This is a genomic window from Paraburkholderia sp. EG286B, assembly GCF_040965655.1.
Classification (GTDB): Bacteria; Pseudomonadota; Gammaproteobacteria; order Burkholderiales; family Burkholderiaceae; genus Paraburkholderia.
The window spans coordinates 1-54,742 of record NZ_JBFRCF010000006.1 but is presented as its reverse complement, the minus strand read 5'-3'; the positions used below and the strand labels follow the sequence as shown (position 1 = coordinate 54,742).

Here is a 54,742-nt window from a genome sequence, read left to right as displayed (position 1 = left end):
ACGGAGGCGCCCCAGGTGAAGCCGCCGCCCACGCCTTCGATCAGCACGTTGTGGCCGCGCTTGATGCGGCCGTCGCGCACCGCAACGTCGAAGGCGAGCGGTATCGAGGCCGCCGAGGTGTTGCCATGCTCGCCCACCGTCACCACCATGCGCTCGGCGGGCAGGCCGAGCTTGCGGCAGGTGCCCTGCATGATGCGGATATTGGCCTGGTGCGGAATCAGCCAGTCGACCTGGTCGGCGGAGAGCTGCGCCTTGTCGAGCGCCTCGATCGCGACCTTTTCGAGCACGTTCACGGCCAGCTTGAACACGGCCTGGCCGTCCATGTGCAGGAACGCGTTGCCCGCGATCGCGCCGCCGTGCACGTTGCCCGGCGTGCACAGGATGTGCGCGTAGCTGCCATCGGCGTGCAGCGCGCTCGACAGCACGCCCGGTTCGCTCGACGCCTGCAGGATGATCGCGCCTGCACCGTCGCCGAACAGCACACAGGTGGTGCGATCGTTGAAATCGAGAATACGCGAGAAGGTTTCCGCGCCGACCACGAGCGCCGTGCGATGCTGGCCGCTGCGGATCAGGCTGTCGGCCACCGAAACGGCGTAGGCGAAGCCCGAGCACACGGCCTGCACGTCGAACGCCGCGCCGTGATTGCGGATGCCGAGCTTATTCTGCAAGAGGCAGGCCGTGCTCGGAAAGACGAAATCGGGCGTGGAAGTAGCGACGATGATGAGGTCGATCGACTGCGGATCGACGTCGGCGGCCGCGATCGCACGCTGCGACGCCGCAAGCGCGAGATCGCTCGTCGTGACGTCGGGCGCGGCGAAGTGGCGTGCGTGAATGCCCGTGCGGGCCACGATCCATTCGTCGCTCGTCTCGACGCCTTTTGCGGCGAGCCGTTCGGCCAGTTCCTGGTTGGTGACGCGATCAGGCGGAAGATAGCTGCCCGTGCCGATCACGCGGGAATAGAGAGTCGATTGAGCCATTATGCCTTCGAGGATGATGCGGCGCCGGGCGGTACCTCGCCCGCTGCCTGGCTGGGCGCACTGGTAGCCTGCCCCGCCTGCGCGGCTTGCACGTTCTGGGCGCCGCCGGGCTCGTCTGCCGCCTGTTCGAGCGAACCGGCGTTTTCTTCCATGGCGTGCGCGAGGCGCTCCAGCACGCCATTTTTGACGGCATCATACCCGCGATTGATCGCACACTCAAACGCGTAGGCATCGGCCGAGCCGTGGCTCTTGATGACGAGGCTCTTCAAGCCGAGCAGCGCCGCGCCGTTGTACTGGCGATGGTCGACACGTTTCTTGAAGCGCATGAGCACGGGCAGGGCGGCAATCGCCATGAGCTTGGTGAGCCACGAGCGGCCGAACTCTTCCTTGATCATGTCGTTGAGCATCTGCGCGAGGCCCTCCGACGTCTTGAGCGCGACATTCCCAACGAAACCGTCACAGACGATGACGTCGACGGTGCCCTTGTAAATGTCGTTGCCTTCGACGTTGCCGCGGAAGTTCAGCGTGCTCGCGCGCAGGAGCTCGCCCGCGCGCTTGATGGTGTCGTTGCCCTTGATGACTTCTTCGCCGATATTCAGGAGCCCGATGGTTGGGCGATCCTTGCCCTCCAGCGCCGCGACGAGCGCGTGGCCCATCTCCGCGAACTGCAGCAGGTGCTGCGGTTCGCAGTCGACGTTCGCGCCGAGGTCGAGCATCGTCGTGTAGCCGCGCGGATTCGGCAGCGCGAAGGCGATGGCCGGGCGTTCGATGCCGGGCAACGTCTTGAGCACATAGCGCGACACGGCCATCAGCGCGCCGGTGTTGCCGGCCGAGATGCAGGCTTGCGCCTCGCCCTCTTTCACGCGATTGAGCGCGACGCGCATCGACGAATCTTTTTTCTTGCGCAGGGCGACTTCGACCGGATCGTCCATTTCGACGACCTCGGTGGCGGGCACGACGGTAAGCGCGGGATGGTCCGACGCCTTCAGCTTCTTCAACTGGGCGCGAACCGCCGACTCGACGCCCACGAGCATGAGATGCGCGTCGGGGTGCGAGCGGACGAAATGGACTGCGGCAGGCACCGTCACAGACGGGCCGTGGTCGCCTCCCATGCAATCTATCGTGAGCGTAACAGTCATGGAATGCGACGGATTTCAGGCATAAAAAAGCGGCAGTTGAATGCCGCCTTTTTGCCGAGCCGAAATATGGTCAAGCGAACGGAATCGTCAGATGCGGCGCCCGGTGTCAAACACCGCGCCGCATGCTGAAACGATTAGTCGTTCTTGGTCTTGACGACTTTCTTGCCGCGGTAGTAGCCGTTCGGGCTGATGTGGTGACGCAGATGCACTTCACCCGTGCTCGGCTCGACGGCCAGCGGCGCGCCCGTGAGGAAATCGTGCGAGCGGTGCATACCGCGCTTCGACGGCGACTTCTTGTTTTGTTGAACTGCCATGATAACTCCTGAAAATTTTCCGAATTCTAACACAGCCCGATCCGGCCGCCGCCACCCTTGGGGGATGGCCGGACTCCGGGCTCAGGCCCACGCGTCTGGTACTGCCTGCCCCGCACAGCCGCCCAAGGCTTGCCTTAGTGCTTGCTGCCAGGACCATCCTTCTTGAGCGATTCGAGCGCCGCAAACGGGTTGACGCGCTCTTCCGGCTCGATTTCCTGCTCCGGCACGTCGTCCACGGAATCCACGCCCTCCGCGCCGTCGGGACCCGAGGCGAGGCTTTCGTGAATTTCCGGACAGACTTCGTGCTTCGGCACCAGCGGCAGCGCGAGCAACAGCTCCTCTTCGATCAAGTCGACGAGATCGATATGGCGCGAGCCCACGATCACTTCGACTTCATCGTCGTCGAGCGGAAACTCGTCCGCCTCTTCTTCCGTCTGGACGATACGGAAGGTCGCATCCGCATTGAATGCCTGCTCGTAAGGAGCGAGGCACCGCTGGCACGTGAGCCACGCGCCACCGTGAACTGCCAGCCGCAGGTATGGCTGCGACCCTTCGGTGCCGTTGTCCTGCATTTCCTGCTGGATAAAGCCCGCAGCCTGCCAGGTGAACGCGGTGTCGCGATCTGGCGCCTCGGCCGGGACTTCGTTTAACATGCGCGGCAGTTGCGAAACGCGCACGACGCCTGCCGCTTCGCGCTCGCTGCGCGCGAATTCGAAGATATCGAAGTCGCGCGGATTCAATTCGGCGCCTGCAGGCTTGCCAGTGTGTTCGGTCATGTGCGCTCTCCTGCTTCAAGGCCTGGGGCGCGGCAAGCGATGCGCGAAAGCCGCCAGCGGCTCGCTGCAATCCAGCTTGTGCCGGCCCGCACAGGTCTCTATCGACCTGCGTTTGCCTACATTCGCCCATCGACACGCTACTGCCGGCAAGGTTTTTCGAGCCGTGACGCCGCTAAATTCAGGCGCCCGCACAAGACGTGCGGCGAGAGCATACCGATGAAAAGCCCAAAATCATATCGCCTTTATCTTTGTGAGTCAAACACTTAAGCTCGCGTACGCAAGTGTCTGTGCGAGCGCGGCTTTCGGGAGCCTCTGACGACGTTTTGCGGGATATCCGCCCCTTTTTTGAGGCGAAATCCACCCGGAAATCGCCAAACCACAGCCGCCTTTTCTCCAGCCACATTCGCAGCCGCTCTCATACTCCGATCGAACATGCAGGATTCTCCCTCGCAGGCCCCGCGCACGGGCCGCCCCGCCCTCATCCTCGCCTCCAGCTCGCGCTACCGGCGCGAGTTGCTCGAGCGTCTGCGCATTCCCTTCGATACGGCCGTGCCCGCCGTCGACGAAACGCCGCAGCCCGGCGAAACGCCCGAAGCGACGGCGCTGCGCCTCGCTGCCGCGAAGGCGCGCGCCGTGGCCGCCGCCCTGCCCGCCGGCGCGGCGCGCACGCTCGTGATCGGCTCCGACCAGGTCGCCACCTTCGATGGCCGCCAGATCGGCAAGCCCGGCACGCACGAGCGCGCGCTCGAGCAGCTGCAGGCCATGCGCGGCCGCGAAGTGTTGTTCCATAGTGCCCTGAGCGTGCTCGACACCGCGACTGGCCAAACGGATACCGTCGATGTCGTGACGAAGGTGCGCTTTCGCGACCTGCCCGACGCCGCGCTCGACGCCTATCTGCGCGCCGAAACGCCGTACGACTGCGCGGGCAGCGCGAAATCGGAGGGTCTCGGCATCGCCCTGCTCGAAGCGATCGAATCGGACGACCCCACCGCCCTGATCGGCCTGCCGCTCATCGCGCTCACGCGCATGCTGCTTGCCGCGGGCTATCCGCTGCTGGAGACGCAAGCATGAGCCTCGGCACCCTCTATCTGATTCCCAACACGCTGGGCGAAGGCGACGATGCCGCGCTCAACGCCGTCCTGCCCACTCCCGTGCGCGAACGCGCGGGCACGCTCGCCAGCTATATCGGCGAAAACGCCAAGACCACGCGCGCCTTCCTCAAGCGCGTGGGCACGACGCGGCCGATCCAGGAAATCGAGATCCGCGAACTCAATGTCAACACGCCTGCAGGCGAGGTCGACAAGCTGCTCGCACCGCTGCTCGCCGGTATCGACACAGGGCTGGTTTCCGAGGCGGGCGTACCCGCGGTCGCCGACCCGGGCGCGCTGCTCGTGCGGCGCGCACACGAGCGCGGCATCAAGGTCGTGCCGCTCGTGGGCCCGAGTTCGATCCTGCTCGCGCTGATGGCGTCGGGCCTGAACGGCCAAAGCTTCGCGTTTCATGGCTACCTGCCTGTCGACGCGAACGAGCGCGTGAAAAAGCTGCGCGATCTCGAGCAAATCTCGCGCAAGATCAAGCAGACGCAGATCTTCATCGAGACGCCCTATCGCAACCGCGCGCTGCTCGACGCACTGCTTGCGACCTGCGCGCCCTCCACGCTCGTGTGCGTCGCCGCCGATCTCACGCTGCCCACCGAGACGATCGTGAGCCGCGCGGTGTCGGACTGGAAGAAGAAGCCAGCGCCCGAATTGCACAAGCGGCCGGCGATCTTCCTGCTGCTCGCAAACTGAACGCGCTTCGGCGCGGAAAACGAATCGGCCGCTGCGCAACCATCGCGCAGCGGCCGATTTTTCTCGAGGACGACGGGAAACGAAAGCGTCGCCGTCGCTCAGTGCACCGATACCTTGCCGCCCATCAGCAGCGAATGCACGGCCGCCGAGCCGATGTTCGCGCCCACGCGCTTCGCCACGCGATCGGTGAGGCTCTGCTTGACCGTGTAATCGACGACGTCCGGCGCCTTGACGACCTCGCGCGCCACGTAATCGGTGTCGCCGTAGCCGTCCGCGAGGCCGAGCTCCACGCTCTTCTGCCCGGTCCAGAACAGGCCCGAGAAGATATCCGGCGAGTCCTTCAGGCGCTTGCCGCGGCCGGCCTTCACGGCGTCGATGAACTGCTGGTGGATCTGGTCGAGCATCTCCTGGGCGTGCGCGTCCATTTTCGGCGTGTCGGGCGAGAAGGGATCGAAGAAGCCCTTGTTTTCGCCGGACGTACGCAGGCGCCGCTGGACGCCGAGCTTGTCCATCAGGCCGGTGAAGCCGAATCCGTCCATCAGCACGCCGATCGAGCCCACGATGCTCGCCTTGTTGACGTAGATCTTGTCGGCGGCGGCCGCGACGTAATAGCCGCCCGAAGCACACATGTCGCCGACCACGACGTACAGCGGGATGGCCGGGTACTTGGTGCGCAGACGATGGATCTCGTCGTTGATGATGCCGGCCTGCACCGGGCTGCCGCCGGGGCTGTCGATATGCAGGATCACGCCCGCGGTGCCGTCGTCGTCGAAGGCGCTGTCGAGCGCGCTGATGATGTCCTCGGCGTTCGCCGGGGTGTCGGAGCCGATTTCGCCGTCGAGCGAAACCAGTGCCGTATGGCGCCCCTCACTCTCCACGCGCGCCCCCGAAAGATCGAGGATCGCCCACGCGATTACCACGAACACGGCGAGAAACGCGAAACGAAAGAAGATGCGCCAGCGCCGCGCCGCGCGCTGCTCGGTGATAGCCGCGAGCGCGATGCGTTCGAGCGCCTCGCGCTCCCAGCCTGGCGCGGGCGCGCCGCGGTCTGACGAAGCCGCGCGGGGCGCTTCGTTCGAATCAGGGGTCGGATTGTCGGACATGCGAGCGGGTAACGGGTCGAAAGGGGTCGATAGTCAGGAATCAGGTTGGGGTCGGACGCAAAGCGTCGTCCGGCAGCCAGAATACCGCACGCCCCTCCGGCGTGTCGCGTTCCTCGACCTGCACGGGGCGCAAACGCCCGCCGCGGCACGGGCCGCCCACGCACTTGCCCGTGTCGGGCTGGTAGATCGCGCCGTGCGTGGCGCACATCAGATAGAGTCCCGACGACTCGAAGAACTGGCCCTCGACCCAATCGAGTTCCATCGGCACGTGCGCGCAGCGGTTCAGGTAGCCGTACACCTCGCCGCCGTAGCGTACGAAGAACACCACCGCGTCGCCGCCCGCATAGGTCGCGTTCATGCGCCGCCCCTCGCCGCCCTCGGCGAGTTCGTCGGCCGCGCAGACGCGCACAGGCTCGAGCGGCGCTGTCTCGGGCGCCGCGCTCATGCGTGCTCCCGCAGCCAGCCCGCGAGCGCGGCCACGTCCGACGCGACGAAGCGCGGCTCGAGCTTTTCGAGCGCGCCGGACGCATGCGCGCCATACGCCACGCCGATGGCAGCCGCGCCCGCGTTGATCGCCATCTGCAGGTCGTGCGTCGTGTCGCCGATCATCACAGTGCGCCCCAGATCCTGCCCCAGTTCGCGCGTGAGCTCCTGAAGCATGGCCGGATGCGGCTTCGAGAAGGTTTCGTCGGCGCAGCGGGTGCCGTCGAAGAGGCTCGTGAGCCGCGAATCCGCCAGCGCGCGGTTCAGCCCCACGCGGCTCTTGCCCGTCGCTACGGCGAGCAGGTAGCCAGTGTCGCGCAGTTCCGTGAGCATCTCGCGCACGCCGACGAACAGCTCGGTCTGCTGGTCCTTCAGCAAATAGTGGATGCGATAGCGCTCGACGAGCCGTGGGTAGTCGGCCGGATCGAGCGTGGGCGCGGCAATCTGCAGCGCCTCGCGCAGGCCGAGGCCGATCACATAGCTCGCCGCCTCGTCGCCGGGCACGGGCAGGCCGAGGTCGCGGCACGCCGCCTGGATGCTGCGCGTGATATGGGCGGTCGAGTCCATCAGGGTGCCGTCCCAGTCGAACACAATCAGGTCAAATAACTCTCGAGCCATGCAGGACTTCTCCAAACGCTGTCAGATTCGGTGTCATTCGGGTCGCGCCGCGTCAGGTCGGGCCGCGCCAGGTCGGGCTGCGTCGGTTGCCGAGCCTGCCTCGCGTTGCGCGCGCAGCGCGTCGACGAAGCCGCGGCAATCCGCCGGCAGCGGCGCCTCGAACTGCAACGGGGCGCCCGTGATCGGGTGCGCGAGCTTCAATCGGTGCGCATGCAGAAACATGCGCTTGATGCCCGGCTTCGCGCCCGTGCGCGCGAGGTCCTTGTTGAGCGCGAAGTCGCCGTACTTGGCGTCGCCGACGATCGGCAGGCCGAGGTGGGCGAGGTGCACGCGGATCTGGTGCGTGCGGCCCGTCTTCAGCTCGGCTTCGAGGAGCGCGTAGCCCGGCCAGCGCTCGACGAGATTGAACACCGTGTGCGAGGGCAAGCCGTCCGGCTGCACGCGCACACGGCGCTCGCCTTCCGGGGTCAGATACTTGTGAAGCGGCTCCTTCACGGCGCGCCGACGCCCCCAGTCGCTCGCCCATTCGCCGTGGACGCAGGCGTAATAGCGCTTGTCGGTCTGGTTGTCGCGCATCTGCGCATGCAGGCCCACGAGCGCGGCGCGCTTCTTGGCGAGCATCAGCACGCCCGACGTTTCGCGGTCTAGCCGGTGGACCAGCTCGAGGAACTTGCCCTGCGGGCGCGCCTCGCGCAACTGCTCGATCACGCCGAACGCCACGCCGCTGCCGCCGTGCACGGCCACGCCTGCAGGCTTGTCGATGACGAGCAGCGCGTCGTCCTCGTAGATGATGGGAAACTGGGCCGCCGGCACGGGCGCGGCGCCGGCCGGCGCGCTAGATTGCGAGGTGCGGATGGGCGGCACGCGCACGATGTCGCCTTCCGCGAGCCGATATTGCGCATCGACCCGACCCTTATTTACGCGCACTTCCCCGCTGCGCAAAATGCGATAGATGTGGCTTTTCGGCACGCCTTTGCAGACGCGCACGAGAAAATTGTCGATGCGCTGACCGGCCGCGCCCTCGTCGATTTCGACGAACGAAACCTGGTCGCTTGCGACCTGATTCTGGGATGTTTTGCCTAACCCTTTCATTCTGAATATAATTTGCCCAGCGCCGACGCAACGGTAGGCCAAACGGCCAAATGTTCTGCGAACCACCCAATGGACACCCCAAGGGGGTTATCCTGGACTTGGACCACGCGGCGAGCGCAGGCTGCAAGCGATAAACGGTTATTTTACTTGCGCCCGGGGCTGGTTGCTCACCCCGCTTGATGAGAAGCAACGAGTTGCACGCACGGATCACCACTCCGGCAGGGACGGCGCCCACAGGCACGTTCGGTCAGGAGCGGCTCCGACGGTAACGGAACATTGGTATAAAGAATTTATCCGGCGCGTCCCGCCGCGCGGTCGAAGTGACCGCCGCAGGAGGCGCTGGTGGCGAAAATACGGCGAGCGCCCGAAGCGTCCCGGCAATGTGCGGGACACGGCGACGTCAAAAGTGGCGAGACACCCCGAGGGGGAAGACGGGCGTTCCTGAAAAGCTTCCCGTGCGCGGCCCTGATTGAATCGAGAGGCCGCGAACCTGATCCAGTCGCAAGCGCGCGCGGTTCGCCGCTGCGGCCGGCGTCTGTCACGGCCAGTGCGATGGGCACACCCATTGGCACGCTCATGGCCACGGCAGCCAGGTGGATTGGAAGCGCAGGAAAACGCTGCCGTCGCGAACCCGCGGCATGTCTCTTCGCTTCTTGAAGACGTATTTCGCATGTGCCCACGCGGCCCCGTCCACGGCAACGCAACGCCGGACCGGCGCCCATAAAAGGCAATTCTCCCCGCCATCGTTCCCGCTCCAGCGTGCTTGTGACAACACAATAAGGCGCGGCTCGCCGCTGCCCGCACCGTGCTGCCTGGCGTCGTCGCCGCGCACCGTGCGGCTCGCGCGCGAACGCACTGGAGTCGTTCAATGAAACGAATGCTGTTCAACGCGACACAGCAGGAAGAACTGCGTGTCGCCATCGTCGATGGACAGAAGCTCATCGACATCGACATCGAAACCGCCGGGCGCGAACAGCGCAAAGGCAACATCTACAAGGGGATCGTCACCCGTATCGAGCCTTCGCTCGAGGCGTGTTTCGTCAACTACGGCGAAGACCGCCACGGCTTCCTGCCGTTCAAGGAAGTCGCCCGCCAGTACTTCCGCGAAGGCATCGACATGCGCGGCGCGCGCATTCAGGACGCCCTCAAGGAAGGCCAGGAGCTGATCGTCCAGGTCGAGAAGGAAGAGCGCGGCAACAAGGGCGCCGCCCTCACCACGTTCATCTCGCTCGCCGGCCGCTACCTCGTCCTCATGCCGAACAACCCGCGCGGCGGCGGCGTCTCGCGCCGCATCGAGGGCGACGACCGTCAGGAACTGCGCGAAACCATGGCGCAGCTGCAACTGCCGGACGGCATGAGCATCATCGCGCGCACGGCCGGCATCGGCCGCTCCGCCGAAGAGCTCCAGTGGGACCTGAACTACCTGCTGCAACTGTGGCGCGCCATCGAAGCCGCGTCGCAGGCCGGCCAGTCCGGTCAGCCCATGCTGATCTACCTGGAATCGAGCCTCGTCATTCGCGCGATCCGCGACTACTTCCAGCCCGACATCGGCGAAATCCTCATCGACACCACCGAGATCTATGACCAGGCGCGCGCCTTCATGGATATCGTGATGCCGGACAATGTCAATAAGGTGAAGCGGTATCACGACGACGTGCCGCTTTTCTCGCGTTTCCAGATCGAGCACCAGATCGAGACGGCGTATTCGCGCACGGTACCGCTGCCCTCGGGCGGCGCGATCGTGATCGACCACACCGAAGCGCTGGTCGCCATCGACGTGAACTCGGCGCGCGCCACCAAGGGCGCCGACATCGAGGAAACCGCCGCGCGCACCAACCTCGAAGCCGCCGACGAAGTGGCGCGCCAACTGCGTCTGCGCGACCTGGGCGGCCTGATCGTGATCGACTTCATCGACATGGAGTCGGCCAAGAGCCAGCGCGAAGTCGAGCAGCGCCTGAAAGACGCGCTGCGCCACGACCGCGCCCGCGTGCAGATGGGCAAGATCTCGCGCTTCGGCCTGATGGAACTGTCGCGCCAGCGTCTGCGCCCCGCCCTCTCGGAAGGCAGCCACGTGACCTGCCCGCGCTGTAACGGAACGGGTCATATCCGCGATACGGAATCGTCGGCGCTTCAGGTCCTGCGCATCATCCAGGAAGAGGCGATGAAGGAAAACACCGCGGCAATTCATTGCCAGGTGCCGGTCGAAGTGACCGCCTTCCTGCTCAACGAAAAGCGCTCGGAAATTAACAAGATCGAGTCGCGCTTCAAGGTCGCGGTCGTGCTGATCCCGAACAAGCACCTCGAAACGCCGCACTACAAGCTCGAGCGCCTGCGTCACGACGATGCGCGCCTCGACGACCCGCGCGCCTCGTGGAAGATGGCCGAGGAAGCGGCTCGCGAACTCGAGTCGGAAACCGGCTACAGCAAGCGCACCGCCGAAGCCAAGCCCAAGCAGGAAGCCGCGGTGAAGGGCATCACGCCGGAGCGTCCGGCGCCGAGCGCGCCGGTCAAGCCGGCCGAAACCGCGCCCGTCGCGGCACAACTGGCTGTCACGCCCGCGGGCGGCGGCTTCTTTGGCTGGGTCAAGCGTCTCTTCGGCGGCGCACCGGCTGCGGCGCCCGCGCCGGCACCGGTCGCGCAACCCGAAAAGACCGCCCGTCCGACCCGCGAAGCGCGTACCGAGCGCGGTGAGAAGACCGGCGCCGACCGCAACCGCAATCGCCGTTCCGGCGGCCGCGACGCGGCAGGCCGTGGCGAAAGCGCAGGCGGCGCCCGTACCGGCCAGCCGGCCGGCCGCCGTGAGGAACGCGAGCCGCGCGAACAGCGTGAACCGCGTGAGGCACGCGAGCCGCGCGAATCGCGTGAAGCACGCGAAGGCCGTGGTGCCCGCGAACAACGCGAGCAGCGTGAGCCGCGTGAAACCCGCGAAGCACGTGCCGAGCGCGAGCAGCGCATCGAACGCGTCGAGCGCGGTCAGGAGCGTAGCGATGTGACGGCGGAAGCCGGCGCCGCACGCGGCGAGCGCCAGGAACGTGGCGAGCGCCGCGAGCGTGGTGAACGTGGCGAGCGCGGTGAATCGCGTCGCCGTCAGCAAGCCGAGGCCGCTGAAGCCCAGGAAGCGCGTCTCGACGCCGCATCGGCAGACGCCGAAGGCGTCGAAGCGCCGCAGACGGAAGACCTGCCCGAAGGCGTGAGCGCCGGTGCCGACGAAGAAGGCGGACCGCGTGAAGGCGAAGAACGCCGCCGCCGCCGCCGCGGCCGCCGTGGCGGTCGCCGCGAGCGCGAGACGGATGCAGCAGGCCTGACGCCGGGTGCGGATGCACCGGAAGGCGAAGAGCAAGCCGCACCCGCCCAACCGGCGATCGAGCAGCCTGCCGTTGCTGCGCAAGTGCATGAAGCATCGGCCGCGGAAGCGCGTACCGAGGCTGCTGTCGAGACCGTCGTGACCGCTCTGCCGGCCGCAGCCGTCGTCGCCGAAGCCGGGCACGTGCCTGCCGCTGCCGTGACGCCGCCGCCGGTTGAAACCGTCGCACCCGCCGCAGAGCAAGCTCAGGCTCCGGCCGAGCAAGCTCCGGCACCCGCCGAAGCCGCACCGGTGGGCGTCGAAACCGCACACGCGGTCGAGCCGAAGGCCGAGGAACCGGTGGCACCTGCCGCAGCGGACGAACCGGTCGCACCGGCGGCCCCGGTTGAGCCGGTTCAGGCCGAAACGCTGCCTGTCGTGCGCGAAGACCGCGTCGAAGCGCCGCGGACCGAAGAGCCGGCGCAAGCACCCGTCGCTCAACCGGAGCCGGCGCAGGAAGCGGCAGCCGCCGCTCCGGCGGTCGTCGCGATCACCGAGCCGGTCGCACCGCATCCGGCTCCGGTAGCAACGGCAGCCCCCGCGCCCTCGGCCACCGCAGACACGCTGCGCCCGATGCTGGAAACGGCGGGTCTCGTCTGGGTCAATACCGACGCCGACAAGCTGCGCGCCGCGCAGCAAGCCGCTGCGCAACTGGTGAAGCCCGCGCGCACGCCGCGCGAGCGCAAACCGCTGCCGCCGGTCGACAGCACGCCGATGCAGCAGGTCGAAACCACGCGCCAGCCGTAAGCGCGGCAAGCGCAACTGGCCGCGCGCCGGGCCCCGAGCCCGGCGCGCCCGAAAAGCCCGCCCCTCCCGGCGGGCTTTTTTTGATATATCAGCGTTCTCCCTTGTCTGTAGGCCGGTGCTGGTTCGGCTAAAATTGAGGCAACGCGAGAACGAAGAGACCATGACACGACGCATCATCCCTGTTGCCGACGTTCGATCGCTGCCGCCCGAACTGCCCAGGCCGGCCGCGGGAACTGTGCGCGCGCCGTCCGGCGCGGTCTTTGACGCGCTCGCCAGACCCCTGCGCGACCTTCGCATCTCGGTCACGGACCGCTGCAATTTCCGCTGCGTGTACTGCATGCCGCGCGCCGTGTTCGACAAGGACTACCCGTTTTTGCCCCATTCCGCGCTGCTGTCGCTCGAAGAAATCGAGCGGCTCGCGCGGCTTTTCGTCGCGCATGGCGTCACCAAGATCCGCCTCACGGGTGGTGAGCCGCTGCTGCGCAAGAACATCGAATTCCTGATCGAGCGCCTTGCCGCGCTGCGCACGCCCGAAGGCGAGCCGCTCGACATTACGCTCACCACCAATGGCTCGCTGCTGGCCCGCAAGGCGCGCGCTCTGCGCGACGCGGGCCTCACGCGTGTGACGGTGAGCCTCGACGCCCTCGACGACGCCCTCTTTCGCCAGATGAACGACGCCGACTTCGCGGTGGCCGACGTGCTCGACGGCATTGCGGCGGCGCAAGCCGTGGGTCTCGCGCCGATCAAGGTCAACATGGTCGTCAAGCGCGGCACGAATGACGGCGAGATCGTGCCGCTTGCACGGCATTTCCGCGGCACGGATGTGACGCTGCGCTTCATCGAGTACATGGACGTGGGCACCTCGAATGGCTGGAACATGGCCGAAGTGCTGCCGTCGGCGGAAGTCGTCGCGCGCATTGCCGAGCATTGGCCGCTCGTGCCGCTGGAGCCCCACAACGCCGCCGAAACGGCGCAACGCTGGGGCTACGCGGACGGCGCGGGCGAGATCGGCGCGATCTCCAGCGTGACGCGCGCGTTCTGCGGCGACTGCACGCGCGCACGCCTTTCGACCGAAGGCAAGCTGTACCTGTGCCTGTTCGCCTCGATGGGTTACGACCTGCGCGCGCTGTTGCGCAACGGCGCCACCGACACTGCGATCTCCGGCGCCATCGCCCAGGTATGGGAAGGCCGCGCCGACCGCTATTCGCAGTTGCGGGGCAGCACGCAGGCGCCGGCGGCCTCCGACGAGCGCCGCATCGAAATGTCCTATATCGGCGGCTGAGCAGCCCATGACGCTGATGAGCGCCAACGCCATTTCCACCGCATCGATCACGGGCCTCGTGCTCGCGGGCGGCCGCGGCCAGCGCATGGGCGGCGCGGACAAGGGCTTGCAGATGCTGCACGGCAAACCGCTTGCCGCGCACGTGCTCGCGCGCCTCGCGCCGCAGGTCGGCGCCCTCTCGATCAGCGCGAACCGCAACCGCGACGCTTATGCGGCACTCGGCGCGCCATGGCGGGCGAGCGTGCTCGCCGATCCGCTGCCCGACTTCCCCGGCCCGCTCGCGGGGCTCCTCGCCGGACTGCGCGCGGCGCACACCGAATGGCTCCTTACGGCGCCATGCGACTCGCCCTGGCTGCCGGCCGATCTCGCCGGGCACCTCGGCCACGCCGCGCTCGCGGAGCGCGCCGACATCGTGACCGCGACCACGAGGAACGCCGACGGCGAGGTCTCGCTGCATCCCGTATTCGCGCTCGTACGCACCTCGCTCGCCGACGACCTCGCCGCCTTCCTCGGCGCCGGCGAGCGCAAGGTGCGTGCGTGGTACGCGCGCCACACGGCCGCCGAAGTCGCCTTTGCCGACGAACGTGCGTTTTACAATATCAATTCCTTACAGGAACTGGCCGAACTCGAACGCGCCTGAATTGCAATCGGGCAGCGCCCGGCCAGCCGCCGTCCCCGGCACACGGCCGGCACGCCCGCCTGGACGATCGCCGCACACGCCGTGCGGATGCGACGCTTCCTCACTCGATGACCACGCCTAACCATCCCACCGGCCAAGCCGGGTGCATCAGCCAGTACGATCCGCAAGCTTTGCCCGTCAGCGCCGCGCAGGCCATCGTGCTGCAGTGGGCGACACCGCTTGCGGCGAGCGAACGCGTGCCGCTGCGTGAGGCACTTGCGCGTGTGCTGGCCGAAGACGTGATTTCGCCCATCGACGTTCCCGCGCACGACAACGCCGCGATGGACGGCTACGCGTTCGACGGCGCGGCGCTGGCCGACGCTTCCGGCGGCCTCTCGCTCGCCGTGTGCGGCAAGGCCTTCGCCGGTCACGCATACGCGGGCGACGTTGCCGCCGGCGCGAGCGTGCGCATCATGACCGGCGCGCCGATGCCCGCGGGCTGCGACACCGTCGTGCCGCAAGAGCAGGTGTCGGCGCAGGGCGAAGTCATCGTTTTCGAAGCCAACGTCGTCGAGCGCGGCGCGAACGCCCGCCGCAAAGGCGAGGACCTCGCGCGCGGCGGCGTGGCGCTCGCGGCCGGCCGCGTGCTGCGCGCGTCGGACATCGGCTTGCTGGCCTCGCTCGGCCTCGTCGAGGCGCACGTGAAGCAGCGCCTGCGCGTGGCCTACTTCTCGACCGGCGACGAACTGCGCTCGCCGGGCGAGCCGCTCGAGCCTGGCTGCATCTACGACAGCAACCGTTACGCGCTCGGCGCGATGCTCCAGCGCCTGAACGTCGATGCGATCGACCTGGGCGTCGTGCGCGACGACCCCGCGGCGCTCGCCGCCACGCTGAAACTCGCTGCCGAAACCGCCGATGTCGTGCTAACCTCCGGCGGCGTCTCGGTCGGCGAAGCCGATTTCACGCGCACCCAGTTGCAAACGCTCGGCGACGTCTCGTTCTGGGGCCTCGCCATGCGCCCCGGCCGCCCGCTTGCGTTCGGCCGCATCTGGTCGGGCGGACGCCCGGGCGCGGGCCGCGCCGCGCTCCTGTTCGGGCTGCCCGGCAACCCGGTCGCGACGATGGTCTCGTTCTACCAGATCGTGCGCCCCGCGCTCATGGCGATGGCGGGCGCGCAAGCGCAGCCCGTCCCGCTCGTGCCGGCATTGAGCGATCAGCCGATCAAAAAGCGCGCGGGCCGCACCGAATTCCAGCGCGGCCTCGCGCGCCGCGAGGCCGGCGGCCAGTGGCGCGTCGCGCCGACCGGCTCGCAAAGCTCGGGCGCGCTCAGCACGATGAGCGAGGCGAACTGCTTCATCGTGCTCGCCCATGAAGCCGGCGATCTCGATGCCGGCGACGCGGTCGACATCATGCTGTTCGATGGACTCGTCTAGCGCGGCGGCGCCCGAGAGGGCGTCAAAACCAACCACACGTCCACACCTGCATAACGGACCGACTACTATGAAAAAACAGATCTCGTTCATCGCTGCGGGCCAGACCGCCAAGGCGCTCATCCTCGTGTACCTGACCTTCAGCGTGCCGATCGTGCTGCTCGGCGTGCTCGTGGCGTTCGTGCGCTATGGCGCGGTCGAACTCTCGACCATCTTCAGCGCGCTGCTGCTCAACGCGATCGTCGGCTTCATCCTGCTGTGGATCGCCTGCCACGCCTACAACTGGGTGGCCTCGCGCTTCGGCGGCATCGAGATCCATCTGTCCGACGTGCCCGAGGAAGCGTAATGGCCGCGACGATCCGCGCCGCCACGCCCGCCGACGTCGGCGCGATGCACGCGCTGATGTACGAGCTCGCGGAGTTCGAGAAGCTCACGCATCTGTTCACGGGCACGGCCGACGGCCTCGCCGACGCCCTGTTCGGCACGCGTCCCGCCGCGGAAGCGCTGGTGGCGGAAGACGCCGGCCGCATCGTCGGCTATGCGCTCTTCTTCCACAACTACTCGACGTTCCTGAGCCGCCGCGGCCTTTATCTCGAAGACCTCTACGTGCAGCCGTCGCAGCGCGGCACCGGCCTCGGCACGGCGATGCTGCGCGCGCTCGCGGCGATCGCCGTCGAGCGCGGCTGCGCCCGCTTCGAGTGGACCGTGCTCGAGTGGAACACGCCGGCCATCGGCTTCTATGAAAAGCTCGGCGCGACCGTGCTGCCCGACTGGCGCGTCGTGCGCATGACCGGCGATGCGCTCGAAAAGCTCGCCGCGCCCGGCGAAACGATGATCGGGTAAGCCAACGCACCGCACACGCCCGAATGCAAACGGGCCGCCTGGATCAGGCGGCCCGTTTGCTTTTGGCGCGCGGGTTGCGCTCACTCGTCGCCGAAGCCCGCTTCGCTTTCTGCGTCGCCATTGCCATTGCGCAGCGCGTCGCCGAGAAGATTCGCGGCGGCCTCGCCCGGCAGCGCCTCGACGTCGCGCAGCTTGCGGTTCATCGCCCGCGTGCGCACCTCCGCCGCCTCGATGGAACGCGTGACCGTTTCGAGCTGCGTCTTGGTACGCGCGAGCACGTCGCCGAACTTGCCGAACTCCGTCTTCACCGCGCCCAGCACCTGCCACACCTCGCTCGAGCGGCGCTCGATCGCGAGCGTGCGGAAACCCATCTGCAGGCTGTTGAGGAGCGCCGTGAGCGTGGTCGGACCCGCCACGCTCACGCGGTAGTCGCGCTGCAGGACGTCGGTCAAGCCCGGGCGGCGCAGGATTTCGGCGTAAAGGCCTTCGGTTGGCAGGAACAGCAGCGCGAAATCGGTCGTGTGCGGCGGCGCGACGTACTTCTCGGCGATGGTGCGCGCCTCCGCGCGGATGCGCAGCTCGAGCGCGCGCCCGGCCTCCTCGATCGCGAGCACGTCCGCGCGCTCCTGCGCATCGATGAGCCGCTCGTAGTCTTCGCGCGGGAATTTGGCGTCGATCGGCAGCCAGACCGGCTCGCCCTGCTCCGCGCCGCCCACGCCGCGTCCCGGCAGGCGAATCGCGAATTCCACGCGCTCCGTGCTCTTCGGCACCGTCGCGACGTTCTTCGCGTACTGGTCCGGCGTGAGCATCTGTTCGAGCAGCGCTTCGAGCTGCACTTCGCCCCAGGTGCCGCGCGTCTTCACGTTGGTGAGCACCTTCTTCAGGTCGCCCACGCCCGCGGCCAGCGTCTGCATCTCGCCAAGCCCGCGATGCACCTGTTCCAGCCGGTCGGAAACGAGCTTGAACGATTCGCCAAGCCGCTGTTCGAGCGTGGCGTGCAGCTTCTCGTCGACCGTGCGGCGCATTTCCTCGAGCTTCGCCGCGTTGTTCGCCTCGATGTCTTTGAGCCGCTGTTCGAGCGTCGCGCGCACTTCGGCGAAGCGCCGGTCGTTGACTTCGGTGAGTTGCCCGAGCTGCTGCGTGAGCAACGCGCCGAAGTGGCGCAGCGCGGCGCCCTGCTCGTCGCGCGCCTGCTGCGCCTGCTGTTGCAGGCTCTGGCGCACGGCGTCGAGCTGCTGCGTATTGGCCGCCGTGAGTTTGGCGAGCTGCTGGGCGAAGCCGTCGATCTGGCTGTTCTGCACGGTCGCGATGCTGCCGAGCTGCGCCGCCAGCGCCTGCTGCACCTGTGCGAAGCCGCCGCCGAACTCGCTGCGCGAGCTCTGCGCCGTGCGCGCGATCTCGTTGCGCAGCTCGCGCTCGATGCGCTCGGCCGCGCGAGCCTGGGTGTCGGTCGAGGCGGCGAGGCGGTCGCTCAGTTGATCGAGCGCGTCGAGCGTGGCCTCGGCGTCGCCATCGCCATGGCCTTGACGCGCGCGCAGCAACGCCACGAGCGTCACGACGAATGCGATCGCCAACGCAACGAGCGCCAGCGACATGACGGCGAGCGGACTCATTTACGGGCTTGCCCCAGTACAGCGGGGTTGATCGGATTGGGCGGCTGCCCGGCACGCGGCCCCTCGCCGAGCGCGGCGATCAGGTTGTCGGCGGCAAGGTTCGCCATGGCGCGGCGCGTGGCTTCGCTCGCACTCGCGATGTGCGGCGTGAGCACGACGTTCTCCACTTCGAGCAACGCCGGATGCACGCGCGGCTCGCCCTCGAACACGTCGAGGCCCGCCGCCCCGATCTGACGCGTGCGCAGCGCGTGCGCGAGCGCCGCGTCGTCGACGATGCCGCCGCGCGCAATGTTGGTGAGCGTAGCCGTGGGTTTCATCAGCGCGAGTTCCACGGCGCCGATCGTGTGATGGTTCTGCGCCGTGTACGGCAGCACGAGCACGACGTGGTCGGCCTGCCTGAGCAGGTCTTCCTTCGACAGATATTCGGCGTTCAGCTCGCGCTCGATCTCAGGCGCGACGCGCGATCGGTTGTGATACACCACGCGCATGTTGAAGCCGCGCGCACGGCGCGCGAGCGCCTGGCCGATACGGCCCATGCCGATCACGCCGAGCGTGGCGCCATGAATATCCGAGCCGAGAAACGCGTCGAACGACCACTTGTCCCACTTGCCCGCGCGCAGGAAGTGCTCCGATTCCGTCACGCGGCGCGCAGCCGCCATCATCAGCGCCCAGCCGAAGTCGGCCGTGGTTTCGTTGAGCACGTCGGGCGTGTTGGTGCCGAGCACGTTGGCCGCGTTGAAGGCGGCCATGTCGAAGTTGTTGTAGCCCACGGCCATGTTCGACACCACGCGCAGGCGCGGCGCGGCGGCGAGCGTTGCGGCGCCGATCGGGTCGCCCGCGGTGAGCGCGCCGTCCTTGTCGGCGAGTCGCTGGTGCAGCGCCTCGGGCGAAAGCGCCTCGCCGTTGTTCCAGTCCACGTCGAAATACTGCTTGAGCCGGTCGATCACGTCGGGAAAGATCGGGCGCGCCACGAGAATCTTTTGCATCGTTGCTCTCCACACTTCAGTCGATGTCCGTCATTGTTGCGCGTGACGGGGCGCTCCGGGAAGTCTCGCGCGCTTTTCGCCGAGCGGCTCGCAAGCCGCCTGCGGCTAGACGAAAAAGAGCCAGGTGGCCGCGAGAAAGACCGGCGCGAGCAGCACGCCCGACCAGCCAAGATAGCCGAAGAAGCCCGGCATGCGCACGCCGCGCGACTGCGCGATCGCCTTCACCATGAAGTTCGGCGCGTTGCCGATATAGGTGAGCGCGCCCATCCACACCGCGCCTGCCGAGATCGCCGCGAGCGTTTTCGCGCCGCCCGACATGAGCGCGTTGGCGTCGCCGCCCGCGAGATTGAAGAACACGAGGTAGGTGGGCGCGTTGTCGAGAAACGACGAGAGGAGCCCCGTCGCCCAGAAGTACAGCGCCTCGTTGGGGCGGCCCGGTGCGTCGTTCACGAACTGGATCAGCGCGGCGAATGCGCCCGCCTCGCCCGCGCGCAGCATCGCGATGACCGGCGTGATCGTCACGAAAATGCCCGCGAACAGCTTGGCCACCTCGACGATCGGCGCCCACTCGAAGCCGTTGTCGGCGCGCGCCGCTTTCGACGTGAATGCGAGCGAAATGAGTGCGAGCGCAACGAGTCCCGCATCGCGCACGAGATTCTGCAACTGCAGGTGCGCGCCCGCGACCTCGAAAACGATACCGGGACGCCACACGCCGCTCATCAGCACGAGCGCGACGAGCACCGCGAGCAGCACGAAATTCGCCTTGCCGCCGATGGAGAGCGCGTCGGTGTCCGGCGTCGGGTCGAGCGCAGCGGCGCGCGCTTCCCCGGCGCGGCGGAAGTACCAGCTATCGAGCGCGTAGAACACCGCGAGCAGCACGCCGCACACGAACAGCATCGGCAGCGCGAGATGCTGCGCAGTCCAGAAGAATCCCACGCCGTTGAGAAAGCCGAGGAACAGCGGCGGATCGCCGAGCGGCGTGAGCAGGCCGCCCGCGTTCGCGACGAGAAAGATGAAGAACACGACCACGTGCACGTTGTGCCGGCGGTTGTCATTCGCGCGCAGGAGCGGGCGGATCAGCAGCATCGCCGCGCCGGTCGTGCCCATCACGCTCGCGAGCACGGTGCCGAGCGCGAGGATCGCCGTGTTCATGCGCGGCGATCCGTGCAGATTCCCGTAGACGCAGATGCCGCCCGCAATCGTATAGAGCGCGCCGAGCAACACGATGAAGGGGAGATATTCGTCGACGACGGCGTGCACGAACAGCGGATACGTCACGCCGACACCATGCGTGGCCGCGAACGGCAGCAGGAACGCGAGCGCCCAGGCCGCCGAAATCTTGCCGAAGTGGTGATGCCAGAACGCGGCCGCGAACATCGGGAAAAACGCGATCGACAGCAGCATGCCGGCGAACGGCAGCGCCCACGCGGCGCCGAGCGATGCGCCGTCGAAGGCCGCCGCGTGGGCGTTCGTGCTGAAGAGTGTCAGCGCGGCGAAGCGCGTCAGCGCGCAAGCGCTCGAAGAAGTGCCCTTACGCGCCATGCACGACGATCACATGCACGCGATACGGCCCGTGTGCGCCAAGGATGATGGTCTGCTCGATGTCGCCGGTGCGCGAAGGCCCCGAAACGAAGTTGACCGCGCGCGGCAGCTCGCCGCGTTCGGCGCGCATCAGCGCGAAGGCGTCCTCGTGGCCCGCGACGATGCGCGAAGCGGGCACGACGGCGATGTGCGTTTCGGGCAGCAGCGCGCCCGAGGCCCACGTCTGCGGGCTCGATAGCAGGACCAGCGTGCCGGTCTCGGCCGTGGCGCAGAAGCAGCCCGTGAGGCCGACGAGATCGCGATCTTCGGGCTTGCGGTATTGCACGGCGAGTCCCGCGCCGGCCCAGTCGAACGTGTCGAGCGTCTTCCACGCGACGGCCTGCATGGGCAGGCTACGCTCGGCGAGATAGCGTTGCGCGGCAGCGGGCACGTCGGCGAGCTGCTGGACTTCGTCGACGGTGCTCGACATCTTGCGCGCCTCGCCAACGAAGCGCGCGACGAGATCGCCTTCGAGCGGCGGGCGCGGACCCTCCGGATGAAGCGCGAGGTACTCGGCCACGGCTTGCCGCTCGTGCGCCGCGGGCGTGGCCTCGCGTCCCTGCGCCGCGCGAATGCGCGCGAGTATGCTGCGGCGGGCGGCCGTCGTGTCCATGAACGTCCTCGTCAGATGAAGAAAGGCGACGCGCCGATTATACCGGGGCGTCGCCTGCGATCTGCGGGTCAAGCGTGCGCGTTGTTCAAGACGCCTGGTTGCCCCCGCACTCTTCCTCCACGGGCTGCTCGATGCCGAACACCTGGCGCAGATAGGCGAGATACGCCTTGTCGTCGCACATGTTCTTGCCCGGCGAATCGGAGAGCTTGGCGACGGGCTGCCCGTTGCAGCGGACCATCTTGATGACGATCTGCAACGGCTGATAGCCCAGGTCGTTGGTGAGGTTCGTGCCCACGCCGAACGCGAGGCGGCAGCGGTCGCCGAAACGCTCGTACAGGCGCAGCACCTTGGGAATGTCGAGCGCGTCCGAGAAGATCATCGTCTTCGTGCGCGGATCGCAGCGGTTGTCCTCGTAGTGCTTGAGCAGGCGCTCACCCCACTCGAACGGATCGCCCGAGTCGTGCCGCGCGCCGTCGAAGAGCTTGCAGAAGTACATGTCGAAGTCGCGCAGAAAGGCCTGCATGCCGTAGACGTCCGAGAGCGCGATGCCGAGGTCGCCGCGGTATTCCTTCGCCCACATCTCGAAGCCGAAGATCTGCGAGTCGCGCAGACGCGGCCCGAGCGCCTGGCACGCCTGCAGGTACTCGTGCGCCATCGTGCCGAGCGGCGTGAGGTTGTGCTTCATCGCGTAGTAGACGTTGCTCGTGCCCGTGAACTGCTCGCCGAGATCGTCCTTGAGCGTGAGGATCACCTCCTCGTGCCAGCGCTTCGAGAAGCGGCGGCGCGTGCCGTAGTCGGCGATCTTGCAGTCGGCGAATTCGGGCTTCGCGCCGAGCAGCTCGATCTTGTGGCGCAGGCGCTCGCGCCCCTCCTCGTACTGCGGATGATGCTGCGTGTTGCGGAAGTACACCTCGTTGACGATGGCGAGCACCGGGATCTCGAAGAGGATCGTGTGCAGCCACGGCCCCTTGATCGCGATGTCGATCTCGCCATTGGCCTTGGGCGACGGCGTGACCGAGATGTACTTTTCGTTGAGGTGAAAGAGCGCGAGAAAGTCGATGAAGTCGCTCTTGATGAAGCGCATCTTGCGCAGGTACTCGAGCTCGGTCTCGGCGAAGCGCAGCCTGCACAGCTTCTGGATCTCGCTGCGGATCTCGTCCACGTAGGGCACGAGATCGACGTTCGGCGTGCGGCAGCGGAAACGGTATTCCACATTGGCCGCGGGGAAATGATGCAGCACCACCTGCATCATGGTGAATTTGTAGAGATCGGTATCGAGCAGCGAAGTAATGATCATGATGGGCCAGCCGGACTGCAATCGGATAGCGCCCGCGAAGCGGGATCCGGACACGCTGCCGGGCAGATGCCCCTCAGCGGTTCCGGGCGGCAGGCGCCAGCGGTGCGTCCATGTTACCCGAATGCCTGCGCGCGCCGCGTGCCCGCCGGCACGGCCCCTCGCGCACAAGGGGTAAAACGTTGCGGATCACCCCGGCATATAAACTAATCACGAAACGATCTAAGGACCGTTGCGGGCCTGTGGTTGGGGTAATTCCTCATCAGTTACAATAGCGCTTTTGGCGAACCGCCATCCCCCGATACAAAAAGCTTGCAGGAGCTGCCTGAATGACTCACGTTGTGACCGAGAGCTGCATCAAGTGCCGCTATACCGACTGCGTCGATGTGTGCCCGGTGGACTGCTTTCGCGAAGGTCCCAACTTCCTCGCGATCGACCCGGACGAGTGCATCGACTGCGCCGTGTGCGTTGCCGAGTGCCCGGTGAACGCCATCTACGCCGAGGAAGACGTGCCTGGCGACCAGCAATCGTTCATCGAGCTGAACGCCGACCTCGCGAAGGGCTGGCCGAGCATCACGAAGACCAAGGCCCCGCTGCCGGAAGCCGACGAATTCAAGGACGTGAAGGACAAGCTCGCGCTGCTCGCACGCTGATCGCTTGTTCGGGGTGTCTTCCCGCCGCCGTCGCTTACACGGACAGTCCCTCGCGCAGCGGATTGCCCTAAACAGATCGCGACAGGGTATTGACAGGCCCAGCCAGACCCCATAGAATCTCGTTCTCTGCTTTTGTTGATCCCCGATAGCTCAGTCGGTAGAGCGCCGGACTGTTAATCCGTAGGTCCCTGGTTCGAGCCCAGGTCGGGGAGCCAAGATTCGCAAAAGCCCGTTGGCGTTCACAACGCAAAACGGGCTTTTTTATGACGTAAAGTGTTGTCGCTGTACTGCTGGTCCCCGATAGCTCAGTCGGTAGAGCGCCGGACTGTTAATCCGTAGGTCCCTGGTTCGAGCCCAGGTCGGGGAGCCAAAATATCGAGGGGTTGCGTGGTTGCACGCAACCCCTTTTTCTTTTGCTGCGCGCGTGGCGCACGCTACCCTCCCCGATAATGTCGCTTCGTCATCTTCGGGAATCCGCATGAAATCCACCCGCCTCTGCGCTTGCCTCGCGCGCCCGCTGCTCGCCTGCGCGAGCCTCGTCGCCTGCGCCGCCGCCCACGCCGAACAGATCGGCAGTGTGAACACCAACTTCCGCGTGACCGGCTCGGACAAGGTCGTCGTCGAGGCCTACGACGATCCGCAGGTGCCAGGCGTGACCTGCTACGTCTCCCGCGCACGCACGGGCGGCGTGAAGGGCACGCTCGGCATTGCGGAAGATCCGACCGAGGCATCGATCGCGTGCCGGCAGGTCGGGCCGATCTCCTTCGCAGGTCCGCTCAAACAGCAAGACGACGTCTTCAACGAGCGCATGTCGTTCCTCTTCAAGACGCTGCACGTCGTGCGCGTGGTCGACGCGAAGCGCAACGCGCTCGTGTATCTGACCTACAGCGACCGCGTGGTGAGCGGCAGCGCCAAGAACAGCGTCACGGCCGTGCCGGTGCCCGCGGGCACGACGATTCCGCTGCGCTAAACTGGGGATCCGTGCAGGATCCTTCACCATGACCGGTTCCCGTTTTCGAGACTCCGCCCGCTACTGGCGCACGCCGCTTCTGCCCGGCGCGGATCTCGTCACGGCCGAATACAACCAACATACGTTCGCGCCGCACTGGCACGAGGCCTACACGATCCCCGTGATCGAGGGCGGCGCGGAATGCTTTCGCTATCGCGGCACGCAGCATGTCGCCGCGACGGGCAGCGTGCCGGTGATCAATCCGGGGGAGCTGCATACGGGTTCACGCGCCGTCGAAGAAGGCTGGAGCTATCGGGTGATGTACGTGCCGATCGACTTCCTGCACGAGCTCGCCGGCGAAATCGCCGGGCGCACGCAGCCGCTGCCGTGGTTCGACGCCGAGGTGATCCACGATCTCGATCTCGCGCACCGGCTCTCGCGCGCCCACCGGCTGCTGGAAGCCGACGCGGACTGGCGGCGCGGCGCAGCCGTGCCCGAACCCGGCGCGAGCGCCAGTCCGGCATCGCCTTCGGCGCCTTGTGCCGACCTCCTCGCCGTGGAAGGCTCGCTGCTCGACGCACTCTCGACGCTGCTCACGCGCTACGGCCGCACGCGCGAGGCGGCGCTCAAACACGGCCCGAACGATCCCCGCGTGGAAACGATGAAGGCGCTCCTCGCCGCCGATCTCGCCACGCCGCTGCGCGTGGCCGATCTCGCCCAGGCGGTCGGCCTCTCGCCGTTTCACGCCACGCGGCTCTTCACGCAGGCAACCGGGCTGCCGCCGCACGCCTGGCGCACCCAGCTGCGCCTGCAACGCGCCCTCGCCCCGCTGCGCGAAGGCGCTACGGTTGCCGAGGTCGCCGCCGCGAGCGGTTTCACCGACCAGAGCCATTTCACGCGACACTTTCGGCGCATGTTCGGCGTGCCGCCGGGGCGCTGGCAGTCGTCCTGAACGCGCCGGCCCGCATCCCGCCGCAAGAACGTACAAGCCACGCGTAAGGCGGCCCGCTATGCTGTCCCCTTGTATCAGGAGGAACAGTTTGACCACGCATCCCAACCGCCTTGCCGAATTCATCGCCGGCGCGCGCGACATGATCCCCATGATGATCGGCGCCGCGCCCTTCGGCGTGATCTTCGGCACGCTCGTCACCTCGGGCCCGCTTTCGCTCTGGCACGGCCAGTTCATGTCGCTCGCCGTGTTCGCCGGCTCCGCGCAGTTCATCGCGCTCGGGCTGATCGCTTCGCACGCGAGCTTCGCGGTGATTTGGGCCACCACGTTCATCGTGAACCTGCGCCACGTGCTCTATAGCGCGACGCTCGCGCCCTATATCTCGCACCTGCCGCTGCGCTGGCGGCTCGTGCTCGGCAGCCTGCTCACCGATGAGGTCTTCGCCGTCGCGTGGGCGCATTTGCGCCGCCATCCGCCCGGCGACGACGTCTCGCCGTGGCATTTCCTCGGCTCGGGCCTCTCGATGTACCTGAACTGGCAACTCTGGACCGCGGCCGGCCTGCTGTTCGGCGCGGCGTTCCCGGGTCTGCAGTCGCTCGGCCTCGACTTCGCGATGGTCGCGACCTTCATCGCCATCGTCGTGCCACAGCTGGTCGCCTTGCGCTACCTCGCCGCCGCCGCGACGGCGGGCGCGCTCGCCTTTTTCTGGCAGGGCTGGCCGTACAAGCTCGGGCTGCTCGGCGCCGTGCTCGCGGGCGTGGTCGTGGGTGTCGTGCTCTCACGGCCAGGTTCGTCGCGCGGCGCCCGCGCCGGCAGAGAGTCCTCCCGCAAGTCCCCCAACGTCCAACGCACCGCAGGAGCCGGACAATGAACTACGTCGTCCTGATTCTCGGCATGGCCCTGATCACCCTGGTCATTCGCACTGCGGTGTTCGTGCTCGGCGACCGGCTGGTATTTCCGCCGCTCGTGCGCACCGCGCTCGGCTTCGTGCCCGTCACCGTGCTCACGGCGATCATCGTGCCGATGGCGGTCTCGCCCCACGGTCAGGGCGCCGAGCTGACCTGGCGCAACCCGCAGCTCGTCGGCGCGCTCGCGGCGATCGTCGTCAGCGCGCTCACGAAGCGCCCGCTCCTCACCATTGCGATCGGGCTCGGCGTGTTCTTCCTCTGGCAAGGCGTTGTCCTGCGCTAGAGGCAAGCGTCGCCCCTTACGCTCAAGTTTCACCCCGGAGCGCCGTTAAACCCGTCAGGGCCTGCTCTGGCAGGCCACTGCTCGAACGGCGAGAGCACGCGAGAAGCGACAAGGATTACACCGGGGCAACCACAATGGGGCATATCACCCTTAACCTGAAGGACGAAACGCTTGCGTCGCTGCGCAAGGATTTCGACGCGTTCCTGCGCGTCTCGCTCAAACTCGACCCGCAATTCGCCACGCCGGAATTCGAGGACTACCTGCGCGCGAAGCTGCTCGACAACATGACGCCGCTCACGGAGCACGCCGTCCAGCGGCTCCTGCAAGGCGGCCAGTACGCGTGGGCCAAGCGCACGCTCGACAAGGAATTCCCCGAGGTCGTCTCGATCCTGATGCGTCAGGCAGGCGAATTCGGTTTCGGCTTCGCGTCGCGGCCCGAGTGGACGCCCGACGAACTCTCGAAGCAGTGCCGCGACTGGGCGGCGGCCATCGTGAGCGAAGCCCAGGGCGACGACACGCTGGTCGATCCGCTGGCGGCACAGATCAAGTCGGGCGTGCAGGACATCCAGGCCCTCGAAGAGTCGATGCAGACGCCCGCGTGGCGCCTCACCGAGTCGTTGCGTCAGCGTGTGTACGAAGCGAAGATCGGCTGTGAACAGGCGAGCGGCAGTGCGGCGCGCGAGCGTCTGGGCGAGCTGCGCGGGCTGCTGAGGCTCGGCGTGACGCATGGCGTGTTCCAGAAGCAGGAAGCGCAACAGATCATGGAGTATCTGCGCCTGCTCAAGCCCGAGATTTTCGTCGAGGAGCCCGACGATGTGTTCACGCGCCTCGCCGCGTGGATGCGCAACTTCTTCATGCCGCCGCAGCGCAGCACGGCACGCGAGCAGCGGCGCTAAGCGCTGGCGCGCGCGCCTGAAAACGGCGCGCGCCCCGCTTTCCACCTCAATCCCACATCTTCCTGAGCTTCGCGGCGATCTCGACCTTCGCCTGCGCGGCTGCGGCGAGTCCGGCCGCGCTCGGCGCGCTCGCCACGGGCGCGGGCGGCCATGCGCGGGATTCGAACAGCGGCAGCATGGGCGTCGCGATGAAGCGCGTGCGCGAGGCCCACACGTGCCGGTCGCCCGACGCCACCTGGTTGTGCACATAAAAGCGCTGCGGCACGACGATGTGCAGATCCTCCTTCGCGCGCGTCATCGCCACATAGAGCAGCCGCCGCTCCTCCTCCAGTTCCTCGTCGCTGCCCGCGCCGAGATCGGATGGAATGCAGCCGTCCACGCCGTTGAGCACGAACACGTTGCGCCACTCCTGCCCCTTCGCCGAATGGATCGTCGAGAGGATCAGATAGTCCTCGTCGAGCAGCGGATCGGCGGATTCGGCGCTCGTGGCGTCGGGCGGATCGAGTGTGAGTTCGGTGAGAAAACGCTCGCGCGAGGCGTAGGTGCTCGCGATGCTCTCCATCTGCAGCAAGTCGGCGAGACGCATCTGGGCGTCTTCGTGATTGCGCTCGAGATGCGGTTCGTACCAGCGCCGCACGCGTTCGAACTCGGCGGGCCACGGCGTCGAGCGCATCGAGAGGCTGTCGATGAGCGACGCAAACGCGGGCCAGTCCTCGGCCGCGCGCGGCGGCGGCGCGAATGCCGCGAGCGCCTCGGCGGCGCGATACGCGCCCGTGCACGCGGCGACCTGGTCGAGCAGGCGCGCGGCGTTGGCGGGCCCAACGCCCGGCAGCAACTGCGTCACGCGAAACCCCGCCACACGGTCAAGCGGATTCTCGGCCCAGCGCAGCACCGCCAGCACGTCTTTCACGTGCGCGGCGTCGAGAAAACGCAGTCCGCCGAACTTCACGAACGGGATATTGCGCCGCGCCAGTTCGATTTCGAGCGTCGCGCTGTGGTGCGCCGCGCGAAACAGCACGGCCTGCTGCTTGAGCTTCATGCCCGCTTCGCGCGCCTCGAGAATCTGCTCGACGACGTAGCGCGCCTGGGTGGCCTCGTCGGCCACGGTGACGAGGCGCGGGCGCTGCTGCGAGGGGCGGTCGGTCCACAGGTTTTTGGTGAAGCGCTCGGCGGCGGCGTCGATCACCGCGTTCGAGGCCGCGAGGATCGGCGCCGTCGAACGGTAGTTGCGCTCGAGCGTCACCTGACGCGCGGGCGGATCGAACTGCGCCGGGAAGTCGAGAATGTTGCGCACGGTCGCGCCGCGAAACGAATAGATCGCCTGGGCGTCGTCGCCGACCACGGTGAGGCCGCGGCCATCGGGCTTGAGCGCGAGCAGGATCGAGGCCTGCAGACGGTTGGTGTCCTGGTATTCGTCGACGAGGATGTGGTCGAAACGGCCCGCGAGATCGGCGGCAATGGCCGGCTCCGCGGCCATGTGTGCCCAGTAGAGCAGCAGGTCGTCGTAGTCGAGGACGTTCTGCTTCTGCTTGGCGTCCACGTACGAGGCGAACAGCGCACGTAGCTGCGGCTCCCACTCGAGGCACCACGAGAACGAACGGTTGAGTACATTGGCGAGCGAGTCGCCCGTATTGACCGCGCGCGAATAGATCGCGAGGCAAGTCGATTTCGAGGGGAAGCGCTTTTCCTTGGCCGAGAAACCCAGCTCGTGGCGCACCAGATTCATGAGATCCGCGGAATCCTCGCGGTCGTTGATCGTGAACGCCGGCGACAGGCCGATGTGATCCGCGTACTCGCGCAGCAACCGCGCGCCCACGCCGTGAAAGGTGCCCGCCCAGCTGAGCCCCTGCGCGAGCACGGCAGCCGCGCCCGGCGCGCTGGCGGCGATGCGCGCCACGCGCCGCGTCATTTCCTGCGCGGCGCGCCGCGAGAACGTGAGCAGCAGAATGCGGTGCGGGTCGGCGCCGCCCGCGATCAGATGCGCGACGCGGTGAGCGAGCGTATTCGTCTTGCCCGACCCGGCGCCCGCGATCACGAGCAGCGGGCCCGGCAGCGCCGAACCCGGCGCATAGCCCGCTTCGCCGCCGTGCTCGACGGCCTCGCGCTGCGCGTCGTTGAGTTTCGCGAGCCACGCGGAAACGGCATTGGCCGCTTCGGCGCGCGCCTGGCTGGCATCGGAGGCAGAGGAATCGGCAACGGAAACGGTGGACACGGCGGGCGCTGGGACGATGAACGAGGCGAATCGGGAAGGAGCGACGCATACTGTATATCCATACACCCCGCATCCGCAAGCGCCTGATTCCATGGCGATCTGGCGGGATTTAACGACAACGCCGTGGCGCGTTACGTCGCCGACCTCCGGGAGTCACCAAACGAAACGGCGGCGCCCGTTGCCGGACGCCGCCGCTTACAAGCCTGGCAAAGCCTGCGCCCCAGAGGGCGCAGGCGCCATCGGCATCAGCCGCTCGTCACTGCGACTGGCCGCCCTGCTGCTGGGCCGACATGCCGTTCATCTGGTCCTTCATTTCCGAGTCGTTGGCCTGACGGTCGGCCTTGTGGTTGATCTTCGCGTCCTTCACCTGCGCCTTGTACTGCGACTTCGCCTGCTTCTTCGCGTCGCCGTACTCGGCGTTCGCCGACTTCTTCGCGCTGCGGTATTCGGCGTTCGCCGCCGCGTTCGCGTTGCGCTTTTGCACCAGCGGGTCGGCGGACTGCGGTGCGGTCATGCCCTGCGGCGCGGGAGCGGGCTGCGCGATGCCCGCGGCGGCGGGCGCCTGGCTCGGCGCTTGGCCCGGGGCGGCGCCGGGCGCCATGGCCGGTGCGCCGGAAGGCGCCATCGTTGGGGCTTCGCCGGCCTGGGTCGCGCCCTGAGTCGCGTTTTGGGCATACGCGCCCTGCGCGAATACGGCGGCAGTGGTCACGGTGGCAAAAGCGGCGGTAGCAGTGAGCAGCTTGGCGATCTGGGTCATGGCGTATCCTCTTTGCAGTGGTTCCGAAGGCGCTTTTGCAGCGGGCAAGCCCGCCACATCCGCACCCCCGCTCGATGGAGCCGCGCAGGAAAAACCTGGGCGGCGCTGTCGATCCGGGTGAAACCATTTTGGTATGAAGATCGCCGCGGGGTCCCGCGACGTTACTCAACGTTTCATTTACTGACGAATTCATAACATCTGGCCCCCGGATGTGACGAATTCGGTGACAGACGCTGTGGCAGGCTGCCATCGCTTATGATGCTCACCCTTCGCGCGCTAGCCGCACGCCTTTCGAATCTGAATCCGCCATGCCCAACCTCGATTTCACGCTGACCGGCGACTACGTCGAACTGCACAACCTCCTGAAGATCACCGGACTCGCCGACAGCGGCGGCTCGGCCAAGCAGATCGTCGCCTCGGGCGCGGTGAAGGTGGACGGCGAAGTCGAGCTGCGCAAGACGTGCAAGATCCGCGCGGGCCAGGCCGTGCTGCTCGGCGACACGCGCATTGCCATCAAGGCGAGCGAGTGAGCCCCGCCGAAACTTGTCCGCAGGCGCCGGCTATGCACCAGATTTGAGCATCTGGATCGACAAGGTCGCTGTCTCGCAATAAGCTTTCAGTTTTGACAGACGAACCCTGCCACGCGGCGCGCTTATCTCGCGCCGCTTGTTTTTCATGACTCGAACCACGCTTTCCCGCCGCGCCGTTGCCGCACCGCCCACACTGCGCCGCCATGCCGCCGATACCGCCCGCCTCGCCGGGCCGCTCGCGATCGCCCAGCTCTCGCAGATGGCGATGAGCGTGACCGACACGGTGCTGCTCGGCTCGCTCGGCGCCGACGCGCTCGCCGCGGGCGGCCTCGGCGCCAACCTGTTCTTCGTGGTGGTGACCGTGCTGCAGGGCGTGCTGACCTCGGTGAGCGTGAGCGTGGCGCAGGCGCGTGGCGCCGACAACGAAAGCCACGTACCGCACATCTACTGGACCGGTTTCGCGCTGTCCCTGCTGCTCTCGGTGCCGGCGTTCGCGCTGCTCTCGTTTGCCGAGCCGATCCTGCGCGCCCTCGGGGAGCCGACGCTGCTCGCGCATCACATCGGCGAATACACGGCCGTCCTGCGCTGGGGCGCGCCCGCCAGCCTCATCGGCGTGGGGCTCATGCGCTCGTTCCTGCCCGCCATCGGCGCGGCGCGGCGCCTGCTGTGGGTGTCGGTTGCGTGCGTGTTCATCAACGGTTTTCTCAACTTCGGCCTGATCCACGGTGCGTGGGGCCTGCCGCGCCTCGGCTTTCTCGGCTCGGCGGTGGCGACGACGATCACCGTGTGGCTCACCGCGTTCGTGCTGATGGCGCTGCTGCACCTGCGACCTTCGCACCAGCGTTTCGTCGTCGCGCGCCGGCCCACTGCGCCGCTGATGGGCGAACTCTTCACGATCGGCTGGCCGGTTGCGATCACCTATGCGGTCGAAGCGACGCTCTTTCTCGCCACCGGGCTGCTCGCGGGCCTGCTCGGCGAGACGCCGCTCGCGGCGCACCAGATCGCCCTGAACGTGGCCTCCGTCACGTTCATGGTGCCGCTCGCGATCGGCCAGGCGGCCAACGTGCGCGTGGGTTACTGGTCCGGCGCGGGCGTGCCGCGCGCGGCGCGCCATGCGGGCTTCGTCGCACTCGGGCTCGGCGTCGGCTTCATGTCGCTCTCGGCGCTCGTGATGGTGCTGGCGCCGCACTGGATCGTCGGGCTCTACCTGCATCTCGACGACCCGGCCAATGCGCACACCGTTTCGCTCGCCGCCACGCTGCTCGGCGTCGCGGCCATCTTCCAGATCGTCGACGGCGCACAGACCGTGGGTTCGGGCTGCCTGCGCGGCCTCAAGGACACGCGCGTGCCGATGCTCGCGGCCACGCTCGGCTACTGGGGCATCGGCTTTCCGCTCGGCTACGCGCTCGCGTTTCACTTCGGCCTCGGTGCGCTCGGGCTCTGGTGGGGCCTGGCGGCCGGGCTGACCACCGTCGCCGTGCTCATGACGTGGCGCTTTCACCGCATGAGCCGGCGCTCGCCGGCTCATGCCGCCACGGCGAGCCGTGCGGCCTGAAGCGCAGCCTGAAGCGTTTACTTAACCGGCCGGGCCGCACCGGCTCGACCGGTTAAAATACGCGCCTGGCGCCGCGAGCGGCGTCCGTCCCACGAGGGCAAGAACCGTGCGCTGCATGGGACTGGAGACAGCCGCGCCCCGCGAGCGCCGCCGGCCACCCCGGCACCGCTTGCCGTGCGCCAACGCATAACGAACCCACTCACGGACCACCCCTTCATGCTTGCCCCGATTACCCGACTCTTCCCGCTCTGGGCCGTCCTCGTTTCCCTGCTCGCCTACTTCGATCCGGGCCTCGTCGCGCCGATCGCGCCGCACGTCACGACGCTCCTGATGATCATCATGCTGTCGATGGGCGTCACGCTCTCGTTCGCCGACTTCCAGCGCGTCTTCACGCGGCCCGCGCCGGTCGCCGCGGGCATCTTCCTGCACTACCTCGTCATGCCGCTGGCCGCCTGGGCAATCGCCAAAGTGCTGCACATGCCGCCCGATCTCACCGCGGGCATGGTGCTCGTGGGCAGCGTGGCGAGCGGCACGGCATCGAACGTGATGATCTATCTCGCGCGCGGCGACGTCGCGCTTTCGGTGACGATCAGCGCGCTCTCCACCCTCGTCGGCGTCTTCGCGACGCCGCTCCTGACGCGCCTTTACGTCGATGCCTCGATCGTCGTCGACGTGCGCGGCATGCTCATGAGCATCCTGCAGATCGTCGGCCTGCCGATCGCCATCGGCCTCGTCGTGAACCGCCTCGCGGGCTCGCTCGTGCGCCGCGTCGAGCCGGTGCTGCCGCTCGTCTCCATGGTGTCGATCCTCGCGATCATCGCCGCCGTGGTGGGCGGCACGCATGCGAGCATCGCCACGGTCGGTCCGCTCGTCGCGCTCGGGGTGGTGCTGCACAACGGCATCGGCCTGCTCGGCGGCTACTGGGGCGGCCGCCTGCTCGGCTTCGACGAATCGGTGTGCCGCACGCTGGCCATCGAAGTGGGCATGCAGAACTCGGGCCTCGCCGCGACGCTCGGCAAGCTCTACTTCTCGCCGCTCGCCGCCCTGCCGGGCGCGCTCTTCTCGGTGTGGCACAACCTCTCGGGCTCGGTGCTCGCCGGCTACTGGGCCGGCAAGCCGGCGCGCGGCAGCACGCGCGATGCGCAAGGCGCTGCGAACGCGTCGACCGAGCGCGTTTGAACAACCGCGGACATTTCCGGCCGCGCTCAAACCTCAGATGCTTGCGGCCCGGAAATTGCAAACGCAGCGTGTCCGCCGCCGCAAGCCAGGTGGGCCGCTTCCCGTAGAATCTTCGTGAAGCCGTGCAATGAAAACGAACCATCACGCGGCGCGCCGCCATGGAGAATCCGTTTGCCCGCGCATCCCGCCCGATCCGAAGCCGTTACGCAACCCATGACCTTGCGGCGCGCGCCGCTGCAGGCCTCGTTCCGAGCCTGCTTCGCGCTCGTTTGCCTCGCGCTGGTCGCCGGTTGCGCGACGCGGCCGCCCGCCACGGACTACCCGCGCGAGACGAGCGTGGCGCTGCCGGCACAGCAAGCCAGCGCCACGCCGCTCGGCGCCGCGCTCGCCGCCCCCGTTGCGGCTCATCCCGACGAATCGGGCTTTCGCCTGCTCGCCACCGGCACCGACTCGCTGCAGATGCGCGTCGCACTCGGGCGCGCGGCGACGAAGACGCTCGACATGCAGTACTACATGGCCAACGAGGACACCACCGGCAAGCTGCTGCTCGGCTCGGCGCTCTATGCGGCCGATCGCGGCGTACGCGTGCGCATGCTGGTCGACGACCTGAACTTTCACGACATCGACCGCCTGATGGCCGCGCTAAACAGCCATCCGAACATCCAGATCCGCGTGTTCAATCCGTACGGCAGCACGAGCGAGTCGATGTACCTGCGCACGCGCAACTTCTTCACGAACGTCGACCAGTTCACGCGCCGCATGCACAACAAGGCGACGATCGTCGACAACGAAATGGCGATCGTCGGCGGTCGCAATCTCGGCGACGAGTACTTCAACGCGAGCCCGACGATCGACTTCCGCGACCTCGACGTACTCACAGCGGGCCCGGTCGCGCAAAGCGTCTCGGCGAGCTTCGACGAGTACTGGAACAGCTCGATCTCCTACCCCTTGCGCGTGCTCAATCATCAGAAGTTCGACGCACACAATCTGGACGCCGCCCGCGACGACCTGCGCAAGCATTGGCGCGAGAGCGCCGAACCCTACAACGCCAAGCCGCTCAACGCCACGCCGCTCGCACAGCAGATCGCGGGCAACACGCTCGGGCTCGTCTGGGCGAAATGGGCGTTCGTGGCCGACTCGCCCGGCAAGATCGCGGGCACCGAGAAAGGCGAGCTGGGCGACGCCATGCGCGCGCTGCTCGAGCGCATCCATCATGCGCACAGCAGCGTGCTGGTGTTCTCGCCGTACTTCGTACCGCACGACGCGGGCGTGCAGGCCATCCGCGCGCTCACCTCGCGCGGCGTGCGCGTGGCGATTCTCACCAATTCGCTCGCCGCCACCGACGCCGTGGCGGTGCAGGCCGGCTACAGCCCCTACCGCGTGCCGCTGCTTGAGGCCGGCACCGAGCTCTATGAGTTCAAGCCGCAGCAGGGCGAGCACGATGACGAGCAGCGCTTCGGCGTGGTCGGTTCGCGCTCGCGCGCGAGCCTGCACGCCAAGGCCTACGTGATCGACGACAGCACGCTCGTGATCGGCTCGCTCAATCTCGATCCGCGCTCGGCGCGCCTGAACACCGAGCTTGCGCTCACAGTCGAGAGTCCGACCATCGCGCATGAAGTCGCCGACCTGTTCAAGCGCGCGATCTCGCCGCAGGTGAGCTACCGCGTGACGCTCGCGACGCCCGCGCAACTGGCGCTGCTCAAAGGCACGACGGTCAACTCGGCGCTCGTCTGGACCGACGAGGAGAACGGCATGATCCGCACCTACAACCTCGACCCTGGTGCGGGTTTCTACAGAAATGTCCTAACCGGGCTATTCTTGCTGTTGCCGGTCGATAGCCAGCTTTGAAGCGGCTTTGAGCGCACGTCGCTATCGGGCGCGCAAAACGTAGAACGCTTGACTTACGTCGTACCGTCCGCCGTCGAGCCAGCCGCGAAGCCGCTTGCGTCACCTTTGTCATGCGAGACGCGCAGCGCCGCCGCGACCCAGCCACCACGCGGATCCGAACCCGTCACGAGAGCGGCGCACTCCTGCGCAGCGCAAGCCGCGCGAGCCGAAGGCGCCGTCTCAATCACCGGAGTATCAAATGACCGCAAGCAACGAAAACGTCCGCATGGAGCGCGACACGTTCGGCGAGATCGCCGTGCCCGCCCAGCAGCTTTGGGGCGCGCAGACGCAGCGATCGCTGCAGAACTTCCGTATCTCCACCGAAAAGCAGTCGCCGGAACTGATCACCGCGCTCGCGACGATCAAGCGCGCCGCGGCCGAAGTGAATCTCTCGCTGGGCGTGCTCGACGAGACCAGGGCGCACGCGATCATGCAGGCCGCCGACGAGATCATCGCGGGCAAGCATCCGGGCGAATTCCCGCTCGCGGTCTGGCAAACGGGCTCCGGCACGCAAACCAACATGAACCTCAACGAGGTGATTGCGAACCGCGCGAGCGAGATTCTGGGCGGCGAGCGCGGCGAGGCGCGCAAGGTGCATCCGAACGACGACGTCAACCGCGGCCAGTCGTCCAACGACGTGTTCCCGACCGCGATGCACGTGGCCGCCGCCTACGGCATCGTCAAGCATCTGCTGCCGGCGCTCAAGACGCTGCGCGATACGCTCGATGCGAAGGCGAAGGCCTTTGCCGACATCGTGAAGATCGGCCGCACGCACCTGCAGGACGCGACGCCGCTGACGCTCGGCCAGGAGTTTTCAGGCTACGTCGCGCAGCTCGATCACGGCATCAAGCACGTGGAATCGTCATTGCCGCATCTCTACGAACTCGCGCAGGGCGGCACGGCCGTGGGCACGGGTCTGAACGCGCATCCACAGTTCGCGCACAAGGTGGCGGAAAGCATTGCGAAGCTCACGGGCGTGCCCTTCGTCACCGCGCCCAACAAGTTCGAGGTGATGGCCGCCGCCGACGCGCTCGTGTTCGCGCACGGCGCGCTCAAGACCGTGGCGGCGAGCCTCATGAAGATCGCCAACGACATTCGCTGGCTCGCGAGCGGCCCGCGCTGCGGCCTGGGCGAGCTGTCGATTCCCGAGAACGAGCCGGGCAGCTCGATCATGCCGGGCAAGGTGAACCCTACGCAGTCCGAAGCAGTGACGATGCTCTGCTGCCAGGTGTTCGGCAACGACGTCGCCGTAAACATGGGCGGCGCGAGCGGCAACTTCGAGCTGAACGTGTTCCGCCCGATGATCGCGCACAACGTGCTGCAGTCCATCCGCATGCTCGCCGACGGCGCGCTCAGCTTCAACGATCACTGCGCGGTGGGGATCGAGCCGAACCGCTCGCGCATCGACACGCTGCTCAACGAATCGCTCATGCTCGTGACGGCGCTCAATCCGCACATCGGCTACGACAAGGCCGCGCAGATCGCCAAGAAGGCGCACAAGGAAGGCACCACGCTCAAGGCCGCCGCGCTCGCGCTGGGACACGTGACCGAGCAGCAGTTCGACGAGTGGGTGAAGCCCGGCGAGATGGTGGGCAACGCGAAGCAATAGGCTTGATTTGCAGGGCTGAAATGCACAACGGGCGGCGTGGTTCAAACCCTCGCCGCCCATTTTTTCATGCTGCCGCAACAGCGTGCCCGCGTATCAAACCTGTCCTTTCGCGACTTCCTCGGGCTTGAGTTCGACGATCGCGTCGAGCGCTTCCTTCACGTCGAGCGCGTACTTCGCGAGGCGCTTCTGCTCGTCCGTTTCCGGCACGTAGGTCGGCACGGGAATCGGATTGCCGTTTTCGTCGACGGCCACGAACACGATCAGGCAGTCCGTGGTGAGGCGCAGCTGGCCGCTCTTCGGATCGCCGGCGTGCACGGTGATGTGAATATGCATCGACGTGCGGCCCGTGGCGACCACGCGCGCGCGCAACTCGACCATGTTGCCGACGAGAATCGGCCGGCGAAAGCGGATATTGCCCACGCTCACCGTCACGCAATAGCGGCCGGACCAGACCGCGGCGCACGCATAGGCCGTCTCGTCGATCCACTTCATCAGCGCACCGCCGTGCACTTTGCCGCCGAAGTTCACCGAAGTCGGCTCGGCGAGGAACCGGAACGTCGTTTCCGAACGGTCCAGCGGCTGGGTAGGCGTCTTCATCTCGGCTTGGCTCATGGCGAAAAGCCGCGTACGGCGGCTCGTATGGTGGGGTAAGGAGGCGTCGATTATACGAGCGCAATAAGACAGACGGTCGCAGCCATTTGCGAAACGCCATCCGCGATGTTTTTAGTTGGCCGCGAATCGCGCCCGGTAATCGAGCGGCAGCACGCCGTAAGACCTTTCGAACGCGCGCCGCAGATTCTGTTCGGTGCCGAAACCGCAGTCGGCCGCAATGCGCTTGAGCGGCCGGCACGACTGCACGAGCGCGTGCGCGGCGGCCTCCACGCGCATCGCCGCGACCGTGCGCGCCGGCGTGCGCCCCACCGCATCGACATAGCGGCGCGCGAACGTGCGCGGGCTCATGCGCGCTTCTTCGGCGAGGCGCTCGACGCTGAGCTCGCCGTGCAGGTTAGCGGCCATCCAGCCGTGCAGCGCGTCGAACTCCGCGCCTGCGCCGGCCTGGGCCGCGAGCGCCGCGCTGAACTGCGACTGGCCGCCGGGCCGCTTCATGAAGACGACGAGGCGGCGCGCCGCCTGAATCGCGACCGCATGGCCGCAGTCCTCCTCGATCAGTGCGAGCGCGAGATCGATGCCCGCCGTGACGCCCGCCGACGTCCACACCACGCGGCCATCGCGCTCGTCGCGGATGAAGATCGGCTCGGGGTCGACTTCGACGCGGGGAAAGCGGCGCGCGAGCTGGGCGGCGTTGCGCCAGTGCGTGGCCGCGCGGCGGCCGTCGAGCAGGCCCGCCGCGGCGAGATAAAACGCGCCCGTGCAGACCGACGCGATGCGGCGCGCGTGCGGCGCAGCCGCCGCGAACCAGGCGACGAGTTCGGGTTGCAGCGCGGTGCTGTCGTCCGCTGTGTCGTAGATAGGGATGCGGGGCACAATCAGCGTGTCGATCGTGGCGGGGTCGAGCGTGTCGAGCCGCTCGGTGATGATGGGCATGCCTGCGAAGGTGGGCAGCACGCCGCCGGCGACCGAGGCGAGCGTCGTGCGGTAGGCGCAGGACTCGCCGCCGCTTGTGCCGCTCGCGGCGCGCATCGCCAGCTCGGCGCGCCAGAACGCCTCGACGGGGCCGCACGCGTCGAGCAGCACGAATTCGGGCGCGACGGCAAACACGACATGGCGTGCGGCGGCATGGGACGGCGGTTGAAACGGCATGGCGGCGGACTCGGTGCTGACGATGTGTCCGCATCATCGCACGCGCGCGTTTGGCAGTCAGGTCAAAGCAACATCAAATACTGCCAGATGAAGCCTGGCCGCTCACTTGTGGAACGTGATGCCCTCGTCGATCGTGCCGTACATCGTGATGCCGCTCGCGCCGCTCGACGGCGGCGGCGCGGAACCGCCTGCACAGGCGGCGCACAAAGCGGCGAGCGCCGCGGCGGCAAAAAGAGCCAGAAAGCGTTTCATAAAAGGCCGGGCCAATTGCGTGAAGAAACAATTTTAGCGCGGGGCTCCTGCGCGCCGCAGTACGGACCGTCGCAGGCAATGCTTCGGCCCCGTCGCGGGGCTATCCAACGCCTGCAATCGATACTTCAGCGTAGACTGAAACGTCGAATGCGCAATTTCGCTAGAGTAACGATGTGGGCGGCGTCAGCCGCCATCGCAACCCACGAAAGAGCCGCCATGAACCTTCCCGCCACCGACGAATCGAGCCACTTCCCGGGCCTCGCACGCGTTGCCGCACTGCTCGCCGATCCTGGCCGCGCCGCCATGCTGTGGGCGCTGATGGACGGCAGCGCGCGGCCCGCGGGCGAGCTCACGATGATTGCGGGCCTGTCGCCTTCGGCGGCGAGCGGCCACCTCGCGCGCCTGACCGACGGCGGGCTCCTCGCGCTCGACGTGCGCGGCCGCCACCGCTACTACCGCATCGCCAACCCCGAGATCGCCGCGGCGATCGAGGCGCTCATGAACGTCGCGCAGGTGTCCAACGCCGTCACCTCGCAGCGCCCGGCGCCGCGCCCCGCGCGTACGGTGCCGCTCGAGATGCGCCATGCGCGCACCTGCTACGACCACATGGCCGGCGAAGTGGCCGTGCAGGTGTTCGAGCGCCTCGTGGACGGCGGCCTGCTGGTGCGCGACGGCGACACGCTCGAAGCCACGCCCGCGGGCGCGGCGCGTCTCGCGGCCTGGGGCGTGGACGTGGCCGCGTTGCGCACGCGGCGGCGCCGTTTCGCCTGCACCTGCCTCGACTGGAGCGAGCGCAGGCCGCACCTGGGCGGCGCACTCGGCGCGGCGTTGCTCGATTCGTGGACGCAGGGCGGCTGGGTCGAGCGCACGTGCCGCCCGCGCGTGTTGCGCATCACGTCCAGGGGACAGCGCGAGTTCGACGCGATCGCCGGCGCCTGAACGCCGCGTGTGCGCGTCGAATTAGCTGACAAATACCCGACAAAATCGCCGATTTCGCGCGCAAAAATGCGCGTTTCGCCTGCGGTCACACGTTCTGTTACATCTGGTGCATAAGCCTTAACAAATCCGTGAGCATGGAAACAAGCGCGCCGGATACAGTGCCCTGCATGGGATGGCGCTAAACGCTGCGGCATCAAAGCGCCCAATCCCATCGACAGGAGAACAACGATGACGACGCGCACACCTACGATCACCCAGTTTCGGCGCACCTCGCGCCGCACGCTGTTTGCGCTCGCCGCGCTCGCGGCGCTGAACCTCGCCGCCGCGCCCGCGGTGTTCGCGCAGACGGCGCCGCCCGATGCCGCGACCGCCCCCGCCGCCACGGGCGGCGATCCGCCGAGCCGCGTCGCGCGTCTGGACTACATGGCCGGCGCCGTGACCACCGAGCCGGCCGGCGCCAGCGACTGGTCGTACGCGCAGCTCAACCGCCCGCTCACGACCGGCGACCAGCTCTGGAACGACGCCAATGGGCGCTCGGAACTGCACATCGGCTCGACGGCGGTGCGCCTCGGCGCGCAAACGAGCCTCGACGTCCTCAATCTCGACGATCAAACCGCGCAGCTCAAGATCGCGCAGGGCACGCTCTCGACGCGTGTGCGCGACGTGCCGCCCGGCAGCTCGTATGAAATCGACACGCCGAACCTCGCACTCGGCGTGACGAGCCCCGGCGACTATCGCGTGGATGTGGCGCCCGACGGCAGCAGCACGACCGTCACCGTGCGCAGCGGGAGCGTGACCGTGTACGGCGAAAACGGTCAGACGCCGATGTCGGCCGGCCAGCAGATCCGCTTCGCCGGCACCGACCTGCAGCAGGTGGCGAGCGACCAGACGCCGCCGCCGGACGCCTTCGACCAGTGGGGGCTCGCGCGCGACGCCGCCGAGGACCGCTCGGTCTCGGCGCGCTACGTCTCGCGCGACATCCCGGGCTACCAGGACCTCGACAACAACGGCACGTGGCGCAACGATCCGCAGTACGGCGAAGTCTGGACGCCGAACTCGGTGCCCACGGGCTGGGCGCCGTATCACGACGGCCACTGGGTCTGGCAGGCGCCGTGGGGCTGGACCTGGGTCGATGACGCGCCCTGGGGCTTCGCGCCGTACCACTACGGGCGCTGGGCTTACGTCGACGATTCGTGGGCGTGGGTGCCGGGGCCGATCGTCGAGAGCGCGCCGCCCGTCTATGCGCCGGCGCTGGTCGCGTTCGTGGGCGGCGGCGACGGCGGCACGGACTGGGGCGTCAATCTCGCGGTAGGCGGCGTCGCGGCCGCGGGCGTCGCGTGGTTCGCGCTCGGGCCGGGCGAGCCGTGGCATCCGCACTGGGGCGGCTGGAGCCCCCACTACTACGAGCGCGTGAACCAGACCGTCGTCGTCAACAACTACCGGCGCGACGTCAACATCACGAATATCAACGTTCACAACACCTACGTGAACTATCGCGCGCCGGGTGCAGTGACGGCGGTGCCGGCCACGGCGTTCGTCCACGGTCAGCCGGTCTCGCGGTTCGCGCAGCGTGTCGATCCGCGGCAATGGCGCAATGCGCGTATCGACCCGGGCACACCCGGCATCGCGCCTGTGAAGGGCAGCTTCGGGCCCAATATGCGCCGCGCCGACTACCGGCCGCCCGCGACGCTCAATCAGCGCCAGGTCGTGGCCACCCGCGCGCCGGTTGCGCCGCCCGCGTTCCACGACAACCTCGCGCAGCGCTTCGCCCACGCCGGCGGCACGGTGCCGGGTGCGGGCGCGCCCGTGGTGCGCGTCTCGGCGCCGTCGCATGCGCCCTCCTCGCCGTTCGCTCCGGCGGCTCATGGCGCATGGCCCGCGCAGAACGTGCGCGTCGTGCCGCCGCATTCACCGGTGCTCGGTGCGACGGGCAGGCCGGCGGCCCCGCAGGCGCAAGCCGGCCGTCCGGGTATGCCCGGCGGTGCGCCCCAACCGGGGGCCACGGCCGCCAACGCCATGCCGCGCGGCGCCGAGCATGGCCAGCCGGGTGTGCCGCCGGCCGCCGCGCAGGAACATGGCGTGCCGCGTCCGCCGCAGTTTGCGGGCCGGCCCGAAGGCGGTGCGCCCGCAGCCGGCCAGCCCGGTCCGGGCGCGATGAACTCGGCGAATGTGGCGAATGCGGCGCACGGTGAAGCGCATCAGCCTGCCTGGACGCAGCCGCACGCGCCGATGGCCACGCGTGGCCAGCCTGGCGCCAACGAGGCGGGCCGGCCGCCCGCCGCCGCGATGCAGGCACAGCGTGACGCGGCGCATGGCCAGCCGCCGCAGCCGCAAGCGCAGCAACGGATGCCCGAGCCGGCCGCGGCGCAGCACGGCCCGCAGATGCCGCCGCAAGCCGAAGCGCGGCCGGCGCAGCAGCCCGCGGCGCGCCCCGAGTTCCATCCGCAGGCGCAAGCTCAGCCGCAACCGCAGCCGCAACAGCGTGCCGAGGTCCGTCCGCAGCCCCAGCCGCAGCCGCAGCCGCAGCAACGCGCCGAGGTCCGTCCGCAGCCGCAACCGCAGCCGCAGCAACGCGCCGAGGTCCGTCCGCAGCCGCAACCGCAGCCGCAGCAGCGCGCCGAGGTCCGGGCGCAGCCGCAGCCCCAGCCGCGTCCGGAATTCCACCCGCAGCCGCAACCGCAGCCGCAACCGCAGCCGCGCCCGGAATTCCATCCGCAACCCCAGCCGCAGCAGCACGCGGAGGCCCGCCCGCAGCCGCAGCCTCAACCGCGTCCGCAGCCGCAGCCCGCGCCTCATCCGCAAGAGCGCGCAAGCGGGGGCAATCACGACGACCACCACCACGGCTGATCGCCGCGCCGCCAACGAAAAAGCCCGCGAACGTCGCCGTTCGCGGGCTTTTTTCATGGCGCGGTCATACCGGCCACTAACGTAGAGGCAGGCGCCTCACACCGCCATCGGCGCGGTCAGCGGCTCGTGATGCCGGTAATCGACGAGCGAGAAGTCCGACGGCTCGACCTTTTCGAGCCACTGAGGCTCGTAGACGCCCGTCTTCGCGTACTCGGGCACGCGCTCAGAGATGGCCAGACGCGGGCTCGCGTAGGGCTCCCGGCGCAGCTGCTCGTTGAGCATATCGAGCTGGTTCTCGTAGATATGCGCGTCGCCGATGAAGTACGTGAACCAGCGCGGCGTATAACCCGTCAGCCGGCCCACGAGGTGCAGCAGCACCGCACCTTCGGTCAGGTTGAACGGCGTGCCGAGGCCCACATCGTTGCTGCGGATATAGAGGCACAGCGAGATTTCGCGCTTCGTCGGGTTCGGCAGGAACTGGTACAGCAGGTGGTTTTGTGACTTTGGTCAATCCTCAACCACAAATTACGGGCGACGCTTGCTTTGCCATTTTTTTATAAGTTGGGCAAGCCGGCAAAGCCGGCGCGTCAGACCTCGAGTGTGTGCAACTCTGGCACTGCCCGAAGGGCAGCTGTCCACACCCTTGTGGTGTGGACAGCAGAGTTGTGCACACGGGGCGGTACAGCCAAGAGGTTGGCTACGATTTATGGAACGCAATTTCGAGAACTGCTGGTGGAGAGCCTAGCTTTATCTACGCATGGCGTGAGATTCCCCGACTGGGAAGCAGTCAACTGACGAATTTTGCGCTCTCCGGTCAATTTTACTGAAGACGCTACATGTGGTATGTTGACCCGAAACTAAGTCGCACATATAGTGGTTGATGCTCGCATGGCGCGAGTGCTAATTCCGGAGATGCGTCCCGTGGCCACCCAGCAGCAATTCATCGACTTTTTGTCCGAGATTGAGCCCAGCCCGACGACGAAGTCGGTGTGCAGCAGCGCGCACTCGAACCTCCGTGAGAAGCTGGAGAAGCACGAGACGTATAAAGACATACATGTCAACACCTACCTCTCCGGCTCCTATGCCCGCAACACGGCACTGCGTCCGCGGCAAACGAACGGCACGGTGCGCCGTCCTGATGTGGACATCATTGTTGTCACGAACCACAGGCACTACAACCTGCCGAGCGATGTTATCGGCACCCTGCGCAGGGCGGTGAAGTCCCTAGGTTACACGGAGGTCGAGGCAAACCGGCGTTCTATTTGCGTCTCCTTGGGCTCGGTCGAGATGGATGTCGTTCCGGTCATCGCCAGTCCGTGGGACCAAGGTGGCTGGCTCATCGCGGACAAGAGCGAGGAGCAGTGGCTGGTCACCAATCCGATGGGACATAACCAGTGGGCCAGTGCCGTGAACAAGAAAGCCAACGGCGACTTCGTTCCCCTTGTGAAGCTGGTGAAGTGGTGGCGGCGCGAGAACCTGCCGCACCTCAAGCGCCCAAAGGGATTCATCCTGGAGACGCTCGTCGCCAAACACATGGATTACAAGGGGACGAGCTACGAAGAGCTGTTCGCCAAGTTCCTCGAGGCAATTCGCGACGAATACAGATGGACCGCCCAAACTGGTCAAGTGCCTTATCTAGAGGACCCCAGTGTCTCGGGCAACAACGTGTTCTCGCGGGTCAAGTCGGAAGAGTTCAAGCGGTTCTACGACTTGGCCGAAGCTCACGCCGCCCTTGTGCGTCGCGCCCAGCGGGAAACCGATGCAGACAAGGCCTTGGTCCTCTGGCAGCGGATTTTCGGTGACCGATTCCGGAAGCCTGCCCAGAAGGCGAGCATGTTGCGTCCCGCAGTCGCCGCCAGCGCCGGTACCGGCTTGGTTTTTCCAGCCATCGCCGTAGTGCCTCCGAACAAGCCGGCTGGATTTGCGTGATGCGACTGCTGCTTGAAGAGCCAATTCGCATGCGCGCGGAGACTCGCGGGCTGGATGAACTCGCGAGCTCTTCAGGTTGGCTGACCAAGCTGGAATGGGGTTTCACCGAGGCCAAGGACGTCTGTGTTGACTTCGATATCACGGTTAACGACAAGGTGCATGAGGCGGTCTTGGTCTACCCGGCCCTATTCCCCCAGGCGCCGGCGTATGTACGGCCGCGCAAACCCGATGAGTCATGGAGCGCGCACCAATACCCGTCGACGGGCACGCTCTGCCTCGAGTGGGGACCGGACAACTGGCACTCAGGCGTGACGGGTGCTGACCTTGTGGTCAGCACCCACAAGCTGCTGGCATATGAGAAATTTGGACCTGTCATCGGCGTCGCTACGCCGTCGCGGCACGAGTTGACGCTTGGGCAGCGCGTACGTTCCGAGTACCTGCGATTCCTCATCACGGAGCAGTTGCAGGCAGCTCTCGAAGCCTCATCCCGCGCGGCGCCCATTCCTCTGGCAGTAGCGACGTTATATCGACGGTCAGAGTTCGTTGCGGTGGCATCTCAGCTCGGTGATGAGGCTTCACCCGCGGAGCTGGGCGTGCCCAAGGAGCTTTCCGATCCGGCTGCTGCCTCGTCATGGATTCGCAAGGGGTTCGTCGTCTGGTGCGATGAGTGGAGCTCGTTGCCCAAGGTCATCAACGACCAGGCCGTTCTTCGGGAGTTCTTGAAGGCAAAGGGCTGCTGGCCGTGGCCGGATGACGAACAGCGATCGGGCTTCCTGCTTTTGGCGGATGCGCAACTTCGGCTTCGGCCCATTTCGGTTGCAGCAAATACTGATGGCAGCACGGTCTTCGACTATTTCCCTGTGGATTGTACGGATAAGGGCCAAGTCAGGCAGCCGGAACGCAATGCGACCTTGACGCGAAAGAAAGTTGCGATTGTTGGCCTCGGATCCGTAGGTAGCAAAATCGCCGTGTCGTTGGCGCGTTCCGGCGTAACACGCTTTCTACTCATCGACGACGATATCCTCAAGCCATCGAATCTGACACGTAACCAGCTGGATTGGTCCTCGATGGGCTACGACAAGGTGGACGGTGTCCAAAGCGCAATCCAGTTGATTTGCCCGGCTGCGGAGGTAGCTTGCCGCATGTTCCGTTTCGCTGGGCAGGAGAGCTCCTCATACAACACGACTGTGCTTGAGCAAATCGCAGCGTGTGACCTCGTTATTGATGCCACGGCGAACCCGAAGGTATTCTCGTCCATAGCGGCCATCTGTACGCGGCGCAAGGTTGCCGTCGTCTGGGGCGAAGTATTCGCCGGGGGCATCGGAGCTCTCATGGCGCGCAGCCTGCCCGACTTCGACGCGGACCCATTGGGAATCCGCAGCGCGATTCATGCGTATCTCGCCGGCATGCCCGCAGCACCCTTCCAGCATGCGCAGGCCTACGATGCCGAAGAGGATGACGAAGTGTTTGTTGCGGGGGACGCGGAGGTGAGCTCCCTTTCGGCGTCGCTAACGCAGTTCGCAATTGACGCCCTGGTGGGCGCAGAGGCACCTCGATTTCCGAACTCCGCCTATCTGTTTGGCTACCAGAAGGCTTGGATTTTTGAGGCACCTTTCGACACGCACCCGATTACTTGCCCGCGCGCCACGGAAGGCCCCGAGGTGCCAGTTGATTCAGAGGAAGCGGTGTCAGCGTTGAGAGAGCTCATTACTACCGTGTTCGGCGCGAAATAATGTTGACCGTCAGCATACCGCCGGACGTGCAGCGGACACTGCGCAACGCGCTCAAGGCCGCTGGCGCAGACGAATGCGGTGGCGTCCTGATGGGAGAGCACGTGGGGCCGGGCCATTTCGCCGTCAGATATCTCACGGTGCAAGGTGGGGGGCGTTTCGCTAGCTTCATTAGGGAAACTCAGTCAGCGTTGCGTGCCCTCAGGAAGTTCTTTCGCCAATCGGGCCATAACTACGCTCGGTTCAACTACCTCGGCGAGTGGCACTCACACCCGAGCTTCTCGGTGCAGCCCAGCACGACGGACCACCAGTCGATGTTGAATATCGTCAAGGACGTGCGCGTCGGCGCAAATTTCGTGGTCCTGCTCATCTTCAAGCTTTCACGCCGGGAAGAGCTCGAAGGCAGTGCCCACACCTATCTCCCAGACGGCTCCTTTGCGCTGTCGACATTGGTTTTTGAAGACAGCCGATGAACTCCGCACTTTTTCAGCGCCAAGCCACTGGCGGCGTAGTGGCCCGAAACGGATTCGAGTATCAAGATGCGTTCTTGCTCGAGAACATTCCGCGCTTCCTCGCCCAAGGGGCTTTTAGCCACGCCGTCAGCGAGCTGCTGGGGGATGTTGAGATTCGTTACTTCCGGCCAGGCGGCGGAACGTACTGCGTGCTGTATGAGGCAAAACGGCACCAACTGACGAAGACCGAACTGTGGGCGGAGGTCGCTCATTTTTGGGAGCTGCATGAGAAGTCGCCAGCAGAGTACGTGCAATTCGTGCTGCTCTGTGGCGACTTCGTTGGAGAGTACCAGGGCCTCTTCGGAAAATTAAACCGGTACCGTGGCCCTGCAGTAGCGCTCAATGCAGACTCTAGCATTCGAGCCACGGCCGAAGCCGACATTCTGGACACCATCGTGAAGGCTGGGCAGACGCGAGAGATGGCGCGCTTCGTGTTCGAACGGGTGTCGTTCGTCCAGTACCGGGACGACAACGTTGATGCCGGCTTTGGTACTAGGCTGGAAGAGCATTTGCCCAGCTTGAACATGAGCCGAATGGAGACCGCAGCTTTCCGGGGAAAGTGTAGGGAGCTGGTCGGCACCTCCGTCAAAGGTGTCGTCACGCGCAGGGACCTCGAAGCGGCGCTCGTGGATCATGCGCCGAGCGTGGCTGACGAATGGCGTGTTACACCGTCGGCCCTTCATCTTGCAACTGCTGGATTCGAACTTGGCCCTCTCGCATTGGATGTGTCGGCGTTCAATGGCCCTGAGCGAGGGAGACTTGGCCAAGCGGCGTGGGTCCAACTACAGCAGCGCTTGGGAGAGGTTGGAGACTTCCTTCACGCGAGCCGCAGCCGCCGAGGGGTACGGCTGTCGGCAAAGCATCGGATGTCGCTCGCTTGCCTGCTTGGCTATTGCTTCTCGGCAACCCGGAACTTCGTCCTCACGCTGGACCACAACGACCAGACGTACGACACGTCAGTGCACGACAAGGCGCCGGGACCGTTCTTTACGATTAGCGAGGACGTGCCTTCGACCCTGGGTGTGGAGGGGGTTGCCTCCATCAGCTTTCCCAACGGCTCGAATGCTGACGTTGTGGCTAATGCCAAAACCTTCGGTCTAAGTAGCTCACCGAAACTATCGCTGGTCTCAGCGTCTGTCGTTACGGATATCGCAAGCCTGAATACTGCGGTGAAGGAGGCCAAGATTGCCTTGGCAGAGTTCCGTGGGCGCCATCAACTGCTGCGGGTGCACCTGTTCATTAAGGCGCCGGCCGTGTTCGCCATCGGACTTGGACATCGGCTCAATGGGATAGGGCGTATTCAGCTCTATGACTGGGAACAAGGGAAGTACATCCCAACTGTGCAGCTCGACTGAGGGCCGCGCTGAGCGAACTACAGCTTCTGCTCCAGTTCAGCCACGAACTGGGCGGCTGCAGAACTTCGGCCTTGACATCGGTCCGCGTCGACACCGACCACAGCTCAAGTCACGAGCCGCAAATGGGTGCACGAGCATGGAGACTGAAAAGGAAATCGGTGCGTGGGAGAGCAAGAATCGCCGCGGTGAACACTGGCGTTTTTTTGCTGGTCAGCCTTCCTCGGGCTCTGGGCGGAGCTTGTTCTTTCTCCCCAGCTTCACTGGAACGGAGACGTCCTCCCGTTCAGCCAGCAACTCCAACTCGTCCACGCCCAGAGCCCGAGCCAATGACACGAGCGTGTCGAGTGTGACGCTGCGTCGCCCAAGCTCAAGCTGGCCGATGTGTGTGCGATGAATACCAGCGCGGTCCGCGAGATCCTCTTGGGACAAACCTTGTTGCCCGCGGAAGAATCTGAGATTCCGCGCGAGCCGCTCACGAAATGAAGCCTGGCGCGATGTGATGTTCTCTGCCATATGGGGCAGGAGCATTACCCATCACGGGCTCGAAATCTACAGTGTATAAAGTGCCACTTTATAAAGTGGCACTCTTTACAGTTCATATTCCCGCAACTACACTTCGGGAAATCCTCAATTGAGGGGGCTCGGCCATCATTACCGGCTGAGATGTCCAACTCGTATGCCGCGCTAACATTGAATGTCAATGTCACGCGTCGGCGCGAAACTTCATTTTCACAATCGCTTTCCGCGAGGGATGTGTTCGTCCCGCGGTAAGCCGAAGTAGGAGATTTATCGGTGACTGCTCCCCGAGCGCAGCATCGCACACGGTCAATGGATGACTCGGCAGCCGTGCGCCGGATGATCAAGATGGCTAAACACCCGCGACCCCGCCTATGGATGCTGAATTACCCACTCTTCTTCCGCGCAGCCCATCATCCCTGGTCATACCCGACGAACATTTCGCACTTTGGAATTCTGTGCGGGGTCGGCTGGTATCCGCTTATTGAAACGCTGGCGCGTGACGTCGAGTCCGAGCTGCGTGCATTGTGGCGCGAACAATTCCACCGCCCGGACCAGATCGTAGCCTTGGAATATGCGCTCGCGACCGGCCGTGCGACCTTCCCTGTCCTTCCCATCTGCACAGACATCTCGCAAGTCGATGGTGAACTCAAAGTGGAGTTTCAGTGTGGGTCCATGTGCCCGGCGGATGTTGCGGAACGGATTCGCTCTTACATAGACAACGCAGTAGCGAATTCTCGCTATATCTGCGAGAGCTGCGGCAGGTCCGGCAAGTTTCGCGAATCCTACTGGCGTCGTGTGTATTGCGATGACTGCCTTGTGCCAGAGGCCCCCTTGGAGCAGGCGTTGGAGCCTGCATAAAACGTGTCTGGTCACCCGGAGGAGTACCGCATGCTCGAATACCGTCAGAAGGCTGTCCTCGAGACAGCTGCCTGCATCTGCGACGGGTGCGGGCGGTTGATGAGGCCAGATGCCGGCGACGGCGAATGGCAGGAACGGATGTCGCTCACGTGGCGCGGCGGCTTTGCCTCAGTCTTTGGTCACAGCGTCGAGATGAATCTCGATTTCTGCCAGCACTGCGTGAAAGCCATCTTGGGCGAGTGGATCCGGGTTACTCGCCGGGACCGGGGCGACGGTCCACCCGATCTGCGCGGCTTGATGTTGGCCGGAGCCACGTCATCGCGCACATCCGTCGCCGATGCGCCCCACTTCGATCTCCTTCGTGCTTTCTTCAAAGCTACCAGCGAGTTCGTCGAGAGGAATGGGCTGCCCCTCGAAGTGAACGAGCAGTTGCAGGAAACCAGGTCGAACACAGATCCTGCTGGCTGCGTGAACTCGTCAGTCAACGTTGTGTCCGTGAATGACGTGAAAGCGTCGCGTGAGAAACCGAGCCAGGCGTGGCGGATCCTCCGCCTCGCAATGTACGTCTGGGATGACGCGACCGACGCAGATGCCTGGTTGCGCTACCCGCATCCAGAGCTCGACGGCAGGACACCCTATGAAGCCATGGTGACTGACGCTGCCGGCGCCGAACAAGTTGAAGCTATGTTGGGGCGAATCCTGCATGGGATCCCGACATGAGTATCCATCACGCTAGGGGCCGCTTCGTGGTTGTCTCGCGCGTTACGTCCCCGGGATTCGAATGCCCGGAACTCGAAACTGCACTGAAGGAGATCGACGAGAGGCTCGCATTCGTCGACTTGCGTGGATGCGCAAACAACGGAAAAAACAATGAAGCCTGAACTGGATGCCAAGCTGCGCGCTGACTACCCGCTGATCTTTTCCACGGAGCGGATTGCCGATCCCGACGATTCGGACGAACCTCCTGTGCCGTCGCCATTTGCGGCGTGGGGCTTTGAGTGTTCCGATGGGTGGTACGACCTCCTCGACGCTTTGTGCATGAAGTTGCAGCAGGCGACGAAGAACGGCGCGCCTCAGGTGGTTGTGAGTCAGGTGAAGGAGAAGTTCGGGAGGCTGCGCTTCTACGCGAGCGGACCGAGCGACGAACAGACAGGCATGATCGAGCTAGCCGAAGCCATGAGCGCGCGCCTCTGCGAGCGCTGTGGCAATCGCGGCACGCTGATTCAAACGGGCTGGATGCGCACGCGCTGCCCCGAACACGCTAACGTCTGAGGGCCGCCATGTTTCGCCCGATGTCGTGCCCCGACCTTCAGGCACAGGCCGTCGAGGCCATACTCGCCTCTACGCAATGGCTGACGTATGGGACGTCGGGCGCGACACCCGGCCGGTGGAAGGATTGGCACCAGGAAGGTCGGGTCTTCGCGGTCGACTGGGGTGAGCAGACTTTGTATCCCGCATACTTGTTTGACGGGCGTGGCAACCCGATTCCTGAAGTCGCAGAGATCCTGAAAGTCTTCGAGGGCTACAGGCCGTTTCGCATTGCCTCATGGTTTGAATCGACGAACAGTCTGCTTCGTGGCAAGCGTCCGCGCGAGGTGCTGTCCTCGGATCCCACGGCGGTGATCGCAGCGGCGCGCGCTCATGTCGCGGGGCCCGTCCACGGCTAGTCCTAACAGGCAAACGGAGACGATTTGACCTTGAAACCGGACTGAGCTAGGCACTCGCCAGAGTCGTCGCGACTGGCATCGGCCTCGGCGGCTGGGCGCTCTGGCTACAGGCGCGCCGATAGCTGGAAAACGACAATTTGGGTGATTGTGAAGCTCGTTTACGACATTCAAGACGTGCGAGCGAGCTAGCGAAGCTCGTTTACGACCTCTGGGAGTATTCCATGAGCACCAAGGCGACATTGCGGCATCAGGACGCGGAAGGCGAACTGCCTGCGTGGCAAGTGTATGAAGAGCTGTTCGAGCGGGACGACGTTGTCTATCTTGAGCTCGACGGCGTGCAAGTGAATGTCACGATGATCGACGGCCCGTTCGAGAAAGCCGGCACGGTACGGCTACGCCTGCCTTCAGCGACGGCCCGACAGCTTGGCATCATGCCCGTCGACTGGAAACACGACGATAGATGGTCTCGCTCGGATATCGAGCGTGGCATCGAGCGCTTTCGCCAGCGGTTGCAGCGGAAGACCGAGGACGAGGGGGCGGAGGAGCCATGACGCCGCGATTTCAGGACGTTGTCGGCAAGCTCTATAGGCCACCTGCTGATGGCACACGCCAGGTGTTTGCGCTGCCTCGAGCTGATGCGGAGAAACTGCCGCGACTGTCATCGATCGCCGTCATCTCTATAACTGCGCCGGAGCGGCCGGAGGCCAATCTCGACGGCTTCGAGCACGTGCTGCGCCTGAGCTTTGCGGACGTCGACTTTCTGAACCCAAGCCTGTCGAAACGAGCTGCGGAAAAACTCGGCGATGCGTTCACAGCGGAGCAAGCGCAGGCGATTTGCTCCTTCGTCAATGACATGCCTGAAGAAATCGTGTCGATTGTCGTGCACTGCGAAGGGGGCTACTCGCGGTCATGCGGCGTCGCATTGGGACTCAACCATCTGTACGGGTACCGAGTCGAGTTCGAGCACCTGGCGGAGGCGAATCCGTCTGTAGTCCGCCGGATGGCGGCGCGGCGTTAGCTGCAGCCCCTGGCACTATTGTGAATTATTTGGCCGGGATAATTCTCTCGGCTAGGGAGCAAGCATGCTTTGCATAGACGACTATCCACAATGACTGTCACCACCTCGAACCGTCCCGGCAACCCGGATGATCGTCGAAGACGACGCGTTCGGCCTGTACGTACGTAACTGGCGCTTCGTCAACGTCCCCATCTGGAAGGCGTTGATCCGGCGTCGGAACACTGGGTTTGGGCACAGTGTGGTGCTGTGTATTTACAGGCGAGAATCATCTTGTTGAACGGAGCACGAGGAGGAGCCATGAGAAAAGCACGGGAGACGACGCACCACCTGCTGCGCTCGCCAGCTAACCGCGAGCATCTCGCGCGCTCCATTGCTCAGCTACGCAGCAAGCTAACAATGACCAAGCTTGCAGAGACTGCCGAGTCCGACGAGATAGAGGCCGCCGGGCCTGCTTTGGCTGTCGCACTTCAGCGTCGGAAGTGGAGTGAACTCGAGCGCTTCAAGCGTCCCGACTTCGACGTCGACGCTTACAGCAAAGCGCTCGAAAAGGACAGCGATGAGAGCGATTGATGACTTTGCGTGGTGCGAGATGCGCGCATATTTGAGCGCACGAGCAACTGGCAAAACGCCGGCGGCGCCGAACGTCAATGAATTCCGGACAAATCGGCCCGGCCCGTCGAAGACGCGCGTCCGTCCGTCGCGTTGTCTTCGGCGGATGCTCGCAAGACAAGGCTGTACGACATGAACCGGTTCCTCCCACCTGCCCCGCGCCTAGGCACGACGCCACTCCCAGTACGCACGGGAGGTTGGGTGCTATATCTCGACTTCGACGGGGTGCTCCATCCGGAAGATGTCTGGCGGCGGAGAGGGTCCGGGCCATACGACGCTACACCACCCGGGCACACACTGTTAGAACACGCCGCGCTGCTTGTGGCGCTGTTGGCTCCCTACCCCAATGTGCATATCGTTCTGTCGACAAGCTGGGTGCGCATCTTGGGAAGCGTGCGCAAGACCGCGCATCGGCTGCCACCGGCGCTGCGGGCGAGGGTTGTTGGCGCCACCTTCCATGAAGAGATGGACGCGTACCTGTTTGCCGGCATGCCACGTGGCATGCAAGTCTGGGCGGACGTCCAGCGCCGGCGGCCTCACGGATGGCTATCGCTGGACGACGACGGCGAGGGGTGGCCGGCCATGGCGCGTGAGCATCTTGTACTGACCGACCCAGTCCTGGGGATCAGTGAACCGAGCGTGTATAGCGCCATTCAGGCGAAGCTCGCTGCAATAGGCGCTTTCAGCGACGCTTGCAGCGGCCAGGTCTGACTGCTGCGACCGATCGCTGTAGTTGACTGTGACCGCGGCAGCCGCATGGGGGGGCGATGGCGTGCGCCCAGTGCTTTGGTGGATGTAGTAAGGAGGAACTTTGCGACGGCAACCTCGAGGAAGGTTATCGCGGCCAATTCGCGGTGCTGCTGAAGTAAGTCCGTGGCAATTTCGACTTTCCAGTGACAGCCCGGTAGCATCAACGGTTTAGAGGAGATTCGAATGATTCGAACAACATATCCGGGCGGCACGAAACAGTTGCATCAGCCCATCATCTTCATCTACGAGCAGGGCCACGCGCGCCACGCGCTACTGCACCCGCACCAGCAGCAGGCGAACCAGACCATCACGAACGTGACTATCGAGTACGAGCGCCACGGCGAAGTCAGCTCCTCGCAGGTGGTCAACGGGCCGACACCGGTCATCGCGAGCGCGGCACTGAAAGCCGTTCAGTTCGCCGAAGCGGAAGCCCTCCACTGGAAAACGAAGATCCTGCGGATCTTCCTGCCGACCGTACAGTTTTTGGACGAGCAGGACATGGCAGGTCTGGTCAGCAACAGATACCCGGTGATCAGGTAAGCGCGATTCGCTAGAAAGGAAAGGCCGGCGCCGGCCGGCCTTTCTCTTGCGCGCGGCGAAGAGCGTCTCCGCACAGATGGACTGCCGACTCACGCGAACATTCGCCTGGGAGGGGCCCCTACGCGCAGCACACTCGCTAAACCGAGCCGCACACTGACAGCTTCCGGCTAGTGCGCGGTTTCGTGGCAATATCAGGCAAATTGCACGGGGGTTTTCATGGCAATACACTTGTTCATCGATACAAACGTCTACCTGAGCTTCTATCACAACTCGAGCGACGCGCTTCCGTCACTGGAGAAGCTGGGCACGTATATTCTCTGTAAGCGGCTCGTGCCGGCCGTTATAGACGGTGGCTGAGGGCGACATCAAAGTGATGCCCATCATTTCCAATCTGATGGGCACCACTTTGACACAGTCTGCGGAGAAGAAGCCTGGTTCCCGGACGG

At 66.0% G+C, this 54,742-nt stretch carries 54 protein-coding genes, 2 tRNA genes and 1 pseudogene (1 of these 57 cut by a window edge); 37 read left to right on the top strand and 20 right to left on the bottom strand.

The genetic code is table 11. The features are described 5' to 3' along the window. The 4 genes from AB4Y42_RS14400 to AB4Y42_RS14385 form a co-directional block, all read right to left on the bottom strand. Window positions 1-977: the 5' portion of a beta-ketoacyl-ACP synthase III gene (locus AB4Y42_RS14400; protein WP_368686617.1), read on the bottom strand. 13 nt of this gene lie to the left of the window's left edge; 977 of the gene's 990 nt are visible here — the first part of the coding sequence; the start codon lies at window positions 975-977; its stop codon lies beyond the left edge, outside the window. Further along, on the bottom strand, window positions 977-2,116 hold the full coding sequence (gene plsX, locus AB4Y42_RS14395) for a phosphate acyltransferase PlsX (protein WP_069262574.1): 1,140 nt from the start codon (window positions 2,114-2,116) through the stop codon (window positions 977-979). The genes AB4Y42_RS14400 and plsX overlap by 1 nt, the downstream gene beginning before the upstream one ends. Window positions 2,117-2,250: 134 nt before the next feature. Beyond that, the gene (gene rpmF, locus AB4Y42_RS14390) at window positions 2,251-2,430 is read right to left on the bottom strand and encodes a 50S ribosomal protein L32 (protein ID WP_018441573.1); all 180 of its coding nucleotides are present in this window, start codon (window positions 2,428-2,430) and stop codon (window positions 2,251-2,253) included. A 134-nt stretch (window positions 2,431-2,564) separates the two neighbouring features. Beyond that, a complete protein-coding gene (locus tag AB4Y42_RS14385; RefSeq protein ID WP_368694580.1) occupies window positions 2,565-3,206 on the bottom strand; it encodes a DUF177 domain-containing protein in 642 nt (213 codons plus the stop codon). Window positions 3,207-3,638: 432 nt separating this feature from the next. Between AB4Y42_RS14385 and AB4Y42_RS14380 the strand changes: the two genes are divergently transcribed. Then, entirely contained in the window at window positions 3,639-4,277 is a 639-nt protein-coding gene (locus tag AB4Y42_RS14380) for a Maf-like protein (RefSeq protein ID WP_368686619.1), read from the top strand. Continuing rightward, complete coding sequence (locus tag AB4Y42_RS14375; protein WP_368686620.1) at window positions 4,274-4,996, top strand: SAM-dependent methyltransferase; 723 nt, start codon at window positions 4,274-4,276, stop codon at window positions 4,994-4,996. Before AB4Y42_RS14380 ends, AB4Y42_RS14375 begins: the two co-directional genes overlap by 4 nt. Window positions 4,997-5,094: 98 nt before the next feature. Here AB4Y42_RS14375 and AB4Y42_RS14370 read toward each other — a convergent pair whose 3' ends face one another. From AB4Y42_RS14370 to AB4Y42_RS14355, 4 genes are read right to left on the bottom strand one after another with little or no spacing between them, the layout of a single operon-like run. Further along, complete coding sequence (locus AB4Y42_RS14370; RefSeq protein ID WP_368686621.1) at window positions 5,095-6,099, bottom strand: S49 family peptidase; 1,005 nt, start codon at window positions 6,097-6,099, stop codon at window positions 5,095-5,097. Between the two features lie 40 nt (window positions 6,100-6,139). Continuing rightward, entirely contained in the window at window positions 6,140-6,544 is a 405-nt protein-coding gene (locus tag AB4Y42_RS14365; RefSeq protein WP_324151384.1) for a Rieske 2Fe-2S domain-containing protein, read from the bottom strand. Beyond that, window positions 6,541-7,200 carry an HAD-IA family hydrolase gene (locus AB4Y42_RS14360; RefSeq protein ID WP_368686622.1) on the bottom strand — a complete coding sequence of 220 codons (660 nt, stop codon included), beginning with the start codon at window positions 7,198-7,200 and terminating at the stop codon, window positions 6,541-6,543. Before AB4Y42_RS14360 ends, AB4Y42_RS14365 begins: the two co-directional genes overlap by 4 nt. A 33-nt stretch (window positions 7,201-7,233) precedes the next feature. After that, window positions 7,234-8,292, bottom strand: coding sequence for an RluA family pseudouridine synthase (locus tag AB4Y42_RS14355; RefSeq protein ID WP_368686623.1), 1,059 nt, complete (start codon window positions 8,290-8,292; stop codon window positions 7,234-7,236). Between the two features lie 868 nt (window positions 8,293-9,160). On the opposite strand from AB4Y42_RS14355, the gene AB4Y42_RS14350 reads away from it, so the two are divergent. From AB4Y42_RS14350 to AB4Y42_RS14325, 6 genes are all read left to right on the top strand, one after another. Further along, a complete protein-coding gene (locus AB4Y42_RS14350; protein WP_368694579.1) occupies window positions 9,161-12,382 on the top strand; it encodes an Rne/Rng family ribonuclease in 3,222 nt (1,073 codons plus the stop codon). 160 nt (window positions 12,383-12,542) lie between these two features. Further along, the gene (moaA, locus tag AB4Y42_RS14345; protein ID WP_368694578.1) at window positions 12,543-13,664 is read left to right on the top strand and encodes a GTP 3',8-cyclase MoaA; all 1,122 of its coding nucleotides are present in this window, start codon (window positions 12,543-12,545) and stop codon (window positions 13,662-13,664) included. Window positions 13,665-13,680: 16 nt separating this feature from the next. Further along, complete coding sequence (gene mobA, locus AB4Y42_RS14340) at window positions 13,681-14,304, top strand: molybdenum cofactor guanylyltransferase MobA (protein ID WP_368694740.1); 624 nt, start codon at window positions 13,681-13,683, stop codon at window positions 14,302-14,304. 107 nt (window positions 14,305-14,411) lie between these two features. Then, entirely contained in the window at window positions 14,412-15,716 is a 1,305-nt protein-coding gene (gene glp, locus AB4Y42_RS14335) for a gephyrin-like molybdotransferase Glp (RefSeq protein ID WP_368694577.1), read from the top strand. A gap of 67 nt (window positions 15,717-15,783) precedes the next feature. Beyond that, window positions 15,784-16,059, top strand: coding sequence for a hypothetical protein (locus tag AB4Y42_RS14330; RefSeq protein ID WP_028206699.1), 276 nt, complete (start codon window positions 15,784-15,786; stop codon window positions 16,057-16,059). Further along, window positions 16,059-16,556 (top strand): N-acetyltransferase family protein, encoded by a 498-nt coding sequence (locus AB4Y42_RS14325; protein WP_368694576.1) that lies wholly within the window; start codon window positions 16,059-16,061, stop codon window positions 16,554-16,556. Before AB4Y42_RS14330 ends, AB4Y42_RS14325 begins: the two co-directional genes overlap by 1 nt. A gap of 80 nt (window positions 16,557-16,636) precedes the next feature. Here AB4Y42_RS14325 and AB4Y42_RS14320 read toward each other — a convergent pair whose 3' ends face one another. The 5 genes from AB4Y42_RS14320 to pncB form a co-directional block, all read right to left on the bottom strand. Then, window positions 16,637-18,169: a DNA recombination protein RmuC gene (locus AB4Y42_RS14320; protein WP_368694575.1), complete on the bottom strand. Its 1,533-nt coding sequence runs from the start codon at window positions 18,167-18,169 to the stop codon at window positions 16,637-16,639. After that, a complete protein-coding gene (locus tag AB4Y42_RS14315) occupies window positions 18,166-19,155 on the bottom strand; it encodes a 2-hydroxyacid dehydrogenase (protein ID WP_368694574.1) in 990 nt (329 codons plus the stop codon). The genes AB4Y42_RS14320 and AB4Y42_RS14315 overlap by 4 nt, the downstream gene beginning before the upstream one ends. 105 nt (window positions 19,156-19,260) lie before the next feature. After that, window positions 19,261-20,697 (bottom strand): sodium:proton antiporter, encoded by a 1,437-nt coding sequence (locus tag AB4Y42_RS14310; RefSeq protein WP_368694573.1) that lies wholly within the window; start codon window positions 20,695-20,697, stop codon window positions 19,261-19,263. Then, complete coding sequence (locus AB4Y42_RS14305; RefSeq protein WP_368694572.1) at window positions 20,687-21,349, bottom strand: lactate utilization protein C; 663 nt, start codon at window positions 21,347-21,349, stop codon at window positions 20,687-20,689. Before AB4Y42_RS14305 ends, AB4Y42_RS14310 begins: the two co-directional genes overlap by 11 nt. Before the next feature lie 85 nt (window positions 21,350-21,434). Next, on the bottom strand, window positions 21,435-22,646 hold the full coding sequence (gene pncB / locus AB4Y42_RS14300) for a nicotinate phosphoribosyltransferase (RefSeq protein WP_368686632.1): 1,212 nt from the start codon (window positions 22,644-22,646) through the stop codon (window positions 21,435-21,437). A 326-nt stretch (window positions 22,647-22,972) separates the two neighbouring features. On the opposite strand from pncB, the gene fdxA reads away from it, so the two are divergent. From fdxA to AB4Y42_RS14260, 8 genes are all read left to right on the top strand, one after another. Next, complete coding sequence (gene fdxA, locus AB4Y42_RS14295; protein WP_028206706.1) at window positions 22,973-23,296, top strand: ferredoxin FdxA; 324 nt, start codon at window positions 22,973-22,975, stop codon at window positions 23,294-23,296. A gap of 139 nt (window positions 23,297-23,435) precedes the next feature. Continuing rightward, window positions 23,436-23,511 (top strand) — tRNA-Asn (locus AB4Y42_RS14290). Between the two features lie 79 nt (window positions 23,512-23,590). After that, window positions 23,591-23,666, top strand: a tRNA-Asn gene (locus AB4Y42_RS14285). A gap of 108 nt (window positions 23,667-23,774) precedes the next feature. Further along, on the top strand, window positions 23,775-24,266 hold the full coding sequence (locus tag AB4Y42_RS14280) for a CreA family protein (RefSeq protein ID WP_342945431.1): 492 nt from the start codon (window positions 23,775-23,777) through the stop codon (window positions 24,264-24,266). Between the two features lie 28 nt (window positions 24,267-24,294). Further along, window positions 24,295-25,197: an AraC family transcriptional regulator gene (locus AB4Y42_RS14275; protein WP_368605506.1), complete on the top strand. Its 903-nt coding sequence runs from the start codon at window positions 24,295-24,297 to the stop codon at window positions 25,195-25,197. A gap of 139 nt (window positions 25,198-25,336) precedes the next feature. Next, a complete protein-coding gene (locus tag AB4Y42_RS14270; RefSeq protein WP_368694739.1) occupies window positions 25,337-26,065 on the top strand; it encodes an AzlC family ABC transporter permease in 729 nt (242 codons plus the stop codon). Continuing rightward, window positions 26,062-26,385: an AzlD domain-containing protein gene (locus AB4Y42_RS14265; RefSeq protein WP_069262594.1), complete on the top strand. Its 324-nt coding sequence runs from the start codon at window positions 26,062-26,064 to the stop codon at window positions 26,383-26,385. Before AB4Y42_RS14270 ends, AB4Y42_RS14265 begins: the two co-directional genes overlap by 4 nt. Window positions 26,386-26,519: 134 nt before the next feature. Then, window positions 26,520-27,281 carry a DUF4088 family protein gene (locus tag AB4Y42_RS14260; protein ID WP_254354957.1) on the top strand — a complete coding sequence of 254 codons (762 nt, stop codon included), beginning with the start codon at window positions 26,520-26,522 and terminating at the stop codon, window positions 27,279-27,281. Between the two features lie 46 nt (window positions 27,282-27,327). On the opposite strand, the gene AB4Y42_RS14255 is transcribed toward AB4Y42_RS14260, so the two are convergent. Together AB4Y42_RS14255 and AB4Y42_RS14250 are read right to left on the bottom strand one after the other, a co-directional pair. Then, window positions 27,328-29,586 carry an ATP-dependent helicase gene (locus tag AB4Y42_RS14255; protein ID WP_368694571.1) on the bottom strand — a complete coding sequence of 753 codons (2,259 nt, stop codon included), beginning with the start codon at window positions 29,584-29,586 and terminating at the stop codon, window positions 27,328-27,330. A 163-nt stretch (window positions 29,587-29,749) separates the two neighbouring features. After that, on the bottom strand, window positions 29,750-30,250 hold the full coding sequence (locus AB4Y42_RS14250; protein ID WP_368694570.1) for a hypothetical protein: 501 nt from the start codon (window positions 30,248-30,250) through the stop codon (window positions 29,750-29,752). A 308-nt stretch (window positions 30,251-30,558) separates the two neighbouring features. On the opposite strand from AB4Y42_RS14250, the gene AB4Y42_RS14245 reads away from it, so the two are divergent. The 5 genes from AB4Y42_RS14245 (at window position 30,559) to fumC (ending at window position 37,010) form a co-directional block, all read left to right on the top strand. Then, on the top strand, window positions 30,559-30,780 hold the full coding sequence (locus AB4Y42_RS14245) for an RNA-binding S4 domain-containing protein (RefSeq protein WP_028206712.1): 222 nt from the start codon (window positions 30,559-30,561) through the stop codon (window positions 30,778-30,780). A gap of 145 nt (window positions 30,781-30,925) precedes the next feature. Next, window positions 30,926-32,335: an MATE family efflux transporter gene (locus tag AB4Y42_RS14240; RefSeq protein ID WP_368686636.1), complete on the top strand. Its 1,410-nt coding sequence runs from the start codon at window positions 30,926-30,928 to the stop codon at window positions 32,333-32,335. Window positions 32,336-32,551: 216 nt separating this feature from the next. After that, a complete protein-coding gene (locus AB4Y42_RS14235) occupies window positions 32,552-33,514 on the top strand; it encodes a bile acid:sodium symporter family protein (RefSeq protein WP_368694569.1) in 963 nt (320 codons plus the stop codon). A 213-nt stretch (window positions 33,515-33,727) separates the two neighbouring features. Next, window positions 33,728-35,362 (top strand): phospholipase D family protein, encoded by a 1,635-nt coding sequence (locus AB4Y42_RS14230; protein WP_368694738.1) that lies wholly within the window; start codon window positions 33,728-33,730, stop codon window positions 35,360-35,362. A 238-nt stretch (window positions 35,363-35,600) separates the two neighbouring features. Further along, window positions 35,601-37,010: a class II fumarate hydratase gene (gene fumC, locus AB4Y42_RS14225; RefSeq protein ID WP_368694568.1), complete on the top strand. Its 1,410-nt coding sequence runs from the start codon at window positions 35,601-35,603 to the stop codon at window positions 37,008-37,010. Window positions 37,011-37,103: 93 nt separating this feature from the next. On the opposite strand, the gene AB4Y42_RS14220 is transcribed toward fumC, so the two are convergent. From AB4Y42_RS14220 to AB4Y42_RS14210, 3 genes are all read right to left on the bottom strand, one after another. Continuing rightward, window positions 37,104-37,607: an acyl-CoA thioesterase gene (locus tag AB4Y42_RS14220; protein WP_069262939.1), complete on the bottom strand. Its 504-nt coding sequence runs from the start codon at window positions 37,605-37,607 to the stop codon at window positions 37,104-37,106. A gap of 126 nt (window positions 37,608-37,733) precedes the next feature. Beyond that, a complete protein-coding gene (locus AB4Y42_RS14215; protein WP_368694567.1) occupies window positions 37,734-38,771 on the bottom strand; it encodes a GlxA family transcriptional regulator in 1,038 nt (345 codons plus the stop codon). 102 nt (window positions 38,772-38,873) lie between these two features. Then, entirely contained in the window at window positions 38,874-39,023 is a 150-nt protein-coding gene (locus AB4Y42_RS14210; protein ID WP_368694566.1) for a hypothetical protein, read from the bottom strand. 216 nt (window positions 39,024-39,239) lie between these two features. On the opposite strand from AB4Y42_RS14210, the gene AB4Y42_RS14205 reads away from it, so the two are divergent. Further along, complete coding sequence (locus tag AB4Y42_RS14205; protein ID WP_368694565.1) at window positions 39,240-39,962, top strand: ArsR/SmtB family transcription factor; 723 nt, start codon at window positions 39,240-39,242, stop codon at window positions 39,960-39,962. Between the two features lie 228 nt (window positions 39,963-40,190). After that, entirely contained in the window at window positions 40,191-42,809 is a 2,619-nt protein-coding gene (locus AB4Y42_RS14200) for a DUF6600 domain-containing protein (protein WP_368694564.1), read from the top strand. Between the two features lie 96 nt (window positions 42,810-42,905). Here AB4Y42_RS14200 and AB4Y42_RS14195 read toward each other — a convergent pair. After that, window positions 42,906-43,301 (bottom strand): annotated as a pseudogene (locus tag AB4Y42_RS14195) (thymidylate synthase); the annotation flags it as partial. Between the two features lie 429 nt (window positions 43,302-43,730). On the opposite strand from AB4Y42_RS14195, the gene AB4Y42_RS14190 reads away from it, so the two are divergent. The 4 genes from AB4Y42_RS14190 to AB4Y42_RS14175 are packed head-to-tail and all read left to right on the top strand — an operon-like array spanning window position 43,731 to window position 48,335. Next, a complete protein-coding gene (locus tag AB4Y42_RS14190) occupies window positions 43,731-44,738 on the top strand; it encodes a hypothetical protein (RefSeq protein ID WP_368694563.1) in 1,008 nt (335 codons plus the stop codon). Then, window positions 44,738-46,471, top strand: coding sequence for a ThiF family adenylyltransferase (locus tag AB4Y42_RS14185; protein ID WP_368694562.1), 1,734 nt, complete (start codon window positions 44,738-44,740; stop codon window positions 46,469-46,471). Before AB4Y42_RS14190 ends, AB4Y42_RS14185 begins: the two co-directional genes overlap by 1 nt. After that, window positions 46,471-46,941, top strand: coding sequence for a Mov34/MPN/PAD-1 family protein (locus AB4Y42_RS14180; protein ID WP_368694561.1), 471 nt, complete (start codon window positions 46,471-46,473; stop codon window positions 46,939-46,941). The genes AB4Y42_RS14185 and AB4Y42_RS14180 overlap by 1 nt, the downstream gene beginning before the upstream one ends. After that, the gene (locus AB4Y42_RS14175; protein ID WP_368694560.1) at window positions 46,938-48,335 is read left to right on the top strand and encodes a dsDNA nuclease domain-containing protein; all 1,398 of its coding nucleotides are present in this window, start codon (window positions 46,938-46,940) and stop codon (window positions 48,333-48,335) included. The genes AB4Y42_RS14180 and AB4Y42_RS14175 overlap by 4 nt, the downstream gene beginning before the upstream one ends. Window positions 48,336-48,545: 210 nt before the next feature. Here AB4Y42_RS14175 and AB4Y42_RS14170 read toward each other — a convergent pair whose 3' ends face one another. Beyond that, a complete protein-coding gene (locus tag AB4Y42_RS14170) occupies window positions 48,546-48,848 on the bottom strand; it encodes a helix-turn-helix domain-containing protein (RefSeq protein WP_368694559.1) in 303 nt (100 codons plus the stop codon). A gap of 315 nt (window positions 48,849-49,163) precedes the next feature. On the opposite strand from AB4Y42_RS14170, the gene AB4Y42_RS14165 reads away from it, so the two are divergent. From AB4Y42_RS14165 to AB4Y42_RS14120, 10 genes are all read left to right on the top strand, one after another. Then, window positions 49,164-49,712, top strand: a complete 549-nt coding sequence (locus tag AB4Y42_RS14165; RefSeq protein ID WP_368694558.1) for a hypothetical protein — start codon at window positions 49,164-49,166, stop codon at window positions 49,710-49,712. 30 nt (window positions 49,713-49,742) lie between these two features. Next, window positions 49,743-50,432: an antitoxin Xre/MbcA/ParS toxin-binding domain-containing protein gene (locus AB4Y42_RS14160; RefSeq protein WP_368694557.1), complete on the top strand. Its 690-nt coding sequence runs from the start codon at window positions 49,743-49,745 to the stop codon at window positions 50,430-50,432. Window positions 50,433-50,582: 150 nt separating this feature from the next. Next, complete coding sequence (locus AB4Y42_RS14155) at window positions 50,583-50,984, top strand: hypothetical protein (RefSeq protein WP_368694556.1); 402 nt, start codon at window positions 50,583-50,585, stop codon at window positions 50,982-50,984. Between the two features lie 8 nt (window positions 50,985-50,992). Continuing rightward, window positions 50,993-51,379 carry a hypothetical protein gene (locus AB4Y42_RS14150; RefSeq protein ID WP_368694555.1) on the top strand — a complete coding sequence of 129 codons (387 nt, stop codon included), beginning with the start codon at window positions 50,993-50,995 and terminating at the stop codon, window positions 51,377-51,379. Window positions 51,380-51,600: 221 nt separating this feature from the next. Further along, window positions 51,601-51,930, top strand: coding sequence for a hypothetical protein (locus tag AB4Y42_RS14145; protein WP_368694554.1), 330 nt, complete (start codon window positions 51,601-51,603; stop codon window positions 51,928-51,930). Beyond that, window positions 51,927-52,397, top strand: a complete 471-nt coding sequence (locus AB4Y42_RS14140) for a hypothetical protein (protein WP_368694553.1) — start codon at window positions 51,927-51,929, stop codon at window positions 52,395-52,397. Before AB4Y42_RS14145 ends, AB4Y42_RS14140 begins: the two co-directional genes overlap by 4 nt. A gap of 297 nt (window positions 52,398-52,694) precedes the next feature. Beyond that, complete coding sequence (locus AB4Y42_RS14135) at window positions 52,695-52,967, top strand: hypothetical protein (protein ID WP_368694552.1); 273 nt, start codon at window positions 52,695-52,697, stop codon at window positions 52,965-52,967. A 240-nt stretch (window positions 52,968-53,207) separates the two neighbouring features. Continuing rightward, the gene (locus AB4Y42_RS14130) at window positions 53,208-53,717 is read left to right on the top strand and encodes an HAD domain-containing protein (RefSeq protein ID WP_368694551.1); all 510 of its coding nucleotides are present in this window, start codon (window positions 53,208-53,210) and stop codon (window positions 53,715-53,717) included. Between the two features lie 222 nt (window positions 53,718-53,939). Continuing rightward, window positions 53,940-54,296, top strand: coding sequence for a hypothetical protein (locus AB4Y42_RS14125; RefSeq protein WP_368694550.1), 357 nt, complete (start codon window positions 53,940-53,942; stop codon window positions 54,294-54,296). Window positions 54,297-54,512: 216 nt separating this feature from the next. Continuing rightward, the gene (locus AB4Y42_RS14120; protein WP_368694549.1) at window positions 54,513-54,653 is read left to right on the top strand and encodes a hypothetical protein; all 141 of its coding nucleotides are present in this window, start codon (window positions 54,513-54,515) and stop codon (window positions 54,651-54,653) included. Window positions 54,654-54,742 lie beyond the last annotated feature (89 nt).

Bases quoted from the DNA above. Each gene is read 5' to 3' on its own strand.
- plsX (WP_069262574.1), bottom strand. From the start codon at position 2,116: ATGACTGTTACGCTCACGATAGATTGCATGGGAGGCGACCACGGCCCG.
- rpmF (WP_018441573.1), bottom strand. From the start codon at position 2,430: ATGGCAGTTCAACAAAACAAGAAGTCGCCGTCGAAGCGCGGTATGCAC.
- AB4Y42_RS14385 (WP_368694580.1), bottom strand. From the start codon at position 3,206: ATGACCGAACACACTGGCAAGCCTGCAGGCGCCGAATTGAATCCGCGC.
- AB4Y42_RS14380 (WP_368686619.1), top strand. From the start codon at position 3,639: ATGCAGGATTCTCCCTCGCAGGCCCCGCGCACGGGCCGCCCCGCCCTC.
- AB4Y42_RS14375 (WP_368686620.1), top strand. From the start codon at position 4,274: ATGAGCCTCGGCACCCTCTATCTGATTCCCAACACGCTGGGCGAAGGC.
- AB4Y42_RS14370 (WP_368686621.1), bottom strand. From the start codon at position 6,099: ATGTCCGACAATCCGACCCCTGATTCGAACGAAGCGCCCCGCGCGGCT.
- AB4Y42_RS14365 (WP_324151384.1), bottom strand. From the start codon at position 6,544: ATGAGCGCGGCGCCCGAGACAGCGCCGCTCGAGCCTGTGCGCGTCTGC.
- AB4Y42_RS14360 (WP_368686622.1), bottom strand. From the start codon at position 7,200: ATGGCTCGAGAGTTATTTGACCTGATTGTGTTCGACTGGGACGGCACC.
- AB4Y42_RS14355 (WP_368686623.1), bottom strand. From the start codon at position 8,292: ATGAAAGGGTTAGGCAAAACATCCCAGAATCAGGTCGCAAGCGACCAG.
- AB4Y42_RS14350 (WP_368694579.1), top strand. From the start codon at position 9,161: ATGAAACGAATGCTGTTCAACGCGACACAGCAGGAAGAACTGCGTGTC.
- moaA (WP_368694578.1), top strand. From the start codon at position 12,543: ATGACACGACGCATCATCCCTGTTGCCGACGTTCGATCGCTGCCGCCC.
- mobA (WP_368694740.1), top strand. From the start codon at position 13,681: ATGAGCGCCAACGCCATTTCCACCGCATCGATCACGGGCCTCGTGCTC.
- glp (WP_368694577.1), top strand. From the start codon at position 14,412: ATGACCACGCCTAACCATCCCACCGGCCAAGCCGGGTGCATCAGCCAG.
- AB4Y42_RS14330 (WP_028206699.1), top strand. From the start codon at position 15,784: ATGAAAAAACAGATCTCGTTCATCGCTGCGGGCCAGACCGCCAAGGCG.
- AB4Y42_RS14325 (WP_368694576.1), top strand. From the start codon at position 16,059: ATGGCCGCGACGATCCGCGCCGCCACGCCCGCCGACGTCGGCGCGATG.
- AB4Y42_RS14320 (WP_368694575.1), bottom strand. From the start codon at position 18,169: ATGAGTCCGCTCGCCGTCATGTCGCTGGCGCTCGTTGCGTTGGCGATC.
- AB4Y42_RS14315 (WP_368694574.1), bottom strand. From the start codon at position 19,155: ATGCAAAAGATTCTCGTGGCGCGCCCGATCTTTCCCGACGTGATCGAC.
- AB4Y42_RS14310 (WP_368694573.1), bottom strand. From the start codon at position 20,697: ATGGCGCGTAAGGGCACTTCTTCGAGCGCTTGCGCGCTGACGCGCTTC.
- AB4Y42_RS14305 (WP_368694572.1), bottom strand. From the start codon at position 21,349: ATGGACACGACGGCCGCCCGCCGCAGCATACTCGCGCGCATTCGCGCG.
- pncB (WP_368686632.1), bottom strand. From the start codon at position 22,646: ATGATCATTACTTCGCTGCTCGATACCGATCTCTACAAATTCACCATG.
- fdxA (WP_028206706.1), top strand. From the start codon at position 22,973: ATGACTCACGTTGTGACCGAGAGCTGCATCAAGTGCCGCTATACCGAC.
- AB4Y42_RS14280 (WP_342945431.1), top strand. From the start codon at position 23,775: ATGAAATCCACCCGCCTCTGCGCTTGCCTCGCGCGCCCGCTGCTCGCC.
- AB4Y42_RS14275 (WP_368605506.1), top strand. From the start codon at position 24,295: ATGACCGGTTCCCGTTTTCGAGACTCCGCCCGCTACTGGCGCACGCCG.
- AB4Y42_RS14270 (WP_368694739.1), top strand. From the start codon at position 25,337: ATGATCCCCATGATGATCGGCGCCGCGCCCTTCGGCGTGATCTTCGGC.
- AB4Y42_RS14265 (WP_069262594.1), top strand. From the start codon at position 26,062: ATGAACTACGTCGTCCTGATTCTCGGCATGGCCCTGATCACCCTGGTC.
- AB4Y42_RS14260 (WP_254354957.1), top strand. From the start codon at position 26,520: ATGGGGCATATCACCCTTAACCTGAAGGACGAAACGCTTGCGTCGCTG.
- AB4Y42_RS14255 (WP_368694571.1), bottom strand. From the start codon at position 29,586: ATGGAATCAGGCGCTTGCGGATGCGGGGTGTATGGATATACAGTATGC.
- AB4Y42_RS14250 (WP_368694570.1), bottom strand. From the start codon at position 30,250: ATGACCCAGATCGCCAAGCTGCTCACTGCTACCGCCGCTTTTGCCACC.
- AB4Y42_RS14245 (WP_028206712.1), top strand. From the start codon at position 30,559: ATGCCCAACCTCGATTTCACGCTGACCGGCGACTACGTCGAACTGCAC.
- AB4Y42_RS14240 (WP_368686636.1), top strand. From the start codon at position 30,926: ATGACTCGAACCACGCTTTCCCGCCGCGCCGTTGCCGCACCGCCCACA.
- AB4Y42_RS14235 (WP_368694569.1), top strand. From the start codon at position 32,552: ATGCTTGCCCCGATTACCCGACTCTTCCCGCTCTGGGCCGTCCTCGTT.
- AB4Y42_RS14230 (WP_368694738.1), top strand. From the start codon at position 33,728: ATGACCTTGCGGCGCGCGCCGCTGCAGGCCTCGTTCCGAGCCTGCTTC.
- fumC (WP_368694568.1), top strand. From the start codon at position 35,601: ATGACCGCAAGCAACGAAAACGTCCGCATGGAGCGCGACACGTTCGGC.
- AB4Y42_RS14220 (WP_069262939.1), bottom strand. From the start codon at position 37,607: ATGAAGACGCCTACCCAGCCGCTGGACCGTTCGGAAACGACGTTCCGG.
- AB4Y42_RS14215 (WP_368694567.1), bottom strand. From the start codon at position 38,771: ATGCCGTTTCAACCGCCGTCCCATGCCGCCGCACGCCATGTCGTGTTT.
- AB4Y42_RS14210 (WP_368694566.1), bottom strand. From the start codon at position 39,023: ATGAAACGCTTTCTGGCTCTTTTTGCCGCCGCGGCGCTCGCCGCTTTG.
- AB4Y42_RS14205 (WP_368694565.1), top strand. From the start codon at position 39,240: ATGAACCTTCCCGCCACCGACGAATCGAGCCACTTCCCGGGCCTCGCA.
- AB4Y42_RS14200 (WP_368694564.1), top strand. From the start codon at position 40,191: ATGACGACGCGCACACCTACGATCACCCAGTTTCGGCGCACCTCGCGC.
- AB4Y42_RS14185 (WP_368694562.1), top strand. From the start codon at position 44,738: ATGCGACTGCTGCTTGAAGAGCCAATTCGCATGCGCGCGGAGACTCGC.
- AB4Y42_RS14180 (WP_368694561.1), top strand. From the start codon at position 46,471: ATGTTGACCGTCAGCATACCGCCGGACGTGCAGCGGACACTGCGCAAC.
- AB4Y42_RS14175 (WP_368694560.1), top strand. From the start codon at position 46,938: ATGAACTCCGCACTTTTTCAGCGCCAAGCCACTGGCGGCGTAGTGGCC.
- AB4Y42_RS14170 (WP_368694559.1), bottom strand. From the start codon at position 48,848: ATGGCAGAGAACATCACATCGCGCCAGGCTTCATTTCGTGAGCGGCTC.
- AB4Y42_RS14165 (WP_368694558.1), top strand. From the start codon at position 49,164: ATGGATGACTCGGCAGCCGTGCGCCGGATGATCAAGATGGCTAAACAC.
- AB4Y42_RS14160 (WP_368694557.1), top strand. From the start codon at position 49,743: ATGCTCGAATACCGTCAGAAGGCTGTCCTCGAGACAGCTGCCTGCATC.
- AB4Y42_RS14155 (WP_368694556.1), top strand. From the start codon at position 50,583: ATGAAGCCTGAACTGGATGCCAAGCTGCGCGCTGACTACCCGCTGATC.
- AB4Y42_RS14150 (WP_368694555.1), top strand. From the start codon at position 50,993: ATGTTTCGCCCGATGTCGTGCCCCGACCTTCAGGCACAGGCCGTCGAG.
- AB4Y42_RS14145 (WP_368694554.1), top strand. From the start codon at position 51,601: ATGAGCACCAAGGCGACATTGCGGCATCAGGACGCGGAAGGCGAACTG.
- AB4Y42_RS14140 (WP_368694553.1), top strand. From the start codon at position 51,927: ATGACGCCGCGATTTCAGGACGTTGTCGGCAAGCTCTATAGGCCACCT.
- AB4Y42_RS14135 (WP_368694552.1), top strand. From the start codon at position 52,695: ATGAGAAAAGCACGGGAGACGACGCACCACCTGCTGCGCTCGCCAGCT.
- AB4Y42_RS14125 (WP_368694550.1), top strand. From the start codon at position 53,940: ATGATTCGAACAACATATCCGGGCGGCACGAAACAGTTGCATCAGCCC.
- AB4Y42_RS14120 (WP_368694549.1), top strand. From the start codon at position 54,513: ATGGCAATACACTTGTTCATCGATACAAACGTCTACCTGAGCTTCTAT.